This window comes from Micromonospora sp. H61, assembly GCF_018070325.1.
In the GTDB taxonomy this organism is placed as follows: Bacteria; Actinomycetota; Actinomycetes; order Mycobacteriales; family Micromonosporaceae; genus Micromonospora; species Micromonospora salmantinae.
In genome coordinates this window covers 1-55,642 of record NZ_JAGPXY010000025.1, presented here as the reverse complement: position 1 = coordinate 55,642, position 55,642 = coordinate 1, and the positions used below count along the sequence as shown (strand labels likewise).

The 55,642-nt window shown below is 68.6% G+C and carries 62 protein-coding genes and 4 tRNA genes (1 of these 66 cut by a window edge); 3 read left to right on the top strand and 63 right to left on the bottom strand.

All coding sequences use genetic code 11. The features are described from left to right. The 54 genes from rpsM to KBX08_RS15050 all read right to left on the bottom strand — a co-directional run. Positions 1–117: the 5' portion of a 30S ribosomal protein S13 gene (gene rpsM / locus KBX08_RS15315; RefSeq protein ID WP_030329917.1), read on the bottom strand. 264 nt of this gene lie to the left of the window's left edge; 117 of the gene's 381 nt are visible here — the first part of the coding sequence; it begins with the start codon at positions 115–117; its stop codon lies beyond the left edge, outside the window. A gap of 266 nt (positions 118–383) precedes the next feature. After that, positions 384–497, bottom strand: a complete 114-nt coding sequence (gene rpmJ / locus KBX08_RS15310) for a 50S ribosomal protein L36 (protein WP_088952025.1) — start codon at positions 495–497, stop codon at positions 384–386. Between the two features lie 91 nt (positions 498–588). After that, positions 589–810, bottom strand: coding sequence for a translation initiation factor IF-1 (gene infA, locus KBX08_RS15305; RefSeq protein ID WP_007073013.1), 222 nt, complete (start codon positions 808–810; stop codon positions 589–591). 336 nt (positions 811–1,146) lie between these two features. After that, complete coding sequence (locus KBX08_RS15300) at positions 1,147–1,680, bottom strand: DUF1707 domain-containing protein (RefSeq protein WP_374101945.1); 534 nt, start codon at positions 1,678–1,680, stop codon at positions 1,147–1,149. Between the two features lie 133 nt (positions 1,681–1,813). After that, positions 1,814–2,665, bottom strand: coding sequence for a type I methionyl aminopeptidase (gene map, locus KBX08_RS15295; RefSeq protein WP_210784128.1), 852 nt, complete (start codon positions 2,663–2,665; stop codon positions 1,814–1,816). Positions 2,666–2,752: 87 nt separating this feature from the next. After that, positions 2,753–3,406: an adenylate kinase gene (locus tag KBX08_RS15290; RefSeq protein ID WP_088950228.1), complete on the bottom strand. Its 654-nt coding sequence runs from the start codon at positions 3,404–3,406 to the stop codon at positions 2,753–2,755. Then, positions 3,407–4,735, bottom strand: a complete 1,329-nt coding sequence (secY, locus tag KBX08_RS15285; protein WP_210784127.1) for a preprotein translocase subunit SecY — start codon at positions 4,733–4,735, stop codon at positions 3,407–3,409. It lies immediately after the preceding gene. Positions 4,736–4,967: 232 nt separating this feature from the next. Next, a complete protein-coding gene (rplO, locus tag KBX08_RS15280) occupies positions 4,968–5,411 on the bottom strand; it encodes a 50S ribosomal protein L15 (RefSeq protein ID WP_030329906.1) in 444 nt (147 codons plus the stop codon). After that, complete coding sequence (rpmD, locus tag KBX08_RS15275; protein WP_007465262.1) at positions 5,411–5,593, bottom strand: 50S ribosomal protein L30; 183 nt, start codon at positions 5,591–5,593, stop codon at positions 5,411–5,413. Before rpmD ends, rplO begins: the two co-directional genes overlap by 1 nt. Beyond that, a complete protein-coding gene (rpsE, locus tag KBX08_RS15270) occupies positions 5,593–6,207 on the bottom strand; it encodes a 30S ribosomal protein S5 (RefSeq protein ID WP_074314587.1) in 615 nt (204 codons plus the stop codon). Before rpsE ends, rpmD begins: the two co-directional genes overlap by 1 nt. A 33-nt stretch (positions 6,208–6,240) precedes the next feature. After that, the gene (gene rplR / locus KBX08_RS15265) at positions 6,241–6,618 is read right to left on the bottom strand and encodes a 50S ribosomal protein L18 (RefSeq protein WP_181518401.1); all 378 of its coding nucleotides are present in this window, start codon (positions 6,616–6,618) and stop codon (positions 6,241–6,243) included. A gap of 8 nt (positions 6,619–6,626) precedes the next feature. After that, complete coding sequence (gene rplF / locus KBX08_RS15260) at positions 6,627–7,169, bottom strand: 50S ribosomal protein L6 (protein WP_124860508.1); 543 nt, start codon at positions 7,167–7,169, stop codon at positions 6,627–6,629. 16 nt (positions 7,170–7,185) lie between these two features. Next, on the bottom strand, positions 7,186–7,593 hold the full coding sequence (gene rpsH / locus KBX08_RS15255) for a 30S ribosomal protein S8 (protein WP_007465270.1): 408 nt from the start codon (positions 7,591–7,593) through the stop codon (positions 7,186–7,188). Between the two features lie 116 nt (positions 7,594–7,709). After that, the gene (locus tag KBX08_RS15250) at positions 7,710–7,895 is read right to left on the bottom strand and encodes a type Z 30S ribosomal protein S14 (RefSeq protein ID WP_007465272.1); all 186 of its coding nucleotides are present in this window, start codon (positions 7,893–7,895) and stop codon (positions 7,710–7,712) included. A 1-nt stretch (position 7,896) separates the two neighbouring features. Then, a complete protein-coding gene (gene rplE, locus KBX08_RS15245) occupies positions 7,897–8,463 on the bottom strand; it encodes a 50S ribosomal protein L5 (RefSeq protein WP_091402385.1) in 567 nt (188 codons plus the stop codon). Then, positions 8,463–8,783, bottom strand: a complete 321-nt coding sequence (gene rplX, locus KBX08_RS15240) for a 50S ribosomal protein L24 (protein WP_172899047.1) — start codon at positions 8,781–8,783, stop codon at positions 8,463–8,465. The genes rplE and rplX overlap by 1 nt, the downstream gene beginning before the upstream one ends. Next, complete coding sequence (rplN, locus tag KBX08_RS15235; protein WP_007465279.1) at positions 8,780–9,148, bottom strand: 50S ribosomal protein L14; 369 nt, start codon at positions 9,146–9,148, stop codon at positions 8,780–8,782. Before rplN ends, rplX begins: the two co-directional genes overlap by 4 nt. A 97-nt stretch (positions 9,149–9,245) precedes the next feature. Beyond that, positions 9,246–9,524, bottom strand: coding sequence for a 30S ribosomal protein S17 (rpsQ, locus tag KBX08_RS15230; RefSeq protein ID WP_030489590.1), 279 nt, complete (start codon positions 9,522–9,524; stop codon positions 9,246–9,248). Then, the gene (gene rpmC / locus KBX08_RS15225) at positions 9,521–9,757 is read right to left on the bottom strand and encodes a 50S ribosomal protein L29 (protein WP_007465283.1); all 237 of its coding nucleotides are present in this window, start codon (positions 9,755–9,757) and stop codon (positions 9,521–9,523) included. The genes rpsQ and rpmC overlap by 4 nt, the downstream gene beginning before the upstream one ends. Next, positions 9,757–10,182 carry a 50S ribosomal protein L16 gene (rplP, locus tag KBX08_RS15220; protein ID WP_053653940.1) on the bottom strand — a complete coding sequence of 142 codons (426 nt, stop codon included), beginning with the start codon at positions 10,180–10,182 and terminating at the stop codon, positions 9,757–9,759. The genes rpmC and rplP overlap by 1 nt, the downstream gene beginning before the upstream one ends. Positions 10,183–10,185: 3 nt before the next feature. Next, positions 10,186–11,055 carry a 30S ribosomal protein S3 gene (gene rpsC, locus KBX08_RS15215; RefSeq protein ID WP_091402401.1) on the bottom strand — a complete coding sequence of 290 codons (870 nt, stop codon included), beginning with the start codon at positions 11,053–11,055 and terminating at the stop codon, positions 10,186–10,188. Next, positions 11,055–11,513, bottom strand: coding sequence for a 50S ribosomal protein L22 (rplV, locus tag KBX08_RS15210; protein WP_007465297.1), 459 nt, complete (start codon positions 11,511–11,513; stop codon positions 11,055–11,057). Before rplV ends, rpsC begins: the two co-directional genes overlap by 1 nt. Positions 11,514–11,554: 41 nt before the next feature. Continuing rightward, positions 11,555–11,836 carry a 30S ribosomal protein S19 gene (gene rpsS, locus KBX08_RS15205; protein ID WP_007465299.1) on the bottom strand — a complete coding sequence of 94 codons (282 nt, stop codon included), beginning with the start codon at positions 11,834–11,836 and terminating at the stop codon, positions 11,555–11,557. 12 nt (positions 11,837–11,848) lie between these two features. Next, entirely contained in the window at positions 11,849–12,688 is an 840-nt protein-coding gene (gene rplB / locus KBX08_RS15200) for a 50S ribosomal protein L2 (protein ID WP_088950237.1), read from the bottom strand. 12 nt (positions 12,689–12,700) lie between these two features. After that, the gene (gene rplW / locus KBX08_RS15195) at positions 12,701–13,003 is read right to left on the bottom strand and encodes a 50S ribosomal protein L23 (protein WP_007465304.1); all 303 of its coding nucleotides are present in this window, start codon (positions 13,001–13,003) and stop codon (positions 12,701–12,703) included. Next, a complete protein-coding gene (rplD, locus tag KBX08_RS15190) occupies positions 13,000–13,650 on the bottom strand; it encodes a 50S ribosomal protein L4 (protein WP_030489587.1) in 651 nt (216 codons plus the stop codon). The genes rplW and rplD overlap by 4 nt, the downstream gene beginning before the upstream one ends. Then, on the bottom strand, positions 13,647–14,312 hold the full coding sequence (gene rplC, locus KBX08_RS15185; protein WP_091402403.1) for a 50S ribosomal protein L3: 666 nt from the start codon (positions 14,310–14,312) through the stop codon (positions 13,647–13,649). Before rplC ends, rplD begins: the two co-directional genes overlap by 4 nt. 11 nt (positions 14,313–14,323) lie before the next feature. Further along, positions 14,324–14,632, bottom strand: a complete 309-nt coding sequence (gene rpsJ / locus KBX08_RS15180) for a 30S ribosomal protein S10 (RefSeq protein WP_007073037.1) — start codon at positions 14,630–14,632, stop codon at positions 14,324–14,326. A gap of 350 nt (positions 14,633–14,982) precedes the next feature. Then, the gene (tuf, locus tag KBX08_RS15175) at positions 14,983–16,176 is read right to left on the bottom strand and encodes an elongation factor Tu (protein WP_030489585.1); all 1,194 of its coding nucleotides are present in this window, start codon (positions 16,174–16,176) and stop codon (positions 14,983–14,985) included. 212 nt (positions 16,177–16,388) lie between these two features. After that, positions 16,389–18,485 (bottom strand): elongation factor G, encoded by a 2,097-nt coding sequence (fusA, locus tag KBX08_RS15170; protein WP_210784126.1) that lies wholly within the window; start codon positions 18,483–18,485, stop codon positions 16,389–16,391. Between the two features lie 74 nt (positions 18,486–18,559). Beyond that, the gene (rpsG, locus tag KBX08_RS15165) at positions 18,560–19,030 is read right to left on the bottom strand and encodes a 30S ribosomal protein S7 (RefSeq protein WP_007465317.1); all 471 of its coding nucleotides are present in this window, start codon (positions 19,028–19,030) and stop codon (positions 18,560–18,562) included. A 1-nt stretch (position 19,031) separates the two neighbouring features. Further along, a complete protein-coding gene (rpsL, locus tag KBX08_RS15160) occupies positions 19,032–19,406 on the bottom strand; it encodes a 30S ribosomal protein S12 (RefSeq protein ID WP_007465318.1) in 375 nt (124 codons plus the stop codon). A gap of 509 nt (positions 19,407–19,915) precedes the next feature. Further along, the gene (locus tag KBX08_RS15155) at positions 19,916–20,296 is read right to left on the bottom strand and encodes a hypothetical protein (protein WP_210784145.1); all 381 of its coding nucleotides are present in this window, start codon (positions 20,294–20,296) and stop codon (positions 19,916–19,918) included. A 685-nt stretch (positions 20,297–20,981) separates the two neighbouring features. Further along, the gene (locus KBX08_RS15150) at positions 20,982–21,350 is read right to left on the bottom strand and encodes a hypothetical protein (protein WP_210784125.1); all 369 of its coding nucleotides are present in this window, start codon (positions 21,348–21,350) and stop codon (positions 20,982–20,984) included. A 94-nt stretch (positions 21,351–21,444) separates the two neighbouring features. Beyond that, positions 21,445–25,332, bottom strand: a complete 3,888-nt coding sequence (locus tag KBX08_RS15145; protein WP_210784124.1) for a DNA-directed RNA polymerase subunit beta' — start codon at positions 25,330–25,332, stop codon at positions 21,445–21,447. Between the two features lie 80 nt (positions 25,333–25,412). Next, positions 25,413–28,844: a DNA-directed RNA polymerase subunit beta gene (locus KBX08_RS15140; RefSeq protein WP_091402413.1), complete on the bottom strand. Its 3,432-nt coding sequence runs from the start codon at positions 28,842–28,844 to the stop codon at positions 25,413–25,415. Positions 28,845–29,413: 569 nt separating this feature from the next. Continuing rightward, positions 29,414–29,800, bottom strand: coding sequence for a 50S ribosomal protein L7/L12 (gene rplL / locus KBX08_RS15135; protein WP_030489578.1), 387 nt, complete (start codon positions 29,798–29,800; stop codon positions 29,414–29,416). 54 nt (positions 29,801–29,854) lie between these two features. Continuing rightward, positions 29,855–30,400 (bottom strand): 50S ribosomal protein L10, encoded by a 546-nt coding sequence (gene rplJ, locus KBX08_RS15130; RefSeq protein ID WP_112584808.1) that lies wholly within the window; start codon positions 30,398–30,400, stop codon positions 29,855–29,857. A 340-nt stretch (positions 30,401–30,740) separates the two neighbouring features. Then, positions 30,741–31,430, bottom strand: a complete 690-nt coding sequence (locus KBX08_RS15125; protein WP_210784123.1) for a hypothetical protein — start codon at positions 31,428–31,430, stop codon at positions 30,741–30,743. After that, complete coding sequence (locus KBX08_RS15120) at positions 31,427–32,299, bottom strand: ATP-binding cassette domain-containing protein (RefSeq protein ID WP_210784122.1); 873 nt, start codon at positions 32,297–32,299, stop codon at positions 31,427–31,429. Before KBX08_RS15120 ends, KBX08_RS15125 begins: the two co-directional genes overlap by 4 nt. An 80-nt stretch (positions 32,300–32,379) precedes the next feature. Then, positions 32,380–33,096 carry a 50S ribosomal protein L1 gene (gene rplA, locus KBX08_RS15115; protein ID WP_112584802.1) on the bottom strand — a complete coding sequence of 239 codons (717 nt, stop codon included), beginning with the start codon at positions 33,094–33,096 and terminating at the stop codon, positions 32,380–32,382. Between the two features lie 78 nt (positions 33,097–33,174). Further along, positions 33,175–33,606, bottom strand: a complete 432-nt coding sequence (gene rplK / locus KBX08_RS15110) for a 50S ribosomal protein L11 (RefSeq protein WP_091402426.1) — start codon at positions 33,604–33,606, stop codon at positions 33,175–33,177. Between the two features lie 186 nt (positions 33,607–33,792). Further along, positions 33,793–34,515 carry a transcription termination/antitermination protein NusG gene (gene nusG / locus KBX08_RS15105; protein ID WP_210784121.1) on the bottom strand — a complete coding sequence of 241 codons (723 nt, stop codon included), beginning with the start codon at positions 34,513–34,515 and terminating at the stop codon, positions 33,793–33,795. Positions 34,516–34,553: 38 nt separating this feature from the next. Further along, on the bottom strand, positions 34,554–34,943 hold the full coding sequence (secE, locus tag KBX08_RS15100) for a preprotein translocase subunit SecE (protein ID WP_030329860.1): 390 nt from the start codon (positions 34,941–34,943) through the stop codon (positions 34,554–34,556). A gap of 213 nt (positions 34,944–35,156) precedes the next feature. After that, positions 35,157–35,229: transfer RNA gene (locus KBX08_RS15095), tRNA-Trp, on the bottom strand. A 129-nt stretch (positions 35,230–35,358) separates the two neighbouring features. Continuing rightward, positions 35,359–35,751 carry a MaoC family dehydratase gene (locus tag KBX08_RS15090; protein ID WP_091402431.1) on the bottom strand — a complete coding sequence of 131 codons (393 nt, stop codon included), beginning with the start codon at positions 35,749–35,751 and terminating at the stop codon, positions 35,359–35,361. A gap of 1 nt (position 35,752) precedes the next feature. Then, a complete protein-coding gene (locus KBX08_RS15085; RefSeq protein ID WP_210784120.1) occupies positions 35,753–36,199 on the bottom strand; it encodes a MaoC family dehydratase N-terminal domain-containing protein in 447 nt (148 codons plus the stop codon). Between the two features lie 126 nt (positions 36,200–36,325). Continuing rightward, positions 36,326–36,493 (bottom strand): 50S ribosomal protein L33, encoded by a 168-nt coding sequence (gene rpmG, locus KBX08_RS15080; protein WP_007073056.1) that lies wholly within the window; start codon positions 36,491–36,493, stop codon positions 36,326–36,328. Between the two features lie 132 nt (positions 36,494–36,625). Then, a tRNA-Met gene (locus KBX08_RS15075) sits at positions 36,626–36,698 on the bottom strand. A gap of 24 nt (positions 36,699–36,722) precedes the next feature. Next, positions 36,723–36,795, bottom strand: a tRNA-Thr gene (locus KBX08_RS15070). A 93-nt stretch (positions 36,796–36,888) separates the two neighbouring features. Further along, positions 36,889–39,420: a bifunctional diguanylate cyclase/phosphodiesterase gene (locus tag KBX08_RS15065; protein ID WP_210784119.1), complete on the bottom strand. Its 2,532-nt coding sequence runs from the start codon at positions 39,418–39,420 to the stop codon at positions 36,889–36,891. Between the two features lie 1,324 nt (positions 39,421–40,744). Continuing rightward, positions 40,745–41,878 (bottom strand): Fic family protein, encoded by a 1,134-nt coding sequence (locus tag KBX08_RS15060; RefSeq protein ID WP_210784118.1) that lies wholly within the window; start codon positions 41,876–41,878, stop codon positions 40,745–40,747. 248 nt (positions 41,879–42,126) lie between these two features. Continuing rightward, positions 42,127–42,951, bottom strand: a complete 825-nt coding sequence (locus tag KBX08_RS34725; protein ID WP_307850558.1) for a tyrosine-type recombinase/integrase — start codon at positions 42,949–42,951, stop codon at positions 42,127–42,129. Positions 42,952–43,521: 570 nt separating this feature from the next. After that, positions 43,522–43,605 (bottom strand) — tRNA-Tyr (locus tag KBX08_RS15050). A gap of 147 nt (positions 43,606–43,752) precedes the next feature. Between KBX08_RS15050 and KBX08_RS15045 the strand changes: the two genes are divergently transcribed. Next, positions 43,753–44,247 carry a YajQ family cyclic di-GMP-binding protein gene (locus KBX08_RS15045; RefSeq protein WP_091402478.1) on the top strand — a complete coding sequence of 165 codons (495 nt, stop codon included), beginning with the start codon at positions 43,753–43,755 and terminating at the stop codon, positions 44,245–44,247. Between the two features lie 125 nt (positions 44,248–44,372). Here KBX08_RS15045 and KBX08_RS15040 read toward each other — a convergent pair whose 3' ends face one another. From KBX08_RS15040 to KBX08_RS15005, 8 genes are all read right to left on the bottom strand, one after another. Then, the gene (locus tag KBX08_RS15040; RefSeq protein ID WP_210784117.1) at positions 44,373–45,632 is read right to left on the bottom strand and encodes an MFS transporter; all 1,260 of its coding nucleotides are present in this window, start codon (positions 45,630–45,632) and stop codon (positions 44,373–44,375) included. A gap of 146 nt (positions 45,633–45,778) precedes the next feature. Continuing rightward, positions 45,779–46,654 carry a zinc metalloprotease HtpX gene (gene htpX, locus KBX08_RS15035; RefSeq protein WP_210784116.1) on the bottom strand — a complete coding sequence of 292 codons (876 nt, stop codon included), beginning with the start codon at positions 46,652–46,654 and terminating at the stop codon, positions 45,779–45,781. Positions 46,655–46,769: 115 nt separating this feature from the next. Then, positions 46,770–48,269: an NADH-quinone oxidoreductase subunit N gene (locus KBX08_RS15030; RefSeq protein ID WP_210784115.1), complete on the bottom strand. Its 1,500-nt coding sequence runs from the start codon at positions 48,267–48,269 to the stop codon at positions 46,770–46,772. Next, on the bottom strand, positions 48,266–49,774 hold the full coding sequence (locus KBX08_RS15025) for a NuoM family protein (protein ID WP_210784114.1): 1,509 nt from the start codon (positions 49,772–49,774) through the stop codon (positions 48,266–48,268). Before KBX08_RS15025 ends, KBX08_RS15030 begins: the two co-directional genes overlap by 4 nt. After that, the gene (locus KBX08_RS15020) at positions 49,771–51,702 is read right to left on the bottom strand and encodes an NADH-quinone oxidoreductase subunit L (RefSeq protein ID WP_210784113.1); all 1,932 of its coding nucleotides are present in this window, start codon (positions 51,700–51,702) and stop codon (positions 49,771–49,773) included. The genes KBX08_RS15025 and KBX08_RS15020 overlap by 4 nt, the downstream gene beginning before the upstream one ends. Continuing rightward, the gene (gene nuoK / locus KBX08_RS15015) at positions 51,699–52,061 is read right to left on the bottom strand and encodes an NADH-quinone oxidoreductase subunit NuoK (RefSeq protein WP_210784112.1); all 363 of its coding nucleotides are present in this window, start codon (positions 52,059–52,061) and stop codon (positions 51,699–51,701) included. Before nuoK ends, KBX08_RS15020 begins: the two co-directional genes overlap by 4 nt. Further along, entirely contained in the window at positions 52,058–52,618 is a 561-nt protein-coding gene (locus tag KBX08_RS15010) for an NADH-quinone oxidoreductase subunit J (protein WP_210784111.1), read from the bottom strand. The genes nuoK and KBX08_RS15010 overlap by 4 nt, the downstream gene beginning before the upstream one ends. Before the next feature lie 25 nt (positions 52,619–52,643). Next, positions 52,644–53,240, bottom strand: a complete 597-nt coding sequence (locus KBX08_RS15005; protein WP_210784110.1) for an NADH-quinone oxidoreductase subunit I — start codon at positions 53,238–53,240, stop codon at positions 52,644–52,646. 105 nt (positions 53,241–53,345) lie between these two features. On the opposite strand from KBX08_RS15005, the gene KBX08_RS15000 reads away from it, so the two are divergent. Beyond that, positions 53,346–53,918, top strand: a complete 573-nt coding sequence (locus tag KBX08_RS15000; RefSeq protein WP_210784109.1) for a Uma2 family endonuclease — start codon at positions 53,346–53,348, stop codon at positions 53,916–53,918. Here the strand turns inward: KBX08_RS15000 and KBX08_RS14995 are convergent. After that, positions 53,899–54,327: an ester cyclase gene (locus KBX08_RS14995; protein WP_210784108.1), complete on the bottom strand. Its 429-nt coding sequence runs from the start codon at positions 54,325–54,327 to the stop codon at positions 53,899–53,901. The two genes, KBX08_RS15000 and KBX08_RS14995, sit on opposite strands and share 20 nt — an antisense overlap. An 81-nt stretch (positions 54,328–54,408) precedes the next feature. On the opposite strand from KBX08_RS14995, the gene KBX08_RS14990 reads away from it, so the two are divergent. Further along, the gene (locus KBX08_RS14990; RefSeq protein ID WP_210784107.1) at positions 54,409–55,428 is read left to right on the top strand and encodes a glutathione S-transferase family protein; all 1,020 of its coding nucleotides are present in this window, start codon (positions 54,409–54,411) and stop codon (positions 55,426–55,428) included. The last annotated feature ends 214 nt before the right edge of the window (positions 55,429–55,642 follow it).

Sequence of the window (55,642 nt, the reverse complement as noted above, 5' to 3'; positions counted from 1 at the left end):
GATGCCGGTGGCGGCGAGTGTCTCCAGGGCACGGGTGCGACCGACCCCGAAGATGTAGGTGAGCGCGATCTCCAACCGCTTTTCGCGGGGGAGATCCACGCCGACTAGACGTGCCATGTGCGGGCGTACTCCTCGTGATGTGTGGCGGAGGTGTGGACCCGTCCCACCCCGCTACCGGCCGTCCCGTCCTTCCGACGCAGTGAGCGCCGGCGACCGGGATCGGTCGCTGCCCGAGCGGGCCCCGGCCTCCGACCGGGGGTCAACCACGCAGAGGTACGTCTGGCGTACCGCTCGCGGCTGGGACGAGCATGTGTGATGTGTGTGTCGCTGGGGATCCACCTGGACCAACGCCACCCGGCCGTGCTCCGGCCGGACGGGCTGAGTCAGCCCTGGCGCTGCTTGTGGCGCGGGTCGCTGCAGATGACCATGACCCGGCCGTGCCGGCGGATAACCCGGCACTTCTGGCAGATCCTCTTGACGCTCGGCTTGACCTTCACGGTTGCCTTACTTCCCATCTGGCCCGGGGACGCGCTCTACGCGACATCGGACGTCGAAGACGGACACGGGACTTCCCGGCCGTCGTCAGGACTACTTGTAGCGGTAGACGATGCGCCCGCGGGTCAGGTCGTACGGCGAAAGTTCGACGACGACCCGGTCCTCCGGAAGGATGCGGATGTAGTGCTGCCGCATCTTGCCGCTGATGTGAGCCAACACCTTGTGGCCGTTCGCGAGCTCCACCCGGAACATGGCGTTCGGCAGGGGCTCGATGACCCGACCCTCGATCTCAATGGCTCCGTCTTTTTTCGGCATGTCCTCCGCTGTCCTGACGTCGATTGCTCCGGGCGGCCCACAACGTCTTACACGGAAATCTGATCAGAATCAGAAGCCCGCGCCAGCCGCGGCTCCAGCTCCCACCGAAGCGCAGGGTGGGCATGCCGGAGTGGACGCTGTGCGCCGATCTGAAAGTGTACGCCGGCCTGCACTCCCCCGCCAAACCGACCACCCACCAACCCGCGCGTCGCCCCGAACGGCCTCATCTCCAGCGCCGTTGATCATGAAGTTGTTGTCAGAACACGCCGGGGACGGTGGCGACAACTTCATGATCAACAGGCGGGGTGGGGGGTAGGCCCGGGGAGGTGGTGGGGTTCAGGAGGTTGGTGCGTCGTCGTCCGGTTTGAGGGCGCGCTCTGCCTGCTTGCGGTCTCGGCGGCGTTGGCGCTTGACGGCCTGGCGTTGGGGCTCCTTGGTGGCCAGCCCGCTGGCAGTGCGGACCACCAGCACCGCACCCCACGGCCCCGCCACCCAGGCCGGCCAGAAGTAGAGCAGGTCCTGGCTGAGCACCGACGTCACCGCCCAGATGGTCACCACGATGGGGATCACCCACAGGTACGGGGACCACACCTCAGCCAGCCAACGGGCGGTGACGCCCCTGCTGAAGGCCGGATCGAGCTGGTCGCCCGGCAGGCTCACCGTCGGCCCGGCAACCGGCGCCAGGCCCGACCGCTGCGCCGGCGTCACCGGCGGCAGGTCGGTGAGCAGCGCCTCAAGGTCGGCGTACGTGCGTGCCGCGTAGGCGCGCTGCAACCGCTCGTCGTACTCGTGCAGATCCAGTCGGCCCTCGTCGAGGGCGACCCGCAACCGGTCGGCCACCGCCGTACGGTCCGAGTCCGCGGCTCGCATCCCGTCGCGCCCGTCCATGCCGGCAAGCATGCCACCGTCGCGCCACTCCCGCCCGACCCCGAACATCGGTCGATCATGAAGTTGTTGCCCGCCTCACCGGCGTGTCAGGGCAACAACTTCATGATCAGCGGGGTCAGGGGGTTTTGGTGGCCGCGGGTTGGCGTGCCGTTACCAGGTCGCCCAGGCGGGCCCGGCCACCGTCGAACGCGGTGAGCACCCAGACGCCGTCCGGCAGCAGCGCCATCGAGTGCTCGACGTGCGCGGCCACCGAGCCGTCCCGGGTGACGACCGTCCACCCGTCGGCCAACTCGGCGGTACGCGGGGACGCCATGGTGATCATCGGCTCGATGGCCAAGGCCATCCCGGGGACCAGTCGCGGACCCTTGCCCGGCCGACCGTGGTTGAGCACGTGGGGGTCCTGGTGCATCTCGGTGCCGATGCCGTGCCCGCCGTAGCCGTCGACGATGCCGTACCGGCCGCCCTTGCGGACAGCGGTCTCCACCGCGTGCGAGATGTCGGTGAGGCGGCCCCTGCCGCTGGCCGCGCCACGCGCGGCGGCGGCGATGCCGGCCCACATCGCGTCCTCGGCGACCTCGGCCATCTTCAGCAGCGCCGGGTCGACGTCACCGACCCCGACCGTGATCGCGGAGTCGCCGTGCCACCCGTCCAGCACCGCGCCGCAGTCGATGGAGATCAGGTCACCGGCCCGGAGCACCTGCTCGGGCGACGGGATGGCGTGCACGATCTGCTCGTTGACCGAGGAGCAGATCGACGCCGGGAAACCGTGGTAGCCCTTGAACGACGGCACGCCGCCCGCCTCGCGGATGGTCGCCTCGGCGATGGCGTCCAGATCGGCGGTGCTCACACCGGGGGCGACAGCCTCCCGCATCCGACGCAGCGCCTCGGCCACCACCAGCCCGGCGGCCCGCATCTTCTCGATCTGGTCAGGGGTCTTCAGCTGGATGTCCAGCTGGGGACGACGCATGGAGCGGTTACCTTTCGTTGCCGAACAGCGGGGCACATAACGCGTACCCCGCTGTTCGCACTCTATCCGCCGTGGCCCGGCCGGACCTCAGCCGCCGTACGACCGCAACGCGTCGATGGCCCGGGTGGTGACGTCCTCCACCGGCCCGGTGGCGTCGATCCCGACCAGCTTGCCCTGAGCGCCGTAGTAGTCGACCAGGGGTGCGGTCTTCTCGCTGTATTCGCGGAGCCGCGTGGCGATCGTCTCCGGCTTGTCGTCGTCGCGCTGGAACAGCTCGGCGCCGCACCGGTCACAGATGCCGGGCCGGGTGGTGGCGTCGAACTCGACGTGCCAGATCTTGCCGCAGCCCCGGCACGTACGCCTGCCGGAGAGCCGCCGGATCACCTCGTCGTCGTCGACGACCAGCTCCAGGACCAGATCCAGGGCGGTGCCCAGATCGGCCAGGAGCTTGTCCAGAGCGGCCGCCTGCGGAGTCGTCCGCGGGAAGCCGTCGAGCAGGAAACCCTCGCTGGCGTCGGGCTCGGCCAGCCGGTCCCGGACCATGTTGATGGTGACCTCGTCCGGAACCAGCTCGCCCGCATCCATGTACCGCTTCGCCTCGACACCGAGCGGCGTGCCCTGGGTGACGTTCGACCGGAAGATGTCTCCGGTCGAAATCTTCGGCACCGAGAGGTGCGCGGCGATGAACTCGGCCTGCGTGCCCTTGCCCGCGCCCGGCGGGCCAACCAGAACGAGTCTCATCTACCGCAGGAACCCTTCGTAGTTCCGCTGCATGAGTTGGCTCTCGATCTGCTTCACGGTCTCCAGACCGACGCCGACCATGATGAGCACAGCGGTGCCGCCGAACGGGAAGTTCTGGTACTGCTGGTTGTCCAGCCAGATGAAGAAGAAGTTCGGCAGGATCGAGATGACGCCGAGGTAGAGCGCGCCCGGCAGGGTGATCCGGCTGAGGATGAAGTCCAGGTAGTCGGCGGTCGGCTTGCCCGGGCGGATGCCCGGCACGAACCCGCCGTACTTCTTCATGTTGTCCGCGACCTCGGTCGGATTGAACGTGATCGAGACGTAGAAGTACGTGAAGAAGATGATCATCAGGAAGTAGACCGAGATGTAGATCGGGCTGCTCGGGTTGACCAGGTTGTTCTGGATCCACGACTGGGTCTTGCCCGGGTCGGTCTGGTCGAAGAACTGCAGCGCCAACTGCGGCAGGTAGAGCAGCGACGAGCCGAAGATGACCGGGATCACACCCGCCTGGTTGACCTTGAGCGGGATGTAGGTCGAGGTGCCGCCGTACATCCGCCGGCCGATCATCCGCTTGGCGTACTGCACCGGGATCCGGCGCTGCGCCTGCTCGATGAAGGTGACAGCGGTGATGACCACCAGGACCAGCGCGATGACCAGGGCGAACATGTCCCAGCCCTTGCTGGTCTTGATCTGCCAGCCCTCGCTGGGCAGCCGCGCCGCGATCGAGGTGAAGATCAGGACGGACATGCCGTTGCCGACGCCGCGGTCGGTGATCAGCTCACCGAGCCACATGACCATGCCGGTGCCGGCGGTCATCGTCATCACCAGGATGGTCAGGGTCAGCCAGTCCGGGATGCCGGTGCCGGTGGGGATGATCGGGAACTGGTCGCAGCGGTTCTGGAACAGCTGGCCCGAGCGGGCCAGCGCCACGAACGCCGAGGCCTGCAGCACACCGAGACCGAGAGTCAGGTAGCGGGTGTACTGGGTGATCTTCGCCTGACCGGCCTGGCCCTCCTTGCGGAGCTGCTCCAGGCGGGGGATCACGACGGTCAGCAGCTGCAGGATGATCGACGCGGTGATGTAGGGCATGATGCCCAGCGCGAAGACCGAGAGCTGCAGCAGCGCTCCGCCGGAGAAGAGGTTGAGAAGGTTCACCACCCCGGTGGTGTCACCCTGGATGGTGTCGAGGCACTTCTGCACGTTGCCGTACGAGACGCCCGGGCTGGGGAGCGTTGCACCCAGCCGGTAGACCGCGATGATGCCTACTGTGAACAGCAGCTTCTTGCGCAGGTCAGGCGTACGGAACGCACTGAGAAAGGCGGACAGCAACTTCTTCCTCCTGCGCGAGGCGGGCCGCCGGTGATCCCTGGCGGGTCGGGGTGGATCACGGGCGAGTGCCCGCAATCCATGGCTGGGATGGGACTCTAACAGCCTCACCCCGGTCCGGGCAGATGCGCCCGACTACATAAATCGATTCCGATGTTACCGGGCGCTCAGGTCCCAGGTAGACCATGGCGCCCGCCAGTTGCTCTCAACTGGACGGGCGCCATGGTCGTACGCCTTACAGCTCGGTGACGGAGCCACCGGCGGCAGCGATCTTCTCCTTGGCCGACGCACTGAACGCGTGCGCGGACACCTGGAGCGCCACACCGCCGAGGTCCCCGGTGCCGAGGACCTTGACCGGGTGACCCTTGCGGACCGCGCCGGACTCGACGAGCTCCAGCGGGCCGACCTGACCACCATTCGGGAACAGCTCAGCGAGTCGGTCCAGGTTGACCACCTGGAAGACCACCTTGAACTTGTTCTTGAAGCCCTTCATCTTCGGCAGGCGCATGTGGATGGGCATCTGCCCACCCTCGAACGCCGCCGAGATGTTCTTGCGGGCCTTGGAACCCTTGGTACCGCGACCAGCGGTCTTGCCCTTGGAACCCTCACCGCGACCCACACGGGTCTTCGCGGTCTTGGAACCGGGCGCCGGGCGCAGGTGATGCACCTTGATCGTCATTACTCGACCTCCTCGACCTTCACGAGGTGGCTCACAGTGAAGATCATGCCGCGGATCTCGGGCCGGTCCTCCTTGACCACCACGTCGTTGATCCGCTTGAGACCGAGCGAACGCAGCGACTCACGCTGGTTGTGCTTGGTCCCGATACCGGACCGGAGCTGGGTGACCTTCAGGCGTGCCATCAGTGCGCCACCCCCGCACGCGACGCCAGCATGGCCGCCGGCGCGACGTCCTCCACCGGCAGACCACGACGCGCCGCGACCTGCTCGGGGGACTCAAGCCCCTTCAGGGCCGCCACGGTGGCGTGCACGATGTTGATCGGGTTCGACGAACCGAGGCTCTTGGAGAGCACGTCGTGGATCCCGGCACACTCCAGCACGGCACGCACCGGCCCACCGGCGATGACACCCGTACCGGCCGAGGCCGGCTTGAGCAGCACCACACCAGCGGCGTCCTCACCCGTCACCGGGTGCGGGATCGACTGGCCGATCCGCGGGACCTTGAAGAAGTGCTTCTTGGCCTCCTCGACACCCTTGGCGATGGCCGCGGGCACCTCCTTGGCCTTTCCGTAGCCCACGCCGACCGTGCCGTCGCCGTCGCCCACGATCACCAGGGCGGTGAAGCTGAAGCGACGACCACCCTTCACGACCTTGGCGACGCGGTTGATCGCGACGACCCGCTCGAGGTGCGGGGTCTTCTCGACGGGCGCGTTTCCGCGGCCGCCCTCACGGCGGTTGTCGCGGCGACCACCCTCGTTGCCACCGGACCCGCCGCCACGGCGCTGTTGACCTGGCATCAGCAGCCTTCCTTCTCTCTCGTGACGGGGTTGTTAGAACTCGAGCCCGGCTTCGCGGGCGGCGTCGGCAAGCGCGGCGACTCGCCCCGCGTACCGGTTGCCGCCGCGGTCGAAGACGACCTTGGAGACGCCGGCGGCCTTGGCCCGCTCGGCGAGCAGCGCGCCCACCTTGCCAGCCAGGGCGCTCTTGTCGCCCTCCGCACCGCGCAGCGAGGCGTCCAGGGTCGACGCCGACGCCAGGGTGTGACCCTTGGTGTCGTCGACGACCTGGGCGACCATGTGCCGCAGCGAGCGGGTGACGACCAGGCGCGGACGCTCGGCCGTACCGCTGACGTTCTTGCGGACGCGGAAGTGTCGACGCGCACGCCCAACGGCGCGCTTGGCGGCGACACCGCGGCGGCGCTTGAGCAGCGTGGCGCTCACTTCTTACCTGCCTTTCCAGCCTTGCGGCGGATGACCTCGCCCTGGTACTTGACGCCCTTGCCCTTGTAGGGCTCCGGCGGGCGGATCTTCCGGATGTTGGCGGCGACCTCACCGACCTGCTGCTTGTCGATGCCAGCCACGTGGAACAGGGTCGGCCGCTCCACCGTGAAGGTGATGCCCGCCGGGGCGGGGACGACCACCGGGTGCGAGAACCCGAGCGCGAACTCGAGATCCGAACCCTTGGCGGTGACCCGGTAACCGGTGCCGGCGATCTCCAGGCTCTTGCGGTAGCCCTCGGTGACCCCGACGATCATGTTCGCAACCAGCGTACGGCTCAGGCCGTGGAGTTCCTTGGCCTTGCGCTCGTCGTTCGGCCGGTTGACGCTCAGCTGCCCATCCTCGGCCCGCTCGATCGTGATCGGCTCGGCGAGGGTGTGCTGGAGCTGGCCCTTGGGGCCCTTGACCTTGACGGTCTGCCCGTCGATCGTGATGTCGACGCCGGCTGGCACCGGGATCGACTTACGTCCAATTCGCGACATTTCTACCTGTCTCCCGTTACCAGACGAAGGCGAGGACTTCCCCGCCAACACTCCGCTTGCGGGCCTGCCGGTCGGTCAGCAGCCCCTGGGACGTCGAAATGATCGCCACGCCCAGCCCACCGAGCACCCGCGGGAGCCCGTCCGACTTGGCGTACACCCGGAGACCGGGCTTGGACACGCGCTTGATGCCGGCCAGGCTCCGCTCGCGGTTCTGGCCGTACTTCAGCTCGACGACCAGTCGCTTGCCGACGGCGCCCTCCTCGGGCTCCTCGACCGACCAGGTGGCGATGTAACCCTCGGCCTTCAGGACCTCGGCGATGTTCGCCTTGATCTTGGAGTAGGGCATCTTCACCTGATCGTGGTACGCCTGGTTGGCGTTACGCAGACGCGTGAGCATGTCTGCGATCGGGTCGGTCATCGTCATGGATTTCGTCAGCCTTTCTCGCCGGGGTTCCCGGGGCATCAGCCCCGGGCCTACGGCGAAGAGCAATACCTAATCGGTGCAGGAGTTCCCGGCCGACGGCCGGGACGCGGTCGCCCTTACCAGGAAGCCTTGGACACGCCCGGCAGCTCACCGCGGTGAGCCATCTCCCGGATGCAGACCCGGCAGAGCCCGAACTTGCGGTAGACCGCCTTCGGACGCCCGCACCGCTGGCAGCGGGTGTACGCGCGAACCGAGAACTTCGGCTTCGCGGCCGCCTTGATGATCAGCGCCTTCTTGGCCATCTCAGTTCTCCTTGAACGGGAAGCCCAGGAGCTTGAGCAGCGCCCGGCCCTCGTCGTCGGTCGTGGCGGTCGTGACCACCGTGATGTCCATGCCCCGCTGGCGATCGATCCGGTCCTGGTCGATCTCGTGGAACACCGACTGCTCGGTCAGACCGAACGTGTAGTTGCCGTGCCCGTCCAGCTTGCGCCCGTCCAGACCGCGGAAGTCGCGGATACGCGGCAGCGCGATGGAGAGCAACCGGTCCATGAACTCCCACATCCGGTCGCCACGAAGGGTGACCTTCGCGCCGATCGGCATGCCCTCGCGGAGCTTGAACTGCGCGATGGACTTGGTCGCCCGCCGCACCTGCGGCTTCTGGCCGGTGATCGTGGCGAGGTCGCGGACCGCGCCGTCGATCAACTTGGCGTCGCGAGCAGCCTCGCCGACACCCATGTTGACGACGATCTTGACCAGCCGCGGCACCTGCATGGGGTTGCCGTAGCTGCGCTGCTCACGCAGCTGGGCCACGATCTCGTTGCGGTACCGCTCCTTGAGGCGCGGCAGGGTCTTTTCGGTAGCCGTGGTCATCACAGGTCCTTACCGGTGCTACGCGCGATGCGGACCTTCTGGCCGTTGTCGTCGATCCGGTAACCGACGCGGGTCGGCTTGCCGTCGGAGTCCAGGACCTGCACGTTCGAGACGTGGATCGGGGCCTCCTGAGTGACGATGCCGCCGGTCTTGGCGCCACGCTGGGTCGTGCTGATGCGGGTGTGCTTCTTGACCCGGTTCACGCCCTCGACCAGGACCTTGTCCTGCCGCGGGTAGGCCTGAATGACCTTGCCCTTGGCACCCTTGTCCTTGCCGGCGATGACGACGACCGTGTCGCCCTTCTTGACCTTCACGGTCACAACACCTCCGGCGCGAGGGAAATAATCTTCATGAACCGCTTGTCCCGCAGCTCCCGGCCCACCGGGCCGAAGATACGGGTTCCACGCGGGTCCCCGCCGTCCTTGATGATGACGGCGGCGTTCTCGTCGAAGCGGATGTACGAGCCGTCCGGACGCCGCCTCTCCTTGGCCGTGCGAACGACGACAGCCTTGACGACGTCGCCCTTCTTCACACCGGCACCCGGGATCGCGTCCTTGACCGTGGCCACGATGACGTCGCCGATACTCGCGTAGCGCCGACCCGAGCCGCCGAGAACCCGGATGCACAGGATCTCCCGAGCACCCGTGTTGTCGGCGACGCGCAGTCGCGACTCCTGCTGAATCACGTCTATCTCCTATGTCTGCCGGTTCTCCGGCCGCCGTAGCGGCCGGAGCCTGGCGGAACCTACGCCCGACGCAACGCCGGGCGAGCTCGAGCCTTCGCTACTTGGCCTTTTCCAGGATCTCCACGATCCGCCAACGCTTGGTGGCGCTCAGCGGCCGGGTCTCCATGATGAGAACCCGGTCACCGGTGCCAGCGGCGTTCTGCTCGTCGTGCACCTTCAGCTTGGCCGTACGGCGCATGATCTTGCCGTACAGCGCGTGCCGAACCCGGTCCTCGACCTCGACAACGACGGTCTTGTCCATCTTGTCGCTGATCACCAGGCCCTCGCGGACCTTGCGGCGCGACCGCGCGGCGGCGGTGGCGGTCTCTTCGGTCATGATGCAGTCACCTCAGTCGGCGCGGCCGAGAGCCCCAGCTCGCGCTCACGCATGATCGTGTAGATCCGGGCGATCTCCCGACGGATGACCTGCAACCGCCGGTTGTTGTCCAGCTGCCCGGTTGCGGCCTGCACGCGGAGGTTGAACAGCTCCGCCTTGGCCTCCCGCAGCTTCGTGACCAGCTCCTCTTCGGAGAGCTCACGCAGCTCGGTCGCCTTAACGCCCGCTGCCATCAGGATTCACCCACTTCGCGCGTAACAATGCGGCACTTCATCGGGAGCTTGTGGATCGCGCGACGCATGGCCTCTCGCGCGGTCTGCTCGTTGGGGAAGGACATCTCGAAGAGAACCCGCCCCGGCTTGACGTTGGCAACCCACCACTCCGGCGAACCCTTACCGGAACCCATCCGGGTCTCGGCAGGCTTCTTGGTGAGGGCCTGGTCCGGGAAGATCGTGATCCAGACCTTGCCACCACGCTTGATGTGGCGAGTCATCGCGATACGTGCCGACTCGATCTGCCGGTTCGTCACGTACGCCGGCTCGAGAGCCTGGATCCCGAACTCGCCGAACACCACCCGGTTACCACCCTTGGACGCGCCACTGCGGTCCGGGTGGTGCGGCTTGCGGAAGCCCTTCGGGGGCTTGCGCGGCATCAGCATCTGTCAGCCCTCCTGCTGCGTTTCTGCCGGAGCAGCAGTGGCGGCGACAGCTGCGCTGTCGACCGGCTCGCCGCTCGGCGTCTCGGCCTGCTGCGCGATGGTGGTCGCAGCAGCCCGACCGGCCTCGGTGCCACCAGCCGTGGTGCCGGACGAACCCGACCGGCCACGGCGCGGACGCTCGGGACGGTCGCCGCGCTCACCACGACGCGGGCGGGACGGACCGGCCTCGGCCGGAGCTTCCCGGCCCGGGACGGCGTCGCCCTTGTAGATCCAGACCTTCACACCGATCCGACCGAACGTCGTACGGGCCTCGAAGAAGCCGTACTCGATGTTGGCCCGCAGCGTGTGCAGCGGAACCCGGCCCTCACGGTAGAACTCGGTCCGGCTCATCTCGGCGCCGCCGAGGCGACCCGAGACCTGAACCCGGATGCCCTTGCAGACCGGGTTCTTCATCGCCGACTGCATGGCCTTGCGCATCGCCCGACGGAAGCTGACCCGGCTGGACAACTGCTCGGCCACGCCCTGCGCGACCAGCTGAGCGTCCGACTCGGGGTTCTTCACCTCGATGATGTTCAGCTGAACCTGCTTGCCGGTGAGCTTCTCAAGCTCGCCGCGGATCCGGTCGGCCTCCGCACCCTTACGGCCGATGACGATGCCCGGCCGGGCGGTGTGGATGTCGACCCGGACCCGGTCGCGGGTGCGCTCGATGTCGACCTTGGAAATCCCGGCACGCTCGAGGCCCTTGGACATCATGCGGCGGATCTTGACATCCTCGCCGATGTAGTCCTTGTAGAGCTTGTCCGCGAACCAGCGGGACTTCCAGTCGGTCGAGATGCCGAGCCGGAACCCAGTGGGGTGAACCTTCTGACCCATTACTCGGCGTCCTCCGTCTTGCTCTGCGCTTCGGCCGGTGCGGCCTCCGTGGCCGGGGCGGCCTTCTTCGCCGCGGCCTTCCTCGGCGCTGCCGGCGCGACCGCTTCGACCGCCACAGTGATGTGGCAGGTGCGCTTGCGGATTCGGTACGCCCGACCCTGCGCCCGCGGCTGGAACCGCTTCATCGTCGGGCCCTCGTCCACGAAGGCCTCGCTGACGAGCAGCGCGTCGGGGTCCAGCCGCTCGTTGTTCTCCGCGTTGGCGATCGCGCTAGCGAGCACCTTGTACACCTGCTCGCTCGCAGCCTGCGGCGCGAACTGCAGCACCGTGAGCGCCTCCTTCGCGGGCAGGCCGCGGACGAGGTTGACCACCCGGCGCGCCTTCATCGGCGAGATGCGCACGTGCCGCGCAACCGCCCGCGCGCCCGGAAGCACCGGAGCGTCGCCCTTTCCTGGCATCGCTGTAACCCCTTGTTCCCTCTATCCGTATGCCCGCGGCGTCAGCGCCGACGGCTCTTCCGGTCGTCCTTCTCGTGACCCTTGAACGTGCGGGTCAGCGCGAACTCGCCGAGCTTGTGCCCGACCATCGCCTCGGTCACGAACACCGGGACGTGCTTGCGTCCGTCATGAACGGCGATCGTGTGCCCCAGCATCTCGGGGATGATCGTCGAGCGCCGCGACCAGGTCTTGATCACGTTCTTGGAGCCCTTGTCGTTCTGAACTTCCACCTTCTTGAGCAGGTGGTCGTCGACGAACGGGCCCTTCTTCAGGCTGCGAGGCATGTCTTATCTCCCTCAGCCGCGCTTACGCGTGGCGTAGCGGCGGCGGACGATCAGCCGGTCACTCGGCTGGCCCTTACGGCGGGTGCGGCCCTCGGGCTTACCCTGCGGGTTGACCGGGTGGCGACCACCGGAGGTCTTACCCTCACCACCACCGTGCGGGTGGTCGACCGGGTTCATGGCGACACCACGGACGGTCGGGCGCTTGCCCTTCCACCGCATCCGGCCGGCCTTACCCCAGTTGATGTTCGACTGGTCGGCGTTGCCGATCTCGCCGACGCTTGCGCGGCAGCGCACGTCCACCCGCCGGATCTCGCCGGACGGCATACGCAGGGTCGCGTACGCGCCCTCGCGGCCGAGCAGCTGGATGCCGACGCCGGCGGAACGGGCCAGCTTGGCCCCGCCACCCGGACGCAGCTCCACGTTGTGGATCGTGGTACCGACCGGGATGTTGCGCAGCGGCAGGTTGTTACCCGGCTTGATGTCGGCGCCCGGGCCGGACTCGACGCGGTCGCCCTGCTTCATGTCCTTCGGCGCGATGATGTACCGCTTCTCGCCGTCGGCGTAGTGCAGCAGCGCGATGCGCGCCGTGCGGTTCGGGTCGTACTCGATGTGAGCGACCTTCGCCGGCACGCCGTCCTTGTCGACCCGCTTGAAGTCGATCAGACGGTACTGACGCTTGTGACCGCCACCGTGGTGCCGCGTGGTGATCCGGCCGTGGGCGTTACGCCCGCCCTTCTTCGGCAACGGAGCGAGCAGCGACTTTTCCGGCGTGGACCGGGTGATCTCGGCGAAGTCAGCGACACTCGAGCCACGTCGGCCCGGCGTCGTCGGCTTGTACTTACGGATAGCCATTGTCTACACCCCTCAGCTGACCGGGCCGCCGAAGGCCTCGATGCGGTCACCGTCAGCCAGCTTCACGATCGCCCGCTTGGTCGCCTTGCGCTGACCGAAGCCGGTCTTGGTGCGCTTGCGCTTACCCTGGCGGTTGAGCGTGTTGACCGTCAGGACGCGGACGTTGAAGATCTGCTGGATAGCGATCTTGATCTCGGTCTTGTTCGCGTCCGGGTGCACCAGGAAGGTGTACCAGTTCCGGTTCAGCTCGCTGTAGCTCTTCTCCGAGACGACCGGCGCCACGATGATGTCGCGCGGGTCGGCGATCGTGCTCACTTGCCACCCTCCTCGGTGGTCTCGGCGGGCACGCCCAGGAACTCGTCCAGGGCGTCCTTGGTGAAGACCACGTCGTCGGCCACGAGCACGTCGTACGTGTTCAGCTGGCCGGACTCGATCAGGTGCACGCGCGGCTCATTGCGCAGCGACACCCAGTTCAGCTCGTCGGTGCTGCTCAGCACGACCAGGACCCGACGGGCCTCGGTGAGCTTGGTCAGCGTGGCCAGGGCCGCCTTGGTCGACGGCTTCTCGCCCGAGACGAACGCCTCGACGACGTGCACCTGCCCGGCGCGGGCCCGGTCGGAGAGGGCACCCCGCAGAGCGGCGGCCTTCATCTTCTTCGGGGTCCGCTGGCTGTAGTCGCGCGGCACGGGACCGTGCACGACGCCACCGCCGGCGAACTGCGGCGCGCGGATCGAGCCCTGCCGGGCGCGACCGGTGCCCTTCTGCTTGTACGGCTTCTTGCCGCCACCGGCGACCTCGCCGCGGGTCTTGGCCTTGTGCGTGCCCTGTCGGGCCGCCGCGAGCTGGGCCACCACGACCTGGTGCATCAGCGCGACGTTGGCCTGCACGTCGAAGATGTCCTCCGGCAGCTCCACGGAGCCGCTGGTGGTGCCTTCGACGGTGCGCACGTCAACGGTGGTCACTTGGCCGCACCGCCCTTCTTCACCTTGCTCTTGGCCGCGGTACGGACCAGAACGAGCGCGCCCTTGGGACCAGGAATGGCACCCCGGACGAGCAGCAGGTTGTTCTCGGTGTCGACCGCCTGGACGGTGAGGTTCTGCACGGTGTACCGAACGCCACCCATACGGCCGGCCATCCGGGTGCCCTTGAAGACACGACCCGGAGTGGCGCAGGCGCCGATGGAGCCGGGCGAGCGGTGCTTGCGCTCGACGCCGTGCCCGGCGCCCAGGCCGTGGAAGCCGTGCCGCTTCATCGGGCCGGCGTAGCCCTTGCCCTTGGTCTTGCCGGTGACGTCGATGGTGACGCCGGCCGGGAACTCCTCGACAGTGACTTCCTGGCCGAGCGAGTATTCCCCAGCGTCAGTGGTGCGCAGCTCGACGATGTGCCGGCGCGGCGCCACGTCCGCCTTGGCGTAGTGCCCGCTGATCGGCTTCTTGACCTTGCGCGGGTCGATGGTGCCGTACGCGAGCTGGACCGCGGAGTAACCGTCCTTCTCGGCGCTACGAACCTGGCTGATGACGCACGGGCCGGCCTCGACCACGGTCACGGGAACAACACGGTTGTTCTCCCAGACCTGGGTCATGCCGAGCTTGGCGCCCAGGATCCCCTTGACTTGCCTGTCCATTTGTCCGGTCCCTACAGCTTGATCTCGATGTCGACGCCAGCCGGCAGGTCGAGGCGCATGAGCGAGTCGACCGTCTTCGGGGTCGGGTCGATGATGTCGATCAGCCGCTTGTGCGTGCGCATCTCGAAGTGCTCGCGCGAGTCCTTGTACTTGTGCGGCGAGCGGATAACGCAGAAACGGTTGATCTCCGTGGGCAGCGGCACCGGGCCCGCGACCTGCGCCCCGGTGCGCGTCACCGTCTCGACGATCTTCCGAGCCGAGGAGTCGACGACCTCGTGGTCATAGGCCTTGAGCCGGATGCGGATCTTCTGTCCCGCCATGGTGGCTTCTGTTCCTTCTCTCGATGCCGCTGTGTTGCGGGCGCCTGTACCGGCTGGCACAGGCCCACTTCGCCGACCCCCGCGGTCGGGCGTGTCGCGCCCTCGGGCCGAGCTCCGCCCCTAGGTACCGGAGTGGTGCCGACCGCACGGGGGGTCAAGGCGCCGATCGCATTACCGCGACCTGAACGCCGTGCGAGGGTGGTTGGCGACTGGGCCGCCAACCACCCTACGCTCGACTGCCTCGCCACCCGGAGGTTCAGCGAAAGCCGAACACAGGCGACGAACTGTCGTTACGCAACCTGACTAGTATGCCGCACGACCGGCGGCGGGTCTAATCGGGGTTACCTAGTTCACTTGTTAATCTTGGTGACGAACCCGGCGCCGACGGTGCGGCCACCCTCGCGGATCGCGAACTTGAGGTTCTCCTCCATGGCGATGGGCTGGATCAGCTTCACCGACATGGACGTGTTGTCACCCGGCATGACCATCTCGGTGCCCTCGGGGAGGGTGACGACACCGGTGACGTCAGTGGTCCGGAAGTAGAACTGCGGACGGTAGTTCTGGAAGAACGGGGTGTGACGGCCACCCTCCTCCTTGGAGAGGATGTAGACCGTCGCCTCGAACTCCGTGTGCGGGGTGTTCGAGCCCGGCTTCACGACGACCATGCCGCGCTCGACCTCGTCGCGCTTGGTACCACGCAGCAGCAGGCCGACGTTCTCGCCTGCGCGGGCGTCGTCCAGGGTCTTCCGGAACATCTCGATCGCGGTGACCTTGGTCTTGAAGCTCTTCTCCTTGATACCGACGAGCTCGACATCCTCGTTCGGCAGGAGAACGCCGCGCTCCACGCGACCGGTGACGACGGTGCCACGACCGGTGATCGTGAAGACGTCCTCAACCGGCATCAGGAACGGCTTGTCGACCTCGCGCTCCGGCTGCGGGATCGAGGTGTCGACAGCGGTCATCAGGTCCAGCAGCTTGCCGGTCCACTCGGGGTCACCCTCGAGGGCCTTCAGCGCCGAAACCCGAACGACCGGCAGGTCGTCACCCGGGTACTCCTGCGAGGAGAGCAGCTCACGGACCTCGAGCTCGACGAGCTCCAGGAGCTCCTCGTCATCGACCATGTCGCTCTTGTTGAGCGCCACGACGATGTACGGCACACCGACCTGACGGGCCAGCAGCACGTGCTCGCGGGTCTGCGGCATCGGGCCGTCGGTCGCCGCGACCACCAGGATCGCGCCGTCCATCTGCGCGGCACCGGTGATCATGTTCTTGATGTAGTCGGCGTGCCCAGGGCAGTCGACGTGCGCGTAGTGCCGCGACTCGGTCTGGTACTCGACGTGCGCGATCGAGATCGTGATGCCGCGGGCCTTCTCCTCCGGCGCCTTGTCGATCTCGTCGAACGGCGTGTAGGGGTTCAGGTCCGGGTACTGGTCGTGCAGGACCTTGGTGATGGCCGCCGTCAGCGTCGTCTTACCGTGGTCGATGTGACCAATGGTGCCGATGTTGACGTGCGGCTTAGTCCGCTCGAACTTAGCCTTCGCCACTGGTGTCCTCCTGTGGACTTCTTGGTTCGTACGCCCGGCGCGCCGGTCGGCGCTTAGGACTCTGTCGACAGCCTTTCCGGCCTGACGGCCGGAGAGCCTTTGTGGGTTCTGCGGCGATGAAGCCTACAGGCCCGGTCTCACGCGATCCGATCGTGGTGGCCGCGGGCGGGTGAACCCTCCCGCGACCAACCACGAATCACCTGCTCAGAGCGCTACTCGCCCGTTGCCTTGGCGATGATCTCCTTCGCGACGCTCTGCGGAACCTCGGCGTAGGAGTCGAACTGCATGCTGTAGCTAGCCCGGCCCTGGGTCTTCGACCGCAGGTCGCCGACGTAGCCGAACATCTCCGACAACGGCACCAGGGCCCGGACGATGCGGGCGCCGCTGCGCTCCTCCATCGCCTGGATGATGCCGCGGCGGGAGTTGAGGTCACCGATGACGTCACCCATGTTCTCCTCAGGAGTGGTGACTTCAACGGCCATCATCGGCTCGAGCAGTGCCGGATCGGCCTTGCGGGCCGCGTCCTTCATCACCATCGAGCCGGCGATCTTGAATGCCATTTCCGACGAGTCGACCTCGTGGTACTGGCCGTCCAGCAGGGTCAGCTTCACGCCGACCAGCGGGAAGCCCGCCAGGATGCCGTACTGCAGCGCGTCCTGCGCACCGGCGTCCACCGAGGGGATGAACTCCCGGGGGATGCGGCCGCCGCTGACGGCGTTGGCGAACTCGTAGGTCGGCGAGTCGTTGTCCAGCGGAAGCGGCTCGACGCTCACGATCACGCGGGCGTACTGGCCGGAACCACCGGTCTGCTTCTTGTGGGTGTACTCGACCTTCTCCACCTTGCGGCGGATGGTCTCGCGGTACGCCACCTGCGGCTTGCCGACGTTCGCCTCGACGTTGAACTCGCGGCGCATCCGGTCGACCAGGATGTCCAGGTGCAGCTCACCCATGCCGGAGATGACCGTCTGACCGGTCTCCTCGTCCAGCTGGACGCGGAAGGTCGGGTCCTCCTCGGCCAGGCGCTGGATGGCCGTGCCCAGCTTCTCCTGGTCGGACTTGGTCTTCGGCTCGATCGCCACCGAGATGACCGGCTCCGGGAAGGTCATGGACTCCAGGATGACCGGGTTCGCCGGGTCGGAGAGAGTGTCGCCGGTGGTGGTCTGCTTGAGACCCTGCACGGCGATGATGTCGCCGGCCTGCGCCGACGGACGCTCTTCCCGCTTGTTGGCGTGCATCTGGTAGATCTTGCCGATCCGCTCCTTGCGGTCCTTGGTGGAGTTGACCACCTGGGAACCGGAATCGAGCGTGCCGGAGTAGACCCGCACGTAGGTGAGCTTGCCCAGGTGCTTGTCCGTCTGGATCTTGAAGGCCAGGCCGGAGAAGGGCTCCGAGTTGGACGGCTTCCGCAGCAGCGGGGTCTCGCCGTCGGTGGCCGTACCCTCGATCGCCGGAACGTCCAGCGGCGACGGCAGGAAGTCGACCACGGCGTCGAGCATGGGCTGAACGCCCTTGTTCTTGAACGCCGAGCCGCAGAGCACCGGGTTGGCCTTGCCGGCGATGGTGGCACGCCGGATGGCGGCCTTGATCTCCTCGGCGGAGATCTCATCGCCCTCCAGGTACTTCTCCATCACCGCGTCGTCGACGTCGGCGAGGGTCTCCATCAGCTTCTCGCGCCACTCGGCCGCGGAGTCGGCCAGCTCGGCCGGGATCTCCTCAACCGCGTAGTCCTCACCCTTCTGGGTCTCCCCGCGCCAGGTGAGCGCGCGCATGCCGATCAGGTCGACGACACCGATGTGGTCACCCTCGAGCCCGATCGGGATCTGGAGCACCAGCGGGGTGGCGTTCAGCCGGTCGATCATCATCTGCACGCAGCGGAAGAAGTCGGCGCCGGTCCGGTCGAGCTTGTTGACGAAGCACATACGCGGGACGTTGTACTTGTCGGCCTGCCGCCAGACGTTCTCCGTCTGCGGTTCCACGCCGGCGACACCGTCGTAGACCGCTACCGCACCATCCAGGACCCGCAACGACCGCTCGACCTCGACCGTGAAGTCGACGTGGCCAGGCGTGTCGATGATCTGGATCGTGTGGTCTTTCCACTCACACTTGGTAGCAGCGGAGGTGATGGTGATACCACGCTCCTGCTCCTGCTCCATCCAGTCCATGACGGCAGCGCCCTCGTGGACCTCACCGATCTTGTACGTGATGCCGGTGTAGAACAGGATTCGCTCGGTGGTCGTGGTCTTACCGGCATCGATGTGCGCCATGATGCCGATGTTGCGTACCTTGGCGAGCGCGTCTGCGGCGGCCACTTCAATCCCTACTTATCGTCGTCTCGACTCAACTGGTGGCGGTTCCGGCGCCCGGAGGCGCCGGAACCAGGGTGTTACCAGCGGTAGTGCGCGAAGGCCTTGTTCGACTCGGCCATCTTGTGCGTGTCCTCGCGCCGCTTGACGGCGGCACCGAGGCCGTTGCTCGCGTCCAGCAGCTCGTTCATCAGCCGCTCGACCATGGTCTTCTCGCGGCGGGCGCGGGAGTACGTGACCAGCCAGCGCAGGCCCAGGGTGGTCGCCCGGGTCGGGCGGACCTCGACCGGAACCTGGTAGGTGGCGCCACCGACACGACGGCTGCGCACCTCGAGGGTCGGCTTGACGTTGTCCATCGCCCGCTTGAGGGTGACGACCGGGTCGGTGCCGGACTTCTCGCGGCAGCCCTCGAGGGCCGCGTACACGATGGACTCGGCGAGCTGACGCTTGCCGCGGAGCAGGATCTTGTTCACCAGCTGGGTGACCAGCGGCGAGTTGTACACCGGGTCAGCGACCAGTGGCCGCCGCGGAGCGGGTCCCTTACGCGGCATGTCAGCTCTTCTCCTTCTTCGCGCCGTAACGGCTGCGCGCCTGCTTGCGGTTGCGGACACCCTGGGTGTCCAGCGAGCCGCGAACGATCTTGTAACGCACGCCGGGGAGGTCCTTCACCCGGCCACCGCGGACGAGCACGATCGAGTGCTCCTGCAGGTTGTGACCGACGCCGGGGATGTAGGCGGTCACCTCGATCTGGCTGCTGAGCTTCACGCGAGCGACCTTGCGCAGCGCCGAGTTCGGCTTCTTCGGGGTGGTGGTGTACACGCGAGTGCACACGCCGCGCCGCTGAGGGGAACCCTTCAGCGCCGGGGTCTTGGTCTTGGTCGTCTTCGCCTGGCGGCCCTTTCGGACCAGCTGCTGGATCGTGGGCACCGGGTTTCTCCGCTCCCTTCGGCCGCATCCGCGGCCGCGCCGTCTGCTCGTTAGCCGGCCTGATGACCGGCTCTCCTACATTCCGACCAGGGCCGCCTTGCGGAGACCCCGGCACCCGCGGTCGGGCGTGTCGCCCTCGTCACGGCCCCGTTGCGGACGCTCTCGCGTTCGTACCGGGTTTTGTCACCGGCGCGCGGGTCGCCCCGCCCCGGATCTTTGGCTTGTCGTGCCGCCGTCCGTAAGCCGGAAACAGCGCACGCACGAGTTGCCCGGGCATGCCCGGGCACAAGGGGAAAGAGTACCTACCACAACCGCCCAGGTCAAAACGGAATGGCCCGGCGACCGTCTCACACCCGCCGGCCGGATCTCGTCCTGCCTCGTCGCCCGCGATGGGCACCTACGAACACAAGTGTAACGGCTTCCCCGCAGAAGCACCCATCGCCCCCGGGGTGACCGCAAGCCTTCCGCGGAAAACCCCCGTCAGGTGCCGGATCTCTCGGTGATGACTCTCACGTCAGGGTCAGAAGCAGGGCAAGACCCAGGCCCAGCAGGCTGAGCAGTGCTCCCGCCGCGCCGCAGCTGATCCCGGCCATCGCCAGCCCGCGGCCGGTGAACTGGACCGCGGAGGGCGCGGTCGGCCGCCGGATCTGCCGCCGGCCGAGCAGCCCGACGACGACGGCCGCCCCGCCGGCCAGCACACCCAGCGCGGCGAACGCCCCGGAGGCCCAGGCCCCGCCGTCGTTCTTGAAGGCCACTCCGAAGCAGATCACCAGAAGTGAGACCAGAAGTGAGGCGATCCCCGCCGCCAGCGCCCCGATGGCCAGCCCAGAGGTGACCGGTGCCACGTCCAGGTGCACGACGCCGAACGGCGTACCCGAAACCCCCTCCACCCGCTTCGGCGGCCGGCGTTGGTCGTCGGTGGGCGGCGGCACCGAACGCCCCGGAGGGCCACCCCACCCCGGGCCGTGCCCCGGCGGCGGGCCCCAGCCGGGCGGCGCCCCGTGCCCGGACGACGGCGGGCCCCAGCCGTACGGCGCAGCCGGCCCAGACGGGGACGGGCCCCACCCAGGCGGCGCAGACGGCGCAGCGGACGACGGACCCCACCCGGCCGGCACGCTCGGCGCAGACGAGGACGGACCCCAGCCGTAGGGCACTCCCGAACCGGCCGCCGGCGGGCCCCAGCCGGGCGGCACACCCGGCCCGGAGGTGGGCGGGCCCCAGTCCTGCGGCGTCGAGGTCGGGGCGCTGGAGACCGGGTAAGGCTGGTCGGAGCCGGGCGTCGGGGTCGCGCCCCAGCCGTTCGGACCCCAACCGGGGGGTGGTGCCGCAGGGGGTGGCGGGCCCGGGATGGACGCCGGTGGGTGCGGCTCGCCGCTCGGGCCGGGTCGCGCCCAGTCGCTCGGCTCGGATGGCGGAGCCGGAGGGTCCGGCGGGCCGGCCGGTTCGTCCGCAGGGGGCCGCGCCGGTTCCGTCACGAGGTCCTCCTGTCGAAAGGCCGCCACCGACACACGGCGGACACCGGCCAGGCTACCGCCGCGAGCACCGCCGCCCGCGCCGGGCGCGGCCACCGGTGGCTCAGTCCATGTTCGCCGGGTAGTCGTGGCCGAACGGGGCGCCGGCCAACCGGACCACCCCGATGACCACCGCGGCCACCACACTGACCGCGACCAGCACCAGGCCGGTCCAGGCCATCCACTCCCCCCGTCGCAGCCAGACGCCGCCGGTCAGGAACCCCCCCGAGGCGTACGCCTCCCGGCGCGCCTGCCGTGCCAGTTGCAGGGCCACCGTGGCCGGCACCACGCCACCGATGAACAGCCCGGTCAACATGCCGAGCAGGCCCAGCGCGAAGACCGCCCGTGCCTTCGTGGCGCGGGCCGGGTCCGGGTCCAGCGGGTGGCGCACGCCCTGCTGGGCGACGGACACCTGCCCGGGTGCGGTCGTCATCCCCCCATCATGCCGAACCCGGCCCAGGGGTGGGTCGGCACGCACACGACGAGGCCCCCGGCTTTCACCGGGGGCCTCGTCGTGTTACTGGTGCTTAGCGGTACGACCCGAAGTCGAAGTCGTCCAGCGGCACGGCCTGCCCGCTGGCCGGCCCGAACCCGTAGTCGGTCTCCGGGTAACCGGTCATCGAGTAGACCTTGGCCTTGGCCTCCTCGGTCGGCTCGACCCGGACGTTGCGGTACTTGCTGATGCCCGTACCGGCCGGGATGAGCTTTCCGATGATCACGTTCTCCTTGAGGCCGACCAGGGAGTCGCTGCGCGAGTTGATCGCAGCGTCGGTCAGCACCCGGGTGGTCTCCTGGAAGGAGGCCGCCGAGAGCCAGGAGTCGGTGGCCAGCGATGCCTTGGTGATACCCATCAGCACCGGACGACCAGCGGCGGGCTCGCCGCCCTCCGAGACGAGCCGGCGGTTCTCCGACTCGAACAGCGCCCGGTCGACGAGCACACCCGGCAGGAACTCGGTCGAGCCGGAGTCGATGACCGTCACCCGCTTGAGCATCTGGCGGATGATGATCTCGATGTGCTTGTCGTGGATGAGCACACCCTGCGAGCGGTAGACCTCCTGGACCTCACTGGTCAGGTGGACCTGGACCGCCCGCGGACCCATGATCCGCAGCAACTCGTGCGGGTCGATGGTGCCCTCGGTCAGCTTCTCGCCGACCGCGACGTGACCGCCGTCGTGGGTACGGAGCTTGACCCGCTTCGAGATCTTGTCGTAGACGATCTCTTCGCTGCCGTCGTCCGGCACCACGATGATCTTGCGCGAGCGCTCGCCGTCCTCGATCCGGATCTTACCGGGGGTGTCGGCGATGGGCGCCTTACCCTTCGGGACCCGAGCCTCGAAGATTTCCTGAACACGCGGCAGACCCTGGGTGATGTCCTCACCCGCGACACCACCGGTGTGGAAGGTACGCATCGTCAGCTGCGTACCGGGCTCACCGATGGACTGGGCGGCGATGATGCCGACCGCCTCGCCGATGTCGACCGACTTACCGGTCGGCAGCGACCGGCCGTAGCAGGCCGCGCAGACGCCCAGCTTCGACTCGCAGGTGAGCACGCTGCGCACCCGGACCGTCTCCACACCAGCGGCGACGATCTTGTCGACCCCGATGGAGTTGATGTCCTGACCGCGCTCCGCCACCACGGTGCCGTCCGGCCCCTTGATGTCGTCGGCGAGGGTCCGGGCGTGCACGCTGGTCTCGGCGTGGGTGTGGACGACGAGCTTGCCGTCCAGCTTCTCGCCGATCTGCATCGGGATCGCCCGGTCGGTGCCGCAGTCCTCTTCGCGGATGATGACGTCCTGCGAGACGTCCACCAGACGACGGGTCAGGTAACCCGAGTCGGCGGTCCGCAGCGCGGTGTCGGCGAGACCCTTACGGGCACCGTGCGTGGAGATGAAGTACTCCAGCACGGACAGACCCTCCCGGTAGCTGGCCTTGATCGGCCGCGGGATGATCTCGCCCTTGGGGTTGGCCACCAGACCACGGATCGCCGCGATCTGCCGGAGCTGGAGCAGGTTACCGCGAGCACCCGAGTTGATCATCTTCCACAGCGGGTTCTCCTGCGGCAGCGCGGTGTCCATCTCCTTGGCGACCTCGTTGGTCGCCTTGGTCCAGATCTCGATCAGCTCGCCGCGACGCTCCTCGGCGGTCATCAGACCACGCTGGTACTGCTTGTCGATCTGGTCGGCGTCCTTCTCGTACTTCGCCAGGATCTCCGCCTTGCGCGGCGGAGCGATGACGTCCTCCATGCCGATCGTCACGCCGGACCAGGTGGCCCAGTGGAAACCGGCCTCCTTGAGCCCGTCCAGGGTGGCGGCCAGCGCCACCTTGGGGAAGCGCTCGGCGAGGTCGTTGACGATCGCGGAGAGCTGACCCTTGCGGATCTCGTAGTTCACGAAGCGGTAGCCCTGCGGCAGCGTCTCGTTGAACAGCACCCGACCCAGGGTGGTCTCCACGGTCAGCGGGTCACCCTCGACCCAGCCCTCCGGGGCGCTCCACGCCTCGGAGCCGTTGCCGTTGTCGACACCGACCACGCCGCGCAGGCGGATCTTCACCGGCGCCTGCAGGTGCAGCTCGCCGTTGTCGAAGGCCATCCGCGCCTCGGCGTCCGAGCTGAACGCCCGACCCTCGCCCTTCTCACCGGCGGTGAGGTGGGTGAGGTGGTACAGACCGATGACCATGTCCTGGGTAGGCATGGTGACCGGCTTACCGTCGGCCGGCTTGAGGATGTTGTTCGACGACAGCATCAGGATCCGCGCCTCGGCCTGGGCCTCGGCGGACAGCGGCACGTGCACCGCCATCTGGTCACCGTCGAAGTCGGCGTTGAACGCCGTGCAGACCAGCGGGTGGATCTGGATCGCCTTGCCCTCGACCAGCTGCGGCTCGAAGGCCTGGATGCCCAGACGGTGCAGGGTCGGCGCCCGGTTGAGCAGCACCGGGTGCTCGCCGATGACCTCTTCCAGCACGTCCCACACGACCGGGCGCTGACGCTCGACCATCCGCTTGGCGGACTTGATGTTCTGCGCGTGGTTGAGGTCGACCAGCCGCTTCATCACGAACGGCTTGAACAGCTCCAGCGCCATCTGCTTGGGCAGACCGCACTGGTGCAGCTTGAGCTTCGGGCCGACCACGATGACCGAACGGCCGGAGTAGTCGACGCGCTTGCCCAGCAGGTTCTGGCGGAACCGGCCCTGCTTGCCCTTGAGCATGTCGGACAGCGACTTGAGCGGGCGGTTACCCGGGCCGGTGACCGGCCGGCCGCGACGGCCGTTGTCGAACAGCGCGTCGACGGCCTCCTGGAGCATCCGCTTCTCGTTGTTGACGATGATCTCGGGCGCGCCGAGGTCGATCAGTCGCTTGAGGCGGTTGTTCCGGTTGATCACGCGGCGGTACAGGTCGTTCAGGTCCGAGGTCGCGAAGCGGCCACCGTCGAGCTGCACCATCGGGCGCAGGTCCGGCGGGATGACCGGGACGCAGTCCAGCACCATGCCGAGCGGCGAGTTGCGGGTGTTCAGGAACGCCGCGACGACCTTGAGTCGCTTGAGCGCCCGGATCTTCCGCTGGCCCTTGCCGGACCGGATGGTCTCCCGCAGGCTCTCGGCCTCGGCGTCGAGGTCCATGTTCTGGACCAGCGCCTTGATCGCCTCGGCGCCCATGGAACCGGTGAAGTACTCACCGAACCGGTCGCGCAGCTCGCGGTAGAGCAGCTCGTCGGTGACCAGCTGCTTCGGCTCCAGCTTGCGGAAGGTGTCCAGCACCTCGTCCAGGCGGTCGATCTCGCGCTGGGCCCGGTCGCGGATCTGGCGCATCTCGCGCTCTCCGCCCTCCTTGACCTTGCGCCGGACGTCCGCCTTGGCACCCTCGGCCTCCAGCTCGGCCAGGTCGGCCTCGAGCTTGGCGGCCCGCTTCTCGATCTCCGAGTCGCGGCTGTTCTCGGACTGCCGCTTCTCGGCCAGGATCTCGTTCTCGATCGTCGAGAGGTCGCGGTGACGCGACTCCGCGTCCACGCTCGTCACGACGTACGAGGCGAAGTAGATGATCTTCTCGAGGTCCTTGGGAGCGAGGTCCAGCAGGTAACCCAGCCGGCTCGGAACGCCCTTGAAGTACCAGATGTGGGTCACCGGAGCGGCGAGCTCGATGTGCCCCATCCGCTCACGGCGGACCTTGGAGCGAGTCACCTCGACGCCGCAGCGCTCACAGATGATGCCCTTGAACCGGACGCGCTTGTACTTACCGCAGTAGCACTCCCAGTCCCGCTGCGGACCGAAGATCTTCTCGCAGAAGAGCCCGTCCTTTTCCGGCTTCAGGGTGCGGTAGTTGATCGTCTCAGGCTTCTTGACCTCGCCGTGCGACCACTGACGGATGTCGTCGGCGGTGGCGAGACCAATGCGCAGCTCGTCGAAGAAGTTGACGTCGAGCACTATGTCCCCTATGTCGTCGTCTGTACTGCTAATTCTCGGGTGGGGTCGGGGGCCGGCGAGCCGGCCCCCGACCGCTCACCTCAGACCTCTTCGACCGAGCTCGGCTCGCGCCGGGACAGGTCGATGCCCAGCTCCTCAGCGGCCCGGAACACCTCGTCGTCGGTCTCGCGCATTTCCAGGGCCACACCGTCGCTGGAGAGCACCTCGACGTTGAGGCACAGCGACTGCAGCTCCTTGAGCAGCACCTTGAACGACTCCGGGATGCCCGGCTCCGGGATGTTCTCGCCCTTGACGATGGCCTCGTAGACCTTCACTCGGCCGAGCACGTCGTCGGACTTGATCGTGAGCAGCTCCTGCAGGGCGTAGGCAGCGCCGTACGCCTGCATCGCCCAGCACTCCATCTCACCGAAACGCTGACCACCGAACTGCGCCTTACCACCCAGCGGCTGCTGCGTGATCATCGAGTACGGGCCGGTCGAACGAGCGTGGATCTTGTCGTCGACCAGGTGGTTGAGCTTCAGGATGTAGACGTAGCCGACCGCGATCGGGTCCGGCAGCGGCTCACCGGAACGACCGTCGAACAGCTGCGCCTTGCCGGTACGACCGATCAGCTGCTTGCCGTCCCGGTTGGGCAGGGTCGACTCGAGCAGACCGGAGATCTCCTCCTCGCGAGCACCATCGAAGACCGGGGTGGCCACGTTGGTGTCGCCCTCGGACTCGTGCGCGTCGATCGAGCGCAGCTGACGCTTCCAGTCGGCGTCGTCACCCTCGACCTTCCAACCGGTCTTGGCGACCCAACCGAGGTGGGTCTCCAGCACCTGGCCGATGTTCATCCGGCTCGGCACACCGAGCGGGTTGAGCACGATGTCGACCGGGGTGCCGTCCTCAAGGAACGGCATGTCCTCGATCGGCAGGATCTTCGAGATGACACCCTTGTTGCCGTGCCGGCCGGCGAGCTTGTCGCCGTCCTGGATCTTGCGCTTCTGGGCGACGTAGACCCGGACCAGCTCGTTGACACCCGGCGGCAACTCGTCGCCGTCCTCGCGGGAGAACGTGCGCACACCGATGACCGTGCCGGTCTCGCCGTGCGGCACCTTCAGCGAGGTGTCCCGAACCTCACGCGCCTTCTCACCGAAGATCGCGCGGAGCAGCCGCTCCTCCGGGGTCAGCTCGGTCTCACCCTTGGGCGTGACCTTGCCGACCAGGATGTCACCGGGGACGACCTCGGCGCCGATCCGGATGATGCCGCGCTCGTCGAGGTCAGCGAGCATTTCCTCGCTGACGTTCGGGATGTCGCGGGTGATCTCCTCCGGACCGAGCTTGGTGTCCCGGGCGTCGACCTCGTGCTCCTCGATGTGGATCGAGGTGAGCACGTCCTGCTGCACGAGGCGCTGCGACAGGATGATCGCGTCCTCGTAGTTGTGGCCCTCCCAGCACATGAACGCCACCAGCAGGTTGCGTCCGAGTGCCATCTCGCCCTCGTCGGTGCACGGACCGTCGGCGATGACCTGACCGGCCTCGACGCGGTCGCCCTCGAAGACGACCGGCTTCTGGTTGACACAAGAGCCGGCGTTGGAGCGGCGGAACTTGTGCAGCAGGTACGTCCGGCGGTGGCCGTCATCCTGGTGGATGGTGACGTAGTCGGCGCAGAGATCCTCGATCACACCGCCGACCTCGGCGACCACCACGTCGCCAGCGTCGACAGCGGCCCGGTACTCCATGCCCGTACCCACGAGCGGCGCCTCGGCCTTGACCAGCGGCACCGCCTGGCGCTGCATGTTCGCGCCCATCAGTGCCCGGTTGGCGTCGTCGTGCTCGAGGAACGGGATCATGGCGGTCGCGACCGAGGTCATCTGCCGGGGCGAGACGTCCATGTAGTCGACGGCACCGGGGACGACGTCCTCGGTCTCGCCGCCCTTACGACGGCAGAGCACCCGGTCCTCGGCGAACGTGCCGTCAGCCTTCAGGCGCGCGTTGGCCTGGGCCTTGACGAACCGGTCCTCCTCGTCCGCGGTCAGGTAGTCGATCTGGTCGGTGACCCGACCCTCGACGACCTTCCGGTACGGCGTCTCGATGAAGCCGAACGGGTTGACCCGGGCGAAGGTGGACAGCGCGCCGATCAGGCCGATGTTCGGGCCTTCCGGCGTCTCGATCGGGCACATCCGGCCGTAGTGGGACGGGTGCACGTCGCGGACCTCGAAGCCGGCCCGCTCCCGGGACAGACCACCCGGGCCGAGCGCGCTCAGCCGACGCCGGTGGGTCAGGCCCGCCAGCGGGTTGGTCTGGTCCATGAACTGGGACAGCTGGGACGTCCCGAAGAACTCCTTGATCGCCGCCACCACCGGGCGGATGTTGATCAGGGTCTGCGGGGTGATCGCCTCGACGTCCTGCGTGGTCATCCGCTCGCGGACGACCCGCTCCATCCGGGACAGGCCGACCCGAACCTGGTTCTGGATCAGCTCGCCCACGGTACGGAGGCGCCGGTTGCCGAAGTGGTCGATGTCGTCGGCCTCGTAGCCGTCCTCACCGGCGTGCAGCCGGCACAGGTACTCCACGGTGGCGACGATGTCGTCCTCGGTCAGCGTGCCGGTGGTGATCGGCACGCCAACTTCCAGCTTCTTGTTGAACTTGTAGCGCCCGACCTTGGCGACGTCGTACCTCTTCGGGTTGAAGAAGAGGTTGTCGAGCAGGGTCTGGGCGTTCTCGCGCGTCGGCGGCTCGCCAGGGCGCAGCTTGCGGTAGATGTCGAGCAGAGCCTCGTCGGCGCCGGCGATGTGGTCCTTCTCGAGCGTGGTCATCATCAGCTCGGACCAGCCGAACTTCTCACGGATCCGCTCGGCCGACCATCCGATGGCCTTGAGCAGGACGGTGACGGCCTGCCGACGCTTGCGGTCGATGCGTACGCCGACCGTGTCGCGCTTATCGATGTCGAACTCCAGCCAGGCACCCCGACTCGGGATGACCTTGACGCTGGAGAGGTCGCGGTCGGAGGTCTTGTCCGGCTGCTTGTCGAAGTACACGCCCGGAGACCGGACGAGCTGGCTGACCACGACGCGCTCGGTGCCGTTGATGACGAAGGTGCCCTTGGGCGTCATCATCGGGAAGTCACCCATGAACACCGTCTGGCTCTTGATCTCGCCAGTGGTGTTGTTGGTGAACTCCGCGGTCACGAAGAGCGGAGCGCAGTAGGTCAGGTCCTTCTCCTTGCACTCCTCGATCGAGGCCTTGACCTCGTCGAAGCGCGGCGCTGAGAAGGAGAGCGACATGGTGCCGGAGAAGTCCTCAATGGGACTGATCTCTTCAAGGATCTCCGCGAGACCCGATCGTGCGTGCGGGTCGTCCGCCGACCGGCCCTGCCAAGCCTCGTTGCCGACGAGCCAGTCGAAGGACTCGTTCTGAATGGCAAGGAGGTTGGGGACCTCGAGGTGTTCGGTGATCCTGCCGAATGAAACTCGGCGGGGAGCGAATGCGCTCGACGTACGACTGGTCTTCGCAGGGCGGGAAGCTGCCAAGATGCGTCCTTCCGAGGACCGGTGCTGCAGAACGGCTGGTACGCGTGCACTCCAATGACCCCACCAGAAATATCCGTAAACGGACATTTCCGAGCAGGGGTCAAGTCGGAAGGCAGCGCAAACTAGCAGTGTAGCCGAGAGGCTAACCGCTGTCCAGCCCACCCCGCAGGTTGTTTGCGGAGCGCGCCTCGGCCCCCGTCAACCGGGGTCTGCCGGGCCGCTCAGAACGCAACTCCCCACTGGGCCGCTCGGGTTACAGCGGCTGATGGTGCCGTCGCTGTCATACCCACGTCGTGGCCGTCGCAAGCGCGGTGTCTTGCTGGTGTCAGCGTGCCTGGCAGCCCCGGGCCGCGTCAAGGGCCGGTATCCGGGTTGTCCCCTGTTTCCCACTGGAGGGCGACCCGCCACGCTCGTTCGGGTCAAGGGTACCCATGGTCGGCGCCCAGCTCAGGACCGGTCGCAGCCAGATCCACCAAAACGGCGGGCGGTGATCCGTGTCGGATCACCGCCCGCCGCTACGCGATGGTGTCCCAGCTCACGAGCCGGGTACGCGTTGGTGGAACGTCAGGTCACTTGAGGGTGACCTTGGCGCCCTCACCCTCGAGCTTGGCCTTCGCCTTGTCGGCGGTCTCCTTGTTGACCTTCTCCAGGATGGCCTTCGGCGCGGACTCGACCGCGTCCTTGGCCTCCTTGAGGCCCAGGCCGGTCAGCTCACGCACGACCTTGATGACCTGGATCTTCTTGCCACCGTCAGCCTCGAGGATGACGTCGAACTCGTCCTGCTCCGGCTCGGCCTCGGCCGCAGCGGCGCCGCCGCCACCACCCTGGGCGATCGCGACCGGAGCGGCAGCGGTGACCTCGAAGGTCGTCTCGAACTGCTTCACGAACTCAGAGAGCTCGATCAGCGTCATCTCCTTGAACGCGTCGAGCAGCTCGTCGGTGCTGAGCTTCGCCATATCTGGCGTCCTTTCCTGATTCTGTTAAGTAAGAACTGGTGCGCCGTGGGGGCCTCAGGCCGCCTCGGCGCCCTCCTTCTCGCGCTTGTCCTGCAGTGCAGCCGCCAGACGGGCGGTCTTCGACAGCGGGGCCTGGAACAGGGCCGCGGCCTTGCTCAGGTTGCCCTTCATCGCGCCGGCCAGCTTGGCCAGCAGCACCTCGCGGGACTCAAGGTCGGCGAGCTTCGTGACCTCGGCCGCGGTGATGGCCTTGCCCTCGAAGACACCGCCCTTGATGACGAGCTTCGGGTTGGCCTTCGCGAAGTCGCGAAGCCCCTTCGCCGCCTCGACGACGTCGCCCGAAACGAAAGTCAGCGCGGTAGGACCGGTGAACAGCTCGTCGAGGCCGGTGATGCCCGCGTCCGTCGCAGCACGCTTGGCCAGCGTGTTCTTCGCGACCGTGTAGCTGGTATCGGCGCCGAGCGAGCGCCGAAGCTGGGTGAGCTGGGAAACCGTCAGACCGCGGTACTCGGTCAGCACGGTGGCGCCCGAGCTGCGGAAGCTCTCGGTCAGCTCAGCGACGGCCGTGGCCTTGTCGGCCCGGATCGGCTTGTCCGCCATGTCCCTCCTCTCTCGTTACTCGAGGCTGGTCCCCGTCTCGGCCGAAGCCGGAACGGGGGCGGAGGCAGCGCGACAACGAAAAAGCCCCGGCGCAGGGCGCACGGGGCGAGGGCCGGCGGATCGTCATGGTCGGCGGACCATGCTCACTGCCGAGTTACGCTTGCCGCCCTACGCGGGTCGCCCGTTGTCGCGGGACCTTCGACCGTGCCGAAACACGGTGACCAGCGGTCTCTGGGTGGTTCCTCATCCATGAGAACACGGATGACGGTTGAAGAGTACGCGCCCCGACCAGCAGCGCCAAATCGCGCCCGGTGAGCCGCGTCACCCACGCCAGTGCCGGTCAGCCCTGGGCCCGCCGACGCCACAGGTAGCCGCCGACGACAGCGGCGCTCCAGGCCAACGCCCACCCGCTCAGCCCCAGCACTGTCAGCGCGGCGGCGTCGCCGGCGGTGGTGCGAGCGGCCGCCATGATCGGCGGTGCCAGCCAGGGGGCGACCGAGCCGGTCAGGCCGAACACCACCGCGCCGACCCCGCCGAGGGCCAACACCGCGACGCCGTACCCGGCGCCGCCCACCGACGCCCGGCTGGCCAGCGCCCCAAGAGCAACCGCAGCGGGTACGACCAGCACGTGCGCCCACAATCCCAGCGCCAGCCCGACCGGAATCGACCGGTCCCCCGGGTCGACCGGGCCGGACACCCCGCCGACCAGCCACGGAAAGAGCAGCGCGACGGTCACCGTCGCCAGCGCCGCCACCGCGGCGGCGAGCAGCCCGGCCAACCGCTCACGGGCCACTCCGACCGTCACCTGCGCCAGTCGACGCTGCACGTCCGGCTCGACGTCCAACAGGATCTTGGTCTGCCAGGCGAGCACCGGAAAGAGCACGACCGCGGAGACCCCGTACGCCTCCGCCGGCTGGGCTCGGCCACCGCCGTAGAGGGTGCCGAGCGTGATCAGGCCGGCGAGCAACGGCGCCAACGCCCGGCCAGTTCGCAGTAAACCGGCCAACCGCATCCGGACCAGGGCGCTCACCGGGTCTCCCCCGCTGCCGACTCGACAGCGGCGTCAGCGGCCTCCGGCTGCTCCGCTGTCACCTCCCCGGCCATCTTCAGCGACGGCTCGGCGGGTCGGAGCGGCTCGACGGGTAGGGCCTGGGACGCGGCGGTGGAGGCGTCGGAGCGTACCCGCAGCACGTGGTGGCCCTCGGCGCGCACCCGGGCGACGGTGCCGGCAACCCGCGCGGCCGGCACCGCTACCTCGACCACCGCGATCGTCTCGTCCGGCGACGACGTCTCCTCGGAGAGCGAGCCGTCGGCCACCAACCAGCGGCGCGCGGCCGGGAGCCGGACCGTCTCGCCGCGGTGGTCGCTGACCAGGACGGACCCGTCGGCGGCGAGCACCTCGGCGATCAGCTCGGGCACCAACTCTCGGGTGGCGGCGTCCAGCCCCTCCCACGGCTCGTCGAGCACCAGCAGGCCCGGTGGGCGCAGCAGCGCCTGGGCCAGGCCGACCTTCTGCGCGGTGCCCTTGGACAGCTCCGGCAGCCGGACCGAGCGGAAGGCGGACAGCCCGAGCCGGTCCGTCCAGGAGGTCACGGCCTCGTCGGCCGCAGCCCTGCCCAGACCCGCCACCCGGGCCATCCCGGTCAGATAGCGGGCCACCGTGAACGGTTGGTCCGTGGGGAAACGCTCCGGCACCCAGCCCACCCGCGCCGGCCGGTCGGTGACCCGGCCCCGGCCCGGGCGGAGGACCCCCGCGGCCACCTGGAGCAGTGTCGACTTGCCCACCCCGTTGCGGCCCAGCACGATCGCCACCTCGCCGGGACCGATCCGCACGTCGATGCCTTGCAGCACCCACGGCCCGCGCCGGTGGTACCGCAACCAGACGTTCTCCAGGCGCATGGCGTCGAGCCTGCCACACCTGGAACGCGCCGGGGCGCCGCCACTGTCGTGGCGGCGCCCCGGCGGAGCGATCTGTCGACTCAGGCGTCGGCCTGGTCCTCCCGAAGGTTCTTCACCAGATTCGGGTCGACCGGGACGCCCGGGCCCATCGTGGTGGTCAGGATGACCTTGCGGAGGTACTTGCCCTTGGCCGCGGACGGCTTGGCACGCAGCACCTCGTCGAGCACCGCAGCGTAGTTGTCCACCAGCTGGGTCTCCGTGAAGGAGGCCTTGCCGATGATCAGGTGCAGGTTGGAGTGCTTGTCCACCCGGAAGGTGATCTTGCCGCCCTTGATGTCCTGCACCGCCTTGGTGACGTCCATGGTCACCGTGCCGGTCTTCGGGTTCGGCATGAGACCGCGCGGGCCCAGGATCCGCGCGATCCGGCCGATCTTGGCCATCTGGTCCGGCGTGGCGATCGCCGCGTCGAAGTCGAGCCAACCACCCTGGATGCGGGCGACCAGCTCATCGGTGCCCACCTCGTCCGCACCCGCGGCGGCGGCCTCTTCGGCCTTCGCGCCGCTGGCGAACACGATCACGCGGGCGGTCTTACCGGTGCCGTGCGGCAGGTTGACCACGCCGCGGACCATTTGGTCCGCCTTGCGGGGGTCGACGCCGAGGCGCATGGCGACCTCGACCGTGGCGTCGAACTTGACGTTGGTGGTCTCCTTGGCCAGCTTCACGGCCTCGGTGGGGGTGTAGAGCTTCGACCGGTCGATGACATCGGCGGCCTTGCGGTAGCTCTTGCTGCGCTGCATTGCTGATTACTCCTGTGGTCTCTGGCGGGCCGCTCGGCGCGAGCCCTCCCACGGTCGGATCGAAGGCCGGGGCCTACGTCAGTCGTTGACGGTGATGCCCATCGACCGGGCGGTGCCGGCGATGATCTTCTCGGCCTGGGCGATGTCGTTGGCGTTGAGGTCGGCCATCTTCTTCTCGGCGATCTCACGCAGCTGGGCGCGGCTGACCGAGCCGACCTTCTCGGACTGCGGAACACCCGAACCCTTCTGCACACCGGCAGCCTTGATCAGCAGCCGGGCAGCGGGCGGGGTCTTCAGCACGAACGTGAAGGACCGGTCCTCGAACACGCTGATCTCGGCGGGGACGATGTCGCCCCGCTGAGACTCGGTCTGCGCGTTGTAGGACTTGCAGAACTCCATGATGTTCACGCCGTGCTGGCCGAGCGCGGGGCCGACCGGCGGCGCCGGCGTGGCCTGGCCCGCCGGCAACTGAAGCGTGAACGTCTTGACGAGCTTCTTCTTCGGAGGCATGTCACTTCCTGGGGCTTGGAGCTGGGAAAATGCGGCTGTCGCCGCCCTCGGGCGCGCACGGTCAGCGCGGTGCGACAGCGGCGACATTCAAGAGTAGCGCAGGCCGCAGCCCACTCGTCCGCCGAGGTCGAGCGAGAGCGCGTACGCCGACGTCGGCGGCGGGCCGGGCCCGCCGCCGACGACCAATCAGATCTTGGCGACCTGGTTGAAGTTGAGCTCCACCGGAGTCTCACGACCGAAGATCGACACCAGCACCTTGAGCTTCTGCTGGTCGGCGTTGATCTCGCTGATCGTGGCCGGCAGCGACGCGAACGCGCCGTCGGTGACGGTGACGGAATCGCCCACCTCGAAGTCGAGGACCTTGATCTCCGGCTTCGACTTCTTCTGCTCGGTCTCGACAGCCGGCGCCAGCCACTTCAGCACCTCGTCGAGCGAGAGCGGAGCAGGCCGGTCTGCCCGGTCGGTCGCGCCGACGAAGCCGGTCACACCCGGGGTGTTCCGGACACAGGAGTAGGACTCGGCGGTCAGCTCCATCCGGACCAGGATGTAACCCGGGAAGACCTTGGCCTGGATCTGCGAACGCTTACCGTTCTTGACCTCGACCTCTTCCCGGGTCGGCACCTCGACCTGGTAGATGAACTCCTCCATGTCGAGGCTCGTGATCCGGGTCTCGAGGTTGGTCTTGACCTTGTTCTCGTAGCCGGCGTACGAGTGCACCACGTACCAGTCACCCGGCGCGTAGCGCAGCTTCTGCCTCAGCTCCGCGACAGGGTCGTAGTCCTCGTCCGGTGCGGGCTCGGTAGTAGGGAACTCCGGCTCGCTGGCGGCCTCGACCGACTCGTCACCAGCCGCCGTCGCGACCGTGGACTGCTCGTCCACCGGTCCGGCGGTCTCGTCGTACTCAGGCACGCTCGCTCACTTCCGTCACTATGGCTGGAGGCAGCCGGTCAGTCCGAGTTGCCAAAGACAAACAACACGACCTTGGCGAAGCCGAAGTCCAGCACACCCACGATCGTCAGCATCACCGCGACGAACGCCACCACCACGGCGGTGTAGGTCAGCAACTCCTTGCGGGTCGGCCAGATGACCTTACGCAGTTCAGCTACGACCTCGCGGAAGAACCGGGCGATGCGGCCGAAGACGCCCACCCGACCCGTTTCCGACCGCGTGGTCGGCCGGCTGTCCGCCGACTCCGCCCGGGCACGCGACCGCGTGGCGGTGCCTCCCCGGGAAACCGGCTCGTCCGCGCCGGAGGCGTCGTCGTCGGCCACGTCGTCGACGATCTCGTCGTCCAGACGATCGTCGCCGTCGTCGTCGCGCCGCTTGTTGTCGGCCACTTCGCCCTCCGTCGCGGAATCTGGGGTCGCACGCCGAGTGGCGTACGCGGCGCTGGTCACGCCGGCCGGACCCAACCGTCCCGCGACGGGCCGCGGCCGGTGGATCACCCGGAGGGCCCCGATTGCCTCGGAGCCACCCCGCCGATGCCACCACCACGGGCCGGACGCCGCCAAGTGGCGGCGCGACCCACGGGAACGGTCAGGCCTGAGGCGCAGGGGTGACAGGACTTGAACCTGCAGCCTGCGGTTTTGGAGACCGCTGCTCTGCCAATTGAGCTACACCCCTATGTGGCAACACTCGCCCCACCCGGCCACAGACGACCGAGCAGGGGTCACTTGCCCCACGGCGGACCAGTGTACGGGTAGCCGCCCGACTTTCCCAACCGGTCTCTCCGCCACGCGTGGCGGGCTCGATTCAGCGTGCCGTCCGGATGGTCGCCCGCGCCTGCGACAGCACCTTCTCACCCAGGCAGGTGGCGGTCACCTCGAGTCGGGTGAGACCGTCCTCGGTCACCTCGCGGACCCGCGCGGTCACCTCGATCTCGGTCCCCTGGTCATCGTCGGGGACCACCACCGGCCGGGTGAAACGCACGCCGTACTCGACCACCGCGTCCGGCGACCCGGCCCACTCGGTGACCGCCCGACCGACCAGCGCCATGGTGAACATGCCGTGGGCGATCACCCCGGGCAGGCCCACCTTGGTGGCCACCCGGTCGCTCCAGTGGATCGGGTTGAAGTCGCCCGAGGCGCCGGCGTAGCGGACCAGGTCCGCGCGGGTCACCTGAAACGTCTGAGCTGGCAACTCCATCTCACGCCTCCCCGCGAATGACATACCTGGCCCAGACCGCGACCACTGGTTCCCCGCCGACGGTGCTCACGTCGGTGCGCGTGGTCAGGAAGCCGTGCCCACCCCTGGTGCTGACGTCCTCGATGGTGTTGGTGCAGACCAGCTCGTCGCCGGCGACCACCGGCCGGGTGTACGCGAACCGCTGGTCGCCGTGCACCAGGCGGCTGTAGTCGACACCCAGGGCCGGGTCCTCGATGATCTGGCTGCTCGCGGCCATCGTCACGATCACCGGAAAGGTCGGCGGGGCCACCACGTCGGTGTGGCCCAGCGCCCGCGCGGCCTCCGGGTCGTGGTGGGCCGGGTCGGTGGCGCCGATGGCGCTGGCGAACTCGCGGATCTTTTCTCGGCCCACCTGGTAGGGGGCGGTCGGCGGATACGTCCGGCCGACGAAGGAAGGGTCCAGAGGCATGCCGCGAACCTACACGGAAAGCCCAATCGCCGACCTGATCGGTAGGCGGCGGCGGAGCCGCACCAAACCGGTCAGATCGGCGATCGGAAAGCTTCGACAACGGCCGGCCCTGAGGCCGGCCAGCAGTCAGCGGGTCTCGCGGTGGACCGTGTGCCGACCGTCACGCGGGCAGAACTTCTTCAGCTCGATGCGGTCGGGGTCGTTGCGCCGGTTCTTGCGCGTGATGTAGTTGCGCTCCTTGCACTCCACACACGCCAAAGTGATCTTCGGCCGGACATCGGTAGCCTTCGCCACGGCGGAGTGCCTTCCTCGCTAACGGAAACAACTACGACGCGCCAGCCTAGACGCTGACAGCGCGGACATGCAAAGTGGGCGCCAGAAGCGCCCATTCTTACGACCACCGGCAACGAGCCCGGAAGACGAGAGTAGCGGTGGCCGGACTTGAACCGGCGACACAGCGATTATGAGCCGCTTGCTCTACCATCTGAGCTACACCGCTGCGATGGGTCCAGCTGAACCCTCGAGCCCCCTTACGGAATCGAACCGTAGACCTTCTCCTTACCATGGAGACGCTCTGCCGACTGAGCTAAGGGGGCCTGCGCGATCTCCCCGTGGGGCGCGCAGGAGTAAGAGTACACGGCCCGGCTCGACAGGTGAAATCGGATCCCCGGTGATCGTCCGCGCCCTGTTCAGGGCACAACACGCAGGCGGGGCAGCTCTCCGTTCGTGGCCGTCTCCGGCTCGACCTGGGCGCCGAACCAGGCAGCCAACCGCTCGTACGGCAGCGGCCGGCTGAACAGGAAACCCTGCCCGATCTCGCAGCCGATGTCCTGCAGAAGCTCCAGGGTCAACTCGCTCTCCACCCCCTCGGCCACCACCGCCAGGCCGAACTGCTGGGAGAGGGTGACCACCGCGTTGACGATCGCCAGGTCCCCCGGGTCGGTCGCCATGCCCTGCACGAAGGAGCGGTCCACCTTCACCTCGTGCACCGGCAGCCGGCGCAGGTGCGCCAGAGACGAGTCACCAGTGCCGAAGTCGTCCACCGACAGTCGTACGCCGAGATCCCGCAGCCGTTGCAGGGTGGGGATCGGCCGGTCCGTGCCGTCCAGCACCCCCGACTCGGTGATCTCCAGGGTGAGGCGCTGCGCCGGCACCTTGTACTCGGTCAACAACTCCTGGACCCGGTCCGGGAAGTCCCGGTCGATGAGCGTACGGGCCGAGAGGTTGACCGCGATGGGCAGCGGCTGGTCGGCCAGCGCCCAGTCCCGGCTGCGCCGAAGGCCCTCCCGGAGCACCACCTCGGTGAGTCGGCTCAACTGACCGGTGTGCTCGGCCACCGCCACGAAATCCTCGGGCGCGACCGTGCCGTGCGCCGGGTGCTCCCAGCGGGCCAGACACTCCACACCCACCAGGCGCCGGTCCCGCAGAGTCACCTTGGGCTGGAAGTAGACCTCCAGCTCGTCCTGGTCCAGTGCCCGGCGCAGATCGCCGGCCAGACCCAACCGGCGCAGTGAACGGGACTCCAGCGCGGGATTGAACAGCTGCACGCTGCCCGGCACCGACTTGGCCGCGGTGGCGGCGAGGTCGACCCGAAGCAGCAGGGTCGCCGCGTCGCTGCCGTGATCCGGGTGTACGGCCACCCCGACGGCGGTGTCCACGTCGAGGGTGAGCGCGTCGAAGACCATCTCGTCGCGGATCTGGTCGCGCAGTTGGGCGGCCAACTCGAGCGCGGCCTCAGCACTCTCCAACCGCAGCGTCACCAGGAACTCGTCCCCGCCGGCACGGCCAACCAGAGCCGACGACGGCGCGCTGGCCCGCAACCGACTGGCGACCTCGGTGAGGACCTTGTCCCCGGCCGCGTGCCCCAGGGACTCGTTGACCTGGCGCAACCCGTCGACGTCGAAGAGCAGCAGCGCCACCACCTCGCCCGGCGCGCGGATCTTGACCGACTCGTCCAGTGCTCCGGTGATCCGTCGCCGGTTGGGCAGTCGGGTCAACGTGTCGTGGTGCGCGTCGTGCCGGAGCCGGTCGACCAGCCGCGAATTCTCCAGGGCCACGGCCGCGTGCGCCGCAACCGTCTCGAAGACGGGGATGTCGCCGGGCGTGAAGTGACCGACGTCGCTGAGCCGGTTGGCGACCTCCAGGGTGCCGATGACCGCCTGGCCGGACCGGAGCGGCACGACGATGACGTCCTTGATCTTGCCGTGGCTCAGGGCCTGGCGCTCGTTCGACTCTTCGTCGAAGGCGCGCCCCACCGCGATGGTCCGCCCCTCACCTGCGGCTCGCTGGCGGAGGGAAGCCGGCGTCCGTACGACGTCGAGCAGACCCGAATCGTCAACCCTGGCGGTGAGCAACACCTCGGGGTGGCGGCCCAGGGCCGGCAGCCACAGAGTCGCGTACTCGGCCTGCATCAGGGCCCGGACCCGACCCAGGAGAGCGTCGACGAGCGTCCCGTCCTGGCCGCGCTCCCCGATTGCGCGGGTCAGGTCGTACATCGCGGCCAGCGTCCGGTGTTGCCGGAAGAACTCCGCGTAGGAGCGGTAGACCAGGACCAGGGCCACACCGAGTGCGACCAGCAGCACCAACGACCACCAGGTGGTCGTGACGGCGATCAGGATGATCAGACCGAGCGAGACGTTGATCGCCGCAGTGAGCAGGGCGGGGCGTGCGGTACGCAGAGAGTCCCGTCCCGCCTGCCAGCCCTGTAGGAGGGTGTGCACGCCGACGATGCCCGCAAGGCTGACGAGAATCACCGCGGTTACGGCCGCGAAAAGACTCAGCCAGGTGCCGGGGTCGTCCACCTCCTTCGAGGGCGGTAGCGCCTGAAGGAGGAGGACGGCGAGAGAGGTCCCGGCGGCCGCCTTGGCCACGTTGAACCAGAACTTGACGGGCGCGAACCGGTGCCGCGTCTGCGTGAGCATCGACGCCACCGTGTAGATGGCGACGACGGTCAGCGGTGGCAGCAGAAAGAGCGCCAGCACCAGCGGAATCTCGGTCAGGGTCATGCCGAACGACTGCCGCCGGACGACAAAGTTGAGGACCGGCATGCCAACGGCGGCCATGGCGACCAGCAACAGGAGCGCGAGAAGCCATTCACCGAGAGGCTGGGACGACACCAGCCCCGTGACCATGGAACAGATCGCTGCGAAGAACACCAGCGGCGCGGTGATGAACCAGGCACGATCCGCCGAACGACGTCGCGATCGATCACGCGGAGCCATACCGCTCCCTACGGCGCCTGCGGTTTACCGCTCTTGAGTGGGGATGAGCTGAACCAGTCAGCGACCACTGCCGAAGACAGTGTTCTCCGGAACGACAGTCCAGATGAGATCGATGGCCTGAGCTCCGCTGGCACTGCTGTCGAAGAGGCCGGCGGGGAAGGCGACGATGGCGGCGGCAGCGAGAACAAGGAGGAGAGACCCACCGAGTCGGCCTAGCCTTCGACCAGACATGATCGCTCCTGTCGGGAGATGTACAGCGTTGATGGAGGTTCCACGATCGTGCCACAGCGCGGGCAGCCAGAGAAGTGGTGGTCGCCCGACTGGCCCCACCGTCTGTTACTTCCCGCCGTTCGGCCTACCGCCCCCAACGCACTGGACCAGATCACAAGCTTGCGGGGTGGTTCACCGCTTCACGCAGCGTTGAATACGACCTTCAACGCAATTCGGGTCCAGCTGTAGACACTCGCCACATCCGGCTTGGCGGTCACCCTCAGCAACACCTCAACAGCCCGCGACAAACTCGCGCCTCCATCCGGCCATCGACCACCATACCGGCTCCTCGCCATCCCGCCAGCCCTTCGTCGGGTTCATTTCAGTGGGCGGAGAGCAACATGGGCGCTGACCACGAGCAGCGGATGCGCAGCTAACATCGCACTTGGCATCGATGACAGCAGATAGAGCGTGTTCTGACGTAGGTCAAATCCGCCACGAACTCGAGCGCCAACCTGGCGGCAGACCCACCGACAGGATCCACCGCAACGCCCGGAGCATGACCCGCAGCCCGTGGAGCGCCAGACCGAGCACGGCGGCCGACGCGATCTCGGCCGCAGGCGACCGCCTGATAGCGGGTGTGGAAGGTCCGACCCTCGCGATCCTCGCCGGCATCTCGCCAACCAACGCAACGACTACGTTGACGCCGCCTATAACGGGCACAAGCAGACCAGCACAACGACAGCGGACGTCGACGCGACGCCATCGCCGACGCTCGCCATCTCGTCGGTGACACCACGACCAAGATCGGCAGCTGAAAAGGGCGCTCATCGAGTGCACGGCAGACCTTGCCGTTCATGGCGTCCTCGCCGTCAACGCAGTTGGCGACGAGACAACGACAACGGCCCCTGATCAGCATCTCTGCTGGTCAGGGGCCGTGTCTGCACCTGGTGGCGGGTAGAGGATTCGAACCTCTGAAGCTTTCGCGACGGATTTACAGGGCGTCCGCGATCATGACCACCGCAGGCCCAGAACCTGGTGTTCCACTACCCTCGGGCCGGCGTCAACCAGTCAGCCGCCCACCATCTGCCCACGCCCATTGAAAGCCGCCGGGCTATCGCGCATCAATGATCCGAAGTACGTCTTTCGCAGCGAAGACGCGAGCATAGCGCCGCCCTGTCCGCTCCTGGAGGATGCCTAGGCCCTCCAGCCGACGGATGGCAGTATTCACAGCCGGATAAGACACGCTGTACATCTGGGATGCAGTCGTGGGCGTGATCATCGGGTAGCCGATGAGATCCTCCACGATCCGGGCAGCCACCCCACGTACGTTGGCCTCTCGAAGTCGGTCAAGCGCATGCTCCTTCCAGTCAAGTAGCGCATCGATGCGCTCCACTGCCAGGACAGCCTGCGCTCGTACAGCCTCCGAGAAGAACCTTATCCACTGATCGAACCTGCCCGTCATGCTGATCTCAAGGAGGTGGTCCTGGTACTCCCGCCTTCGCACCTCAAGCCAGGGCGAGAGATTCAGAACGGGGACTCGCAACTCACCTTCCGTCGCCAACTGGAGCACGCAGACCAAACGCCCAAGGCGCCCATTACCGTCGTTAAACGGGTGCAACGTCTCAAACTGGTAATGACCCAGCGCCATCTTTGCAATCAGCGGAAGGTCATCCTTGGTGTTGATCCAGTTCTCCCACGCCTCAAAACCCGCCCTCAACTGGTCCCCTGGCGGTGGAGGCACGAAGCGAGCTTCCGTGACTCGGCCTGCGCTGAGTCCGATGAAGACCTGGATACTCCTGACATCTCCCGCGTCAGCCGTGTCAGCACGGGTCCCCTTCACGAGAACCTTCTGAAGCTGCCGAAGCATGCCAATGGTGATCGGTCGTTCCTTGATCCACTCATACGCCATCTCAGCAGCACGCACGTAATTGACGACCTCGGCGACTGACGCAGAGACCTCACCCGCCTCTAGGAAGTCAGCCTCTAGCACGTCATCCAAGGCGGCGTACGTGCCCTCAAGAGCTGAGGTGCTGACAGCCTCCCGCCGGATCGCCGGTCTCGCCAAGAGCATGGGGTTGGGAAGCCGGATCGCCGCCTGGTCAAGTCTCGCGACCGCAGCCGTAGATGCAGTCAGATCCCGGAACGTCTCCTGCGCAAGGTCGATCTGGCTTGGCAGGGGGTTCGGCAGGAACGCCTTGTGATCGTAGGGCTCGTCATACCGAGCGTCATGGCCACTGATGGGCACAAGGACCCCAGCTGGGGACGAAGCGAACGCTTGAAGATCCACGGATTGCAAGCCATCCTCTGAAAACTTTAATTTCAGCGCTGTAATTCAAAGTCTAGCCCCAACACCTGAGGCGGATCTAAAGCATCTAGCCTGAAACTTACATTTGGAACTTAGGTTTGTAACTACGGAGCGTTAGCATCGCCCTAGCTACAACCGTGGGTTCCGCTACTCTCCGTGTCCGATCCAAGACGAAGCCTAGCTTCGAGTCATCCGAGGGCATCGCCGATCTTGTCGTTCATCGTGTCGTCTCCCCCGTCTATGCAGTTGGCGTAGACGCGGAGGAGGACGGCGACGCCGTGGCCCAGGCGCTGGGCTACCTCGGTCGGCGGGACGCCGGCATTCAGCCAGAGCGAAGCCGCTGCGTGCCGCAGGTCGTACGGCCGGCAGACGAGCGGCGAGGCAACCTGCGATTCGGTCAGCGCCTTCTCGCGGGCGAGCTTCCACCAGCAGTCGTAGACCGACTCGGAAAGCGGCCCACCGTGCAGGCCCCGGAAGAACCGACCGTCCGAGCCAACCCCGTGATTCTCAACGTGCGCGCACAGCAGCTCGACGAGCCGGGGCGGGATCGGGACCGCCCGAGTCTCAGCCCTTCCCCGGTGCTTGAGTCCGCGCCGCTCGTGGGAGCCGCCGTCGTCGGTCCAGTGCGACCCGGCGCGCGGCGCGGTGCCGGCGAGCACCAGTCGGCCCCAGCGATGTTCGATCTTCTCGTGGTCGCAGGACCGGGAAGGCTTGACCGCTGACAGGTCGTCGAAGTCGGCCCCGCAGCCGGCGCACCGGCCGGCAAGGTCGCAGTCCGCCGTAGGTCCGCCGCTTCCGAGGGTCGCATCCCCGCGTAGTAGAGGCAGCCGAAGAACGCCGTGACCTTGTCGGCACGTTTGCCGAGAGATCACCGCCTCCAGCAGCGTGGCGACCTGGGCTGGGTTAGCCACCACCCGCCGGTCGATGGACTGTGCAACCTCGGGGGCGGTCCACTGGACCCGGTCGACCGGGTTGGAGGCAATCAGCTCCAGCTCGACGGCGTACCCGAGCACTTGTAGAAAGTGGCCCGCTTCCGCTGGACGGTGGAGGCAGCCGCGGGCTTGCCGTCGAGGCGTACGCACAGGCTGTCAAGGCGCCGCGCTCCGCGCGGCGCGGGCGGTGAGCCGGCCGGCGGCAAGCCGCCCCGGCTGCCTTCGGCGCCGGGGCGGTGAGCCACCGACTGCCGCCGGACCGCCGCCCCCAACTCCGCTGGTCTAGACGCAGCACGACCATGGCCAGGCGGTACGGAAGCCGGCGAGTCGACCTGATCGCGGACCAGGGCTTCCGACTGCCGCGCCAGTCCAACCCCAGGACTGGCTTGCCCTCGGCCTACCTCCCACGGCCAGCGAGATGCCAACCCGGAGCCCTCAGCCGGTCGCTAAGCGCGCGGGGCTATGCCAGCCCGGCGAGCGGGCCACCAACGCCAAGAGTCGCAGCCCCAGAGGAGCCCTGAGAAGCAAGATCGACCTGCCCACCATCTGCCCACAACCAGTCGTCAACGGCTGGACTCAGCCAGACTCGACTAGATCAACGACAACGGCCCCCGATCAGCATCTCTGCTGGTCAGGGGCCGTGTCTGCACCTGGTGGCGGGTAGAGGATTCGAACCTCTGAAGCTTTCGCGACGGATTTACAGTCCGCTCCCATTGGCCGCTCGGGCAACCCGCCAGGGCACCCCACCGCGTCGTAACGCGGCGGCGGAAGCAAGGATAGCGGCTCCCCCCGGCACCTACGCAACCGGGTACGGTCAGGGGGTCGTGCCGCTGGTCGGCGGCCGACGGCAGGCCCAGACCGCCGGACAGCAGGAGCAGAAACATGGCAGCGAACCCGTCGTTCGACATCGTGAGCAAGGTTGACCGTCAGGAGGTCGACAACGCCCTTCGGCAGGCGGAGAAGGAGCTTGCGACGCGGTTCGACTTCCGCGGCACCGGCGCTGAGATCTCCTGGTCTGGCGAGGAGGCGATCGGCCTTCAGGCGGAGACCGAGGAGCGCGTCCGCGCCGCACTGGACGTGTTCAAGGAGAAGCTCGTCAAGCGGAACATCTCGCTGAAGTCGCTGGATGCTGGGGAGCCCCGCCCGTCGGGCAAGATCTTCAAGATCGACTGCAAGGTGATCCAGGGCATCGAGACGGACAAGGCCAAGGCGATCAGCAAGAAGATCCGCGAAGAGGGCCCCAAGGGCGTGCAGGCGCAGATCCAGGGTGACCAGCTGCGGGTCACCGGCAAGAAGAGGGACGACCTCCAGGCTGTCATCTCGCTGCTCAAGGGCGAAGACTTCGGCGTCGCCCTCCAGTTCAACAACTACCGCTGACGCCTGTCCCCAGCGATCCGGTCCCCGGCCGCGGCGCGTCCGGTCGATCAAGAACAACCAGCCAAGGCACGGACCGGCCAAGGCACGGACCCACCGGGCGACGCGGGCCGACCCAATTACCACCGTCAGACGGGGACGGGGTGTTCGGCGCGTACCGCCGTGGTTTCCGCGCGGGCGATGGGCCCGGCGGGTAGCGCGGCGACCGCGGCCCCGACGGCGACCGCAGCCCCGGCGAACAGGAACGCCCAGCGGACACCGCCGGCGTGGTCCACGATCACGCCGGCGATCGAGCCGCCGGCGGCGCTCGCCGCCACCGCGACGGTGACCACCCAGGTGTACGCCTCGTTCAACATGCCGGTCGGGGCGATCCGGCCGACCAGGGTGTTCTCCAGGGTCAGCGCGGGCGCGATGGTGGCCCCGCCGGCGACCAGCGCGACACCCAGCGCCAGCGGAGTGGGCATCACCGCGAACACGGCGAAGGTGGCGGCCAGCGCGGCGAGCAGCAGGGCGAACTGCCGGGTCATGTTCGGTGCTGGCTTGCGGACGCCGAACCAGAGCCCACCGATGGCGCTGCCGACGCCCCAGACCGCGAGCAGCACGCCGGCGAGGCTCTCCGGGTCGCCGGTGGAGTGGTCGCTCGCGAACGCCGGCACGATCACACCGGCGGCCCCGAACGCGATGCCCAGGCCGGCGACGCAGATCAGCAGGGCCGGGAAGCCGGGGACCCGTAGCGGGCCGAGCCCACGGGCGTGGTGTTCCCGCGGGTGCGGACGCCAGCCGCGCATGACCCGGCCGAGGGCCACGGCGGTGGTGCCGACCAGGGTGACCACTGCGGCGCCGATCAGCGCGGCCGCCGCGTCGGCGACGAGGACGAAGCCGGCGACGAGCAGTGGGCCGAGGACGAAGACGATTTCGAAGAGCGTGGTCTCGGCTGCGAGCGCGGTGTTGCGGAGGTGGTATCGGCCGGAGTTGGGGCCGGTCAGGTCGTTCCAGGCGCCTCGGATGGCGGCGGTGAGCGGCGGGTAGGTGGCGCCGGCCACGCCTGCGGCGAGGTAGATGACGGGGAGCGCGTCGTCGCCGGAGCGGCTGGCCAGCAGCAACCCGATGAGTGCCAACGGGTGGGCCATGGCGGTGAGCAGCAGGACGGGGCTGGGGCCGACCCGGTCGGCGATCCGTCCGGCCACCGGGCTGAGCGCGGCACCGGCAAGGGCGTAGATGCCACCGGCGATGGCGGCAAGTGAGTAGCGCCCGGTCACCTGCTCGACGACCAGGAGCAGCGCCAGCGGGGTCATGCCGATTCCGAGCCGCCCGATGATGCCGGTGATCAGCAGCATGGGTGCGCCGGGGATCCGCCAGACACCCAGGTACTGACGCAGCGCGGTCACCGTGAACCTCCCGAGGATGTAATGAGCGTGAGCCGTTATGACCCTAACGCCGCTGCCTGACAGGCGGACACCGGAATAGTCTCCGACACAGCGATCCGCCCGTACCCGGCGTGGCCGGGTACGGGCGGAGGCGGTGGGTCAGCGGGTCAGCGCTGGAACTGCACCGGCCCCGAGTTGCGGGCCATCTGCTCCAGCCGGGCGACGCGGTCCTCCATCTTCGGGTGGGTGGAGAAGAGCGCCGCCATGCCGCCACCCCGGAACGGGTTGGCGATCATGAGGTGGGCGGTGCTGGTGAGCTGGCCCTGGGCCGGCAACGGCCGACGTCGGGCCACCGCGTCGATCTTGCGGAGCGCGCTGGCCAGCGCCAGCGGGTCGCGGCTCAGCTCGGCGCCGGAGGCGTCCGCCTGGAACTCGCGGCTCCGGCTGATCGCCAACTGGATCACCGTGGCCGCGATCGGGCCCAGGATCAGGGTGAGCAGCAGCACAGCCGGGTTGGGTCGGTCCTCGTCGTCCCCGCCGCCCAACGGAAGGAAGAAGGCGAGGTTCGCCAGCAGGGTGATGATGCTGGCCAGGCCGGCCGCCACGCTGGAGATCAGGATGTCCCGGTTGTAGACGTGGGACAGCTCGTGCCCGATCACGCCGCGCAACTCACGGTAGTCGAGGATCTCGGTGATGCCCTGGGTCACGCAGACGGCCGCGTGCTGCGGGTTGCGACCGGTGGCGAACGCGTTGGGCTGCGCGGTGGGGCTGACGTAGAGCCGCGGCATCGGCTGCCGGGCGTCGGTGGCCAACTCTCGGACCATCCGGTACAGCTCGGGGAACTGCGCCTCGGTGACCGGTTGCGCCCCCATCGAGCGCAGTGCGAGCTTGTCGGAGTAGAAGTAGGTGACGCCGTTCATGACCAGAGACACGACGACGGCGATGACCAGGCCGCCGCTGCCGCCGAACCAGTAGCCCACCGCCAGGATCAGGGCGCTGAGCAGGCCGAGCAGCGCTGCGGTCTTCAGACGGTTGTGGTGCACGATGTCTCCTTCGGTGCACGGATCGCCGGGATCCGCTGACCGGTGTAACAACCCGGTACCCGCCAACCATCCGTCTCAACGCTGAGAGTTGACTGAGACCGGGGCCCAGGTGGGGTCAGCGGGCAGCCAGGTCGAGCACCAGCTGCGGGGCGACGCCGAGCACCACGGCGGCCACCGTCGCCACCGCCAGCACCACCGCCACCACACCCACCACTGGTACGCCCGGCGCTCCGCCGCCGGCGAGCGCCGCGGCCGGGCCGGGCGTCGTGGCCGGCGCCCAGAGCGCGGCGGTCACCCGCAGGTAGTAGGCGAGCCCGATCACGGCGTTCAGCGCCACCACCAGTGCCAGCCAGGCCGCGCCACCGTCCAGCAGCGCCCGGACCACTGTCACCTTCGCGAACAGGCCGGCCAGCCCCGGCGGCAGACCAGCCAGACCCACCAGCGCGAGACCGAACGCCGCAGCTCGCCACGGGTGCCGTCGGGCTGCCCCGCGCAGGTCGTCCAGCGTGCCGCCGTCCGCACCCGCCGGCCGCAGCGCTGTCACTCCGGCGAAGGCGGCAAGCTCCAACACCACGAAGAACACGGCGTACGCCATGGCGGCCGCGTACGCGGCGGACCGTGCCTCGTCCGTGCGCCCGGCGGCCAGCGCCAACGCTCCCAACGGGGCGAGAATGTACCCGGCCTGCGCGACGGACGACCAGGCGAGCAGCCGGACGGTCCGCCGCTGACGCAGGGCGACCAGGTTGCCGACGGTCATGGTGAGCACGGCGAGCAGGGCGAGCACCGGACCGGTCTGCTCCGCCGGCAGCGCCCGTTGCACCACGGCGAGCAGGGCGACCAGGCCGCCCAGCTTCGAGGCGGTGGACAGGTACGCGGCCACCGGCAGCGGCGCGCCGTCGTAGGTGGCCGGAGCCCAGGCGTGGAACGGCACCGCCGCCACCTTGAAGGCCAGGCCGACCAGCAGCACCGCCACCGCGGCGGTGGTCAGCGGCAGGTTCCGCAACTCTGGCTGCTCGGCGAGCAACGCGCCGAGCCGGTCCAGGTGCAGCCCACCGGTCACCGCGTACAGCAGCGCCGCGCCGAGCAGGGTCAGCGTGGTCGCCACCACGCTCACCACGAAGAAGGTCACCGCCGCTTCGGCGCTCGCGAGGCTCCCCCGGCGCAGGCCGACCAGCACGTACAGCGGCAGGGTCAGCGTCTCCAGGGCGACGATCAGTGTGATCAGGTCGCCGGCCGCGCCGAGCACCACGCCGCCGGTCATCGAGCAGGCCAACAGGAAGGCGTACTCCCCGACCGGTGACCGCCCGGCCCGCAGCGCCGGCACCGACAGCCCGAGCACGCCCACGGTGAGCAGCGCGACCACCACGGCGACCAGTGCCGCGCGACCACCGAAGATCCAGGAGCAGTCGGCGCCCACGCAGAAGGTCCGCCGCTCGGCACCCGCCCCGACCAGCGCGGAGCCGACGGCGGTGCCGAGGGCGCCGAGCGCGGCCACGGCGATGGTGGCCCGTGGCCGAGCCACGAGCAGGTCGGTGATGAGTACGAGTACGGCCGTGCCGGCGGCCAGGTAGGCCGGCAGCAGCGCGACGCTGTCCACGCTCTGCACGACGTTCATGGTTTGACCACCCCGATCAGGGCGTCGACGGGGGCCTCGGCGACGCCGAGGACCAGCGTCGGCGCCAGCCCGATGGCCAACGCGAGCAGCACCAGCGGCACCCAGGCGGTCAACTCCGCACCGGCCAGGCCGGGGCCGACCTGACCGACGGCGGGGCTCGGCCGGTTGTGGGTTACCTGGCGCAGCAACCGCAGGAAGTACGCGGCGGTGAGCGCCCCACCGACCGCCGCCAGCACCCCGAGGGTGGTCCAGAGCGGGCCGCCCACCTGCACGGCGGCGATCACCGCGAACGCCTCGCCCCAGAAGCCGGCCAGCCCGGGCAGGCCCAGTGACGCGATCGCCGCGAACGCGAGCAGACCCGCCAACCGGGGCGCGGTCTCCCGTAGCCCGGACAGTTCGGCGAGGGTGCCCGTGCCGGTACGGTCCTTCACCGCCCCGGCCAGGAAGAACAGCAGGCCGGTGATCACACCGTGCGCGACGTTGCCGATCAACGCCGCCTGGATGCCGGTGGCCGTCAGCGTGGCGACGCCCAGCAGCACGAAGCCCATGTGCCCCACGCTGGAGTACGCGATGAGCCGCTTCACGTCCGACTGGGCCAGGCACACCAGCGATCCGATCAGGATCGCGGCGACGGCGAGCACGCCGAGCACCGGCGCCGCCCAACGGGCGCCCTCCGGCGCCACCCCCACCGCGACCCTTATCAGGCCGTACGTGCCCATTTTGAGCAGCACACCGGCCAGCACGACACTGCCCACGGTGGGTGCCTGGGTGTGCGCGTCGGGCAGCCAGGAGTGCAACGGCCACAGCGGGCTCTTCACCGCGAACGCCAACGCGAGCAGTGTGAACGCGGCCAACTGGGTGCCCCTGGACATCCCCGCGCCACCGGTCAGCGTCATCAGGTCGGCGGTGCCGGCGGCGGCGACCACGACGTACACGCCGACAAGCAGCAACACCGAGCCGAACAGCGTGTAGAGCGCGAACTTCCGGGCCGCCCGACGCCGATCCGCGCCACCCCAGCCGGCGATGATCGCGTACATCGGCAGCAGGACGACCTCGAAGAAGAGGAAGAACAACACCAGGTCCAGGGCGAGGAAGGTGCCCAGGATGCCCACCTCGACCACCAGCAGCAGCGCGACAAGGGCCCGGCCGCTGCCGCCGTCCGGCACCCGCCACATCGTGTACGCGCAGCAGAGCAACGTGAGCAACGCGGTCAACACCACTAGCGGCCAGGAGATGCCGTCGACGCCGAGGTGGAAGCGCAACTCCAGACCGGGCACCCAGGGCAGGTCCAGTTGGTGCCACGGGCGCACCGCCGGCGCGTCCGCCGACCAGGCGGCCCAGCCCCGACCGCCGAACACCAGCGGCACCGCGACCAGCAGGGTCAACGCCGCCGCGACCGTGCCGACCAGCCGGGCCGCCCGGTCCCGGGGCGTCGCCGCCACCGCGACCGCACCCAACGCCGGCACCGCCAGCACCGCGACCAGCAACCCCTGCCCAAACGTCATCGGTTAACTCCAACCAGGGCAGCGGCCAGGCCGATCAGCAGCGCGCCGGCCAGCACGCCGGCGGCGGCCCGGGGCAGCGCCGCGCGGTGCAGCGCGGCCAGCCCGGCACCCAGACCGGACGCGGCTCGCCCACTGCCCTCGACCGCGCCGTCCACCACCACCTCGTCACTCGTGCACGCGGCGCGGGCCAGCGCGCGGACCGGGCGTACCACGAGGGTGCGCTGGACGTCGTCGAGCCGGAACGCGCTGGCGAAGACCGGCCGCAGCGGACCCAGCGCGGCGGCCGGGTCGGCGGCCTGGTCGCGCCGCCAGCCCAGCGTCACCAGCGCGGCGCCGAACAGCAGGAACGCGAGCGGCAGCAGCACCCCCGGCCCCAGGTGGACCAGGCCGTCCTCGGAGCCCGCCACCGGGACGGTGGGGAACCGCAGGCGGTCGGCGAACACCCCGACGAACCCGGCCAGACCGAGCAGCGCGGCCGGCACGGCCAGCAGCAGCACCGGCCAGCGCAGCACGGCCGGCGGGTCGTGCGGCTGGACCAGGGGCAGGCGCGGGGTGCCGAAGAAGGCGCGCAGCAGCAGCCGACCTGCGTACCAGGCGGTGACCGCCACGCCGACGAGCCCGGCGATCCAGACGATCCAGCCCACCCAGGACGGGGCGGGGCCGGTGCCCTCCAGCGCTGCCGACTCGGCGACCGTCAGGACGCCGTCCTTGCTCCAGAAGCCGGCCAACGGCGGCACCCCGGCCAGCGCGCCCAGGCCCACCACAGTGCACCAGAACGTCACCGGCATGCTGCGCCGCAGCCCGCCCATCTCCGACATCAGTGTGGTGCCGACGGCGTGGATCACCGCACCGGCGGCGAGGAACAGCAGCGCCTTGAAGGCGGCATGGGTGAGCAGGTGGAACAGTGCGGCCGACGGTGAACCGACCGCCAGCGCGCCGGTCATGTAACCCAGTTGGGACACTGTCGACCAGGCCAGCACGCGTTTGATGTCGTCCTGGGCGGTGGCGGCGAGCGCGCCGAGCAGCAGCGTGATCGCGCCGAGCACCCCCAGCACTGTCAACGTCACCGGCGCGGCCGTGAACAGCGGGTAGAGCCGGGCCACCGCGTACACCCCGGCGGCGACCATCGTCGCGGCGTGGATCAGCGCGGAGATCGGGGTCGGACCGGCCATCGCGTCCGGCAGCCAGGTGTGCAGCGGGAACTGCGCGCTCTTGCCGGCCACACCGGCGAGCAGCAGCAGGCCAGCGGCGGTCAACGTCGCGCCGGAGTGGTCGTGGGCGAGCACGTCGGCGATCCGGAAGCTGCCCGTCGACACGCCCAGCAGCGCGATGCCGAGCAGGAACCCGACGTCACCGACCCGGGTCACCAGGAACGCCTTCATGGCGGCGGCGGGGGCGCCGGCCAGTCGGCGGTCGTGGGCGATCAGGAGGTACGAGCAGAAGCCCATCACCTCCCAGCCGACCAACAACATGATCAGGTCGCCGGCGACCACCACCAGCAGCATGGCACCGGTGAAGAGGCTGATCTGGGCGGCGTAGGGCGGGTAGCGGTGGTCCACGTCGACGTCGTCGTGGGGACCGCGCCGCAGGTAGCCGATCGAGTAGACCTGCACGGCCAGGGCGACAGCGGTGACCGCCACCGCGACCAGTGCGGCGGCGCCGTCCAGCCGTACGCCGAGGGTCACCGCCAGCCCGCCGAAGTCCACCCAGGTGGTCGACGTCTCGGTCGGCCCGTCGACAGTGAGCAGCAGCGCGACGGCCAGCGCCAGCGCGCCGGCCGCACCGGTGACGCCGAGCGTCACGGCGGCCGTCCGGGCCCGGTCGCCGCCGGTCGCGCTGTCGCGCCGAGGGGCCGGTGGCAGCAGCAGACCGAGCAGCCCGGCGACCAGCGGTACGGCGGGCAGCAGCGCCCCGAGCAGCCCGGTCACCGGCCCGCCTCCGAGTCTGCGACGGCCGGCTCGCGCCCGTCGACGGGATCCGGCGACTCGGTCAGCGGCACGTCGTCCACTGCGACGGTCGCCCGCAGCCGGTAGAGCTGAAGGACGATCGCCAGCCCCACCCCGATCTCTGCGGCGGCGAGGACGATGACGAACAGTGCGAAGACCTGCCCCGAGTGCGGGAGCACGGCGCGGGCGGTGGTGTCGGCGGTGACGAGGATCAGGTTGACCGCGTTGAGCATCAACTCGACCGACATCAGCACCAGCACCGCGTTGCGGCGGCGCAGGACGCCGTACACGCCGAGGCCGAACAGCAGCGCGGCGGTGACGTACGGGATGACCGGCCTCACCGGCGGCCCCCGGGTTCGCTGTCGACCAGGTCGCCTGCCGCGCCGTCTCGTTGCGGCGCGGCTCGGCCGATGTCCGGCCGGGACAGCACGATCGCGCCCACCAGGGCAGAGAGCAGCAGCACCGAGAGCACCTCGAACGGCAGCACCCAGGATTGGAAGATCTGCTCGCCCAACCGCTCGGCGGTGCCGGCGCTGGGCAGCGTGACGGTGCTCCATCGGTACGCGTCGACCAGCAGGGCGGTCAGCCCCAGCCCGGCGCCGCCACCGATCAGCGCGGCCGGCCAGCCGGGCCGGTCCAGGTCGTCGGATGCGCCGATCGGGGCCCGGGTCAGCATCACCGCGAACAGCAGCAGGACCACCACCGCGCCCACGTAGATCAGCACCTGCACCCAGGCCACCAGCTCGGCGCTGAGCACCAGGAAGTCGCCGGCCAGCGCGCCCAGGCACACCACCAGGTAGAGCCCGGCCCGGACCAGGTGTTTCGTGGTCACCACCAGCACGCCGGCGCCGACCGCCACCGCACCGAGGGCGAGCAGCAGCACATCCGCCCCGGTCACCGGTGCACCCTTCCGGCTCGGGCGCTCACGACGCCGGGTCCTGATCGGCGTCGGGGCGCACCGCTGACGGAGCGGGACGTGCGGCGGCCGCCTTGCGCGCGGCGGAGGTTTCCTCCTTGGCCGGCTCGCCGTTGGGGTCGTGGGCGGGCGGCGGCGGAACGGTGGCCATCCACTGACCGAGGTGGTCCTTGTCGTGCAACAGGTCCTTGATGTCGTACTCGGCGTACTCGAACTCCGGCGACCAGTAGAGCGCGTCGAACGGGCACACCTCGATGCAGATGCCGCAGTACATGCAGAGCGAGAAGTCGATGTCGAACTTGTCGAGCACGTTGCGCTGGCGGGGGCGGGCGGCGCCGGGCACCACCACCTCCTCCTTGTGCGAGTCGATGTAGATGCACCAGTCCGGACACTCCCGGGCGCAGAGCATGCAGACCGTGCAGTTCTCCTCGGACAGGGCGATCACGCCGCGCGAGCGCGGCGGCAGGTCAGGGGCCGTGTCCGGGTACTGCTGGGTGGTCGAACGGCTGGTCATCGTCTTGAGGGTGACCGCCAGCCCCTTCACCAGGCCCGCGCCGGGAAGGCCGCGTCCGCCGGTGTCATCGCGCTCGCTGGGGTCGCTCATGTCGACCATCCTGCCCTGTGGCCACGGCGCGCGCGACCACCACCCACAGGTCCGGGGCGGTACCGTGGTCGCGGGGAGAAGGAACGCACCTGGAAGGACCTGCCCATGACCGCCGCGCTGCAGAGCGCCTACCCGCCCGAGAGCGAGTGGACGACTGACGACCTGGATGCGCTGCCCGAGGATGGTCGCCGCCGGGAACTGCTCGATGGAGTGCTGCTGATGTCCCCCTCCCCCACCCGCACCCACCAGACCATCGCTGGCCACCTGATGGCCGCGCTCGACGAAGACTGCCCCGACGGCTACGACGTGACCCAGGCGGTCGAGGTGCGGATCAACCGCACCCGATCCTTCATCCCCGACGTGCTGATCACCACGGCTGCCGCGGCGGCTCGCGAGCCCTCGAAGTACGAGCCGCACGAGGTGGTCGTTGCCATCGAGATCGTCTCACCGAACACCCGCTCCATCGACCGGGTGTTGAAGCCGGCGCTGTACGCCCAGGCCGGCATCCCCTACTACTGGCGGATCGAGACCGAAGGCGCGCTGGAGGTCGTGACCTACCGGATCGACGCGGTGAACGAGGTCTACACCGAGACCGGGCGGTGGACGAAGTTCGTCGACACCGGCGAGCCCTTTCCGATCAATCTGCCGATCAGTCGGATCACGCCCCGGGTCCGCTGACGACGGCCGGTGGGAGCATCTCGACGCCGAGTTGTTGCAGCAACTGGAACAGCTCGTTGCAGCTCCACACCTCGACGATCCGGCCCGCCGCGTCGAAACGCAGGAACGTCGCCCCCGAGTAGCTGACCACCTGCCCGGTCGGCGGCACCGGTCCGAACTGCCCGGCGTGGGTGCCGGCGGCCCGCCAGTGCACTGCCACCCGCTCGCCGGCCGCGACCACATCGACGATCTTGTAGCGGAGGTCCGGGAAGGCCGCCCGGCGCTCGCGATGCCAGGCCAACGTCGCCTCCGGCCCGGTGCCGCCCAGCCCCGGGCACTCCTCGGCGACCAGCTCGTACGCCGACTCCTCCTGGCGGGCATTCCACACATCGGCGATGAACCGGCGGGCCGCCGTCTCCACATCCGTCATGCCGGCAGGGTATCCGGGACCACTGTGCGCCGTAGATCCGCGAGGATTGGGTAGAGACACTGACCAGACCGGGAGGGCGACGTGGGCGAGGAAAAAGGCGGCAAGTACGTCGAGCCGGGCGGCGAGTTCACCCGCGACCAGCGGTACATCGCCACCCGGATCACCGAGGACGGGCGCGACGGTTATCCGGTCGAGCCGGGCCGGTACCGGCTGGCGGTCAGCCGCGCCTGCCCGTGGGCCAACCGCCTGATCATCGTGCGGCGGTTGCTCGGTCTGGAGGACGCCATCTCGATGGCGGTGGCCGGCCCGACCCACGACGCCCGGAGCTGGACCTTCGACCTCGACCCGGACGGCCGGGACCCGGTGCTCGGCATCGAGCGCATCCAGGAGGCGTACTTCAAGCGCTTCCCCGGCTACGAGCGCGGCATCACCGTGCCGGCGATCGTGGACGTGCCGACCGGGCAGGTGGTGACCAACGACTACGCGCAGATGAGCCTTGACCTGTCCACGCAGTGGAGGGCGTACCACCGCGAGGGCGCCCCGCGGCTCTACCCCGAGCACCTGCGAAAGCAGATCGACGAGGTCAACGCCATGGTGTTCCGGGACGTGAACAACGGCGTCTACCGGTGCGGGTTCGCTGGCAACCAGGAGGCGTACGACAAGGCGTACCACCAGCTCTTCGACCGGCTGGACTGGCTCACCGAGCGGTTGACCGACCAGCGCTACCTGGTCGGCGACACCATCACCGAGGCCGACGTGCGACTGTTCACCACGCTGGTCCGCTTCGATCCGGTCTACCACGGCCACTTCAAGTGCAACCGGCAGAAGCTGAGCGAGATGCCGGTGCTGTGGGCGTACGCCCGGGACCTGTTCCAGACTCCCGGTTTCGGCGACACCATCGACTTCGACCACATCAAGCGGCACTACTACGAGGTGCACCGCGACATCAACCCGACCGGGATCGTGCCGCTCGGCCCGGACCTGTCCAACTGGCTCACCCCACCCGGCAGGGAGGCGCTCGGTGGCCGCCCCTTCGGCGACGGCACCCCGCCCCCACCCCCCACCGAGCCGGTGGACCCGGAACACACCCCGCTGCGCTGACCGGGGCACCCACCGCCCCCCTACGCGCGTCGATCTTGCACTTTCTGACGCCGAAATGCCCTACTCGGCCACTTTCGCCGGGACAGGAAGTGCAAGACGCTTCTATGTCGGTGGTGATCGGTTCGGCTGGTTGCCGCTAGGTTCGGCGTCGGTGATCGCTTGGGTGGCTCATTGCCGATCCGGCCGCTCGGAGTGCGGGTGTGCCTTGTGCAAG

What these genes read in the sequence shown, in the direction of transcription:
- rpsG (WP_007465317.1), bottom strand. Translation starts at nt 19,030, where the DNA reads ATGCCGCGTAAGGGACCCGCTCCGCGGCGGCCACTGGTCGCTGACCCG.
- rpsQ (WP_030489590.1), bottom strand. Translation starts at nt 9,524, where the DNA reads ATGACCGAAGAGACCGCCACCGCCGCCGCGCGGTCGCGCCGCAAGGTC.
- rplP (WP_053653940.1), bottom strand. Translation starts at nt 10,182, where the DNA reads ATGCTGATGCCGCGCAAGCCCCCGAAGGGCTTCCGCAAGCCGCACCAC.
- KBX08_RS15120 (WP_210784122.1), bottom strand. Translation starts at nt 32,299, where the DNA reads ATGCGCCTGGAGAACGTCTGGTTGCGGTACCACCGGCGCGGGCCGTGG.
- KBX08_RS15300 (WP_374101945.1), bottom strand. Translation starts at nt 1,680, where the DNA reads ATGCGAGCCGCGGACTCGGACCGTACGGCGGTGGCCGACCGGTTGCGG.
- KBX08_RS15000 (WP_210784109.1), top strand. Translation starts at nt 53,346, where the DNA reads ATGACCGCCGCGCTGCAGAGCGCCTACCCGCCCGAGAGCGAGTGGACG.
- rplA (WP_112584802.1), bottom strand. Translation starts at nt 33,096, where the DNA reads ATGCAGCGCAGCAAGAGCTACCGCAAGGCCGCCGATGTCATCGACCGG.
- rpmD (WP_007465262.1), bottom strand. Translation starts at nt 5,593, where the DNA reads ATGGCACGCCTGAAGGTCACCCAGCTCCGGTCCGGTATCGGGACCAAG.
- rplK (WP_091402426.1), bottom strand. Translation starts at nt 33,606, where the DNA reads ATGCCTCCGAAGAAGAAGCTCGTCAAGACGTTCACGCTTCAGTTGCCG.
- map (WP_210784128.1), bottom strand. Translation starts at nt 2,665, where the DNA reads ATGCGTCGTCCCCAGCTGGACATCCAGCTGAAGACCCCTGACCAGATC.
- KBX08_RS15030 (WP_210784115.1), bottom strand. Translation starts at nt 48,269, where the DNA reads ATGAACGTCGTGCAGAGCGTGGACAGCGTCGCGCTGCTGCCGGCCTAC.
- rpsC (WP_091402401.1), bottom strand. Translation starts at nt 11,055, where the DNA reads ATGGGTCAGAAGGTTCACCCCACTGGGTTCCGGCTCGGCATCTCGACC.
- rplO (WP_030329906.1), bottom strand. Translation starts at nt 5,411, where the DNA reads ATGACGATCAAGGTGCATCACCTGCGCCCGGCGCCCGGTTCCAAGACC.
- rplF (WP_124860508.1), bottom strand. Translation starts at nt 7,169, where the DNA reads ATGTCGCGAATTGGACGTAAGTCGATCCCGGTGCCAGCCGGCGTCGAC.
- KBX08_RS15290 (WP_088950228.1), bottom strand. Translation starts at nt 3,406, where the DNA reads ATGAGACTCGTTCTGGTTGGCCCGCCGGGCGCGGGCAAGGGCACGCAG.
- KBX08_RS15085 (WP_210784120.1), bottom strand. Translation starts at nt 36,199, where the DNA reads ATGCCTCTGGACCCTTCCTTCGTCGGCCGGACGTATCCGCCGACCGCC.
- KBX08_RS15045 (WP_091402478.1), top strand. Translation starts at nt 43,753, where the DNA reads ATGGCAGCGAACCCGTCGTTCGACATCGTGAGCAAGGTTGACCGTCAG.
- KBX08_RS15250 (WP_007465272.1), bottom strand. Translation starts at nt 7,895, where the DNA reads ATGGCCAAGAAGGCGCTGATCATCAAGGCGGCCGCGAAGCCGAAGTTC.
- KBX08_RS15025 (WP_210784114.1), bottom strand. Translation starts at nt 49,774, where the DNA reads ATGACGTTTGGGCAGGGGTTGCTGGTCGCGGTGCTGGCGGTGCCGGCG.
- rplE (WP_091402385.1), bottom strand. Translation starts at nt 8,463, where the DNA reads ATGACCACGGCTACCGAAAAGACCCTGCCGCGCCTCAAGGAGCGGTAC.
- rpsJ (WP_007073037.1), bottom strand. Translation starts at nt 14,632, where the DNA reads ATGGCGGGACAGAAGATCCGCATCCGGCTCAAGGCCTATGACCACGAG.
- KBX08_RS15005 (WP_210784110.1), bottom strand. Translation starts at nt 53,240, where the DNA reads ATGAGCGACCCCAGCGAGCGCGATGACACCGGCGGACGCGGCCTTCCC.
- rpsE (WP_074314587.1), bottom strand. Translation starts at nt 6,207, where the DNA reads ATGCCAGGTCAACAGCGCCGTGGCGGCGGGTCCGGTGGCAACGAGGGT.
- KBX08_RS15090 (WP_091402431.1), bottom strand. Translation starts at nt 35,751, where the DNA reads ATGGAGTTGCCAGCTCAGACGTTTCAGGTGACCCGCGCGGACCTGGTC.
- KBX08_RS14995 (WP_210784108.1), bottom strand. Translation starts at nt 54,327, where the DNA reads ATGACGGATGTGGAGACGGCGGCCCGCCGGTTCATCGCCGATGTGTGG.
- rplJ (WP_112584808.1), bottom strand. Translation starts at nt 30,400, where the DNA reads ATGGCGGACAAGCCGATCCGGGCCGACAAGGCCACGGCCGTCGCTGAG.
- rpsH (WP_007465270.1), bottom strand. Translation starts at nt 7,593, where the DNA reads ATGACGATGACCGACCCGATCGCAGACATGCTCACGCGTCTGCGTAAC.
- rplV (WP_007465297.1), bottom strand. Translation starts at nt 11,513, where the DNA reads ATGCCAGGAAAGGGCGACGCTCCGGTGCTTCCGGGCGCGCGGGCGGTT.
- rplL (WP_030489578.1), bottom strand. Translation starts at nt 29,800, where the DNA reads ATGGCGAAGCTCAGCACCGACGAGCTGCTCGACGCGTTCAAGGAGATG.
- rplC (WP_091402403.1), bottom strand. Translation starts at nt 14,312, where the DNA reads ATGGACAGGCAAGTCAAGGGGATCCTGGGCGCCAAGCTCGGCATGACC.
- KBX08_RS15065 (WP_210784119.1), bottom strand. Translation starts at nt 39,420, where the DNA reads ATGGCTCCGCGTGATCGATCGCGACGTCGTTCGGCGGATCGTGCCTGG.
- infA (WP_007073013.1), bottom strand. Translation starts at nt 810, where the DNA reads ATGCCGAAAAAAGACGGAGCCATTGAGATCGAGGGTCGGGTCATCGAG.
- rpsS (WP_007465299.1), bottom strand. Translation starts at nt 11,836, where the DNA reads ATGCCTCGCAGCCTGAAGAAGGGCCCGTTCGTCGACGACCACCTGCTC.
- rpmC (WP_007465283.1), bottom strand. Translation starts at nt 9,757, where the DNA reads ATGGCAGCGGGCGTTAAGGCGACCGAGCTGCGTGAGCTCTCCGAAGAG.
- rplB (WP_088950237.1), bottom strand. Translation starts at nt 12,688, where the DNA reads ATGGCTATCCGTAAGTACAAGCCGACGACGCCGGGCCGACGTGGCTCG.
- KBX08_RS15150 (WP_210784125.1), bottom strand. Translation starts at nt 21,350, where the DNA reads ATGACGACCGCACCCGGGCAGGTGTCCGTCGCCCAGCAGGGCGTGCGC.